Source organism: Pedobacter sp. R-06, from assembly GCF_049913135.1.
GTDB lineage: Bacteria > Bacteroidota > Bacteroidia > Sphingobacteriales > Sphingobacteriaceae > Pedobacter.
In genome coordinates this window covers 230,686-288,356 of the sequence record NZ_CP183977.1, presented here as the reverse complement: position 1 = coordinate 288,356, position 57,671 = coordinate 230,686, and the positions used below count along the sequence as shown (strand labels likewise).

44 protein-coding genes and 1 tRNA gene (2 of these 45 only partly in view) are annotated in these 57,671 nt (G+C 39.8%); 13 read left to right on the top strand and 32 right to left on the bottom strand.

Annotation, left to right across the window (positions count from 1 at the left end):
* From ACN9MR_RS01240 to ACN9MR_RS01200, 9 genes are all read right to left on the bottom strand, one after another.
* Positions 1 to 2,077, bottom strand: the 5' portion of a protein-coding gene (locus ACN9MR_RS01240; protein ID WP_426327866.1) for a hypothetical protein. Its footprint begins 59 nt before the window's first position; 2,077 of the gene's 2,136 nt are visible here — the first part of the coding sequence; it begins with the start codon at positions 2,075 to 2,077; the stop codon falls past the left edge of the window.
* Between the two features lie 50 nt (positions 2,078 to 2,127).
* On the bottom strand, positions 2,128 to 3,750 hold the full coding sequence (locus ACN9MR_RS01235; RefSeq protein WP_426327864.1) for a hypothetical protein: 1,623 nt from the start codon (positions 3,748 to 3,750) through the stop codon (positions 2,128 to 2,130).
* A gap of 138 nt (positions 3,751 to 3,888) precedes the next feature.
* Entirely contained in the window at positions 3,889 to 4,269 is a 381-nt protein-coding gene (locus ACN9MR_RS01230; protein WP_426327862.1) for a LytR/AlgR family response regulator transcription factor, read from the bottom strand.
* Positions 4,270 to 4,572: 303 nt separating this feature from the next.
* A complete protein-coding gene (locus tag ACN9MR_RS01225) occupies positions 4,573 to 5,562 on the bottom strand; it encodes an SH3 domain-containing protein (RefSeq protein ID WP_426327860.1) in 990 nt (329 codons plus the stop codon).
* A gap of 180 nt (positions 5,563 to 5,742) precedes the next feature.
* Entirely contained in the window at positions 5,743 to 6,078 is a 336-nt protein-coding gene (locus ACN9MR_RS01220) for a phage integrase N-terminal SAM-like domain-containing protein (RefSeq protein ID WP_426327858.1), read from the bottom strand.
* 322 nt (positions 6,079 to 6,400) lie between these two features.
* Positions 6,401 to 6,474 (bottom strand) — tRNA-Ala (locus tag ACN9MR_RS01215).
* A 113-nt stretch (positions 6,475 to 6,587) separates the two neighbouring features.
* Positions 6,588 to 6,794 carry a hypothetical protein gene (locus tag ACN9MR_RS01210; RefSeq protein ID WP_426327856.1) on the bottom strand — a complete coding sequence of 69 codons (207 nt, stop codon included), beginning with the start codon at positions 6,792 to 6,794 and terminating at the stop codon, positions 6,588 to 6,590.
* Between the two features lie 71 nt (positions 6,795 to 6,865).
* Positions 6,866 to 7,510 (bottom strand): CatA-like O-acetyltransferase, encoded by a 645-nt coding sequence (locus ACN9MR_RS01205; protein WP_426327854.1) that lies wholly within the window; start codon positions 7,508 to 7,510, stop codon positions 6,866 to 6,868.
* Positions 7,507 to 8,202, bottom strand: coding sequence for an HAD family hydrolase (locus ACN9MR_RS01200; RefSeq protein ID WP_426327852.1), 696 nt, complete (start codon positions 8,200 to 8,202; stop codon positions 7,507 to 7,509). The genes ACN9MR_RS01205 and ACN9MR_RS01200 overlap by 4 nt, the downstream gene beginning before the upstream one ends.
* Positions 8,203 to 8,280: 78 nt before the next feature.
* Here ACN9MR_RS01200 and ACN9MR_RS01195 point away from each other — a divergent pair, with 78 nt between their 5' ends.
* The 4 genes from ACN9MR_RS01195 to ACN9MR_RS01180 all read left to right on the top strand — a co-directional run bounded on the left by ACN9MR_RS01195 (position 8,281) and on the right by ACN9MR_RS01180 (position 11,434).
* Complete coding sequence (locus ACN9MR_RS01195) at positions 8,281 to 8,922, top strand: Crp/Fnr family transcriptional regulator (protein WP_426327850.1); 642 nt, start codon at positions 8,281 to 8,283, stop codon at positions 8,920 to 8,922.
* A gap of 318 nt (positions 8,923 to 9,240) precedes the next feature.
* Positions 9,241 to 9,849, top strand: coding sequence for a hypothetical protein (locus ACN9MR_RS01190; RefSeq protein WP_426327848.1), 609 nt, complete (start codon positions 9,241 to 9,243; stop codon positions 9,847 to 9,849).
* Positions 9,850 to 9,994: 145 nt separating this feature from the next.
* A complete protein-coding gene (locus tag ACN9MR_RS01185; protein WP_426327846.1) occupies positions 9,995 to 10,651 on the top strand; it encodes a hypothetical protein in 657 nt (218 codons plus the stop codon).
* 156 nt (positions 10,652 to 10,807) lie between these two features.
* The gene (locus tag ACN9MR_RS01180; RefSeq protein WP_426327844.1) at positions 10,808 to 11,434 is read left to right on the top strand and encodes a carbonic anhydrase; all 627 of its coding nucleotides are present in this window, start codon (positions 10,808 to 10,810) and stop codon (positions 11,432 to 11,434) included.
* Between the two features lie 187 nt (positions 11,435 to 11,621).
* On the opposite strand, the gene ACN9MR_RS01175 is transcribed toward ACN9MR_RS01180, so the two are convergent.
* The 9 genes from ACN9MR_RS01175 to ACN9MR_RS01135 form a co-directional block, all read right to left on the bottom strand.
* Positions 11,622 to 12,386 carry an SDR family NAD(P)-dependent oxidoreductase gene (locus ACN9MR_RS01175; protein ID WP_426327842.1) on the bottom strand — a complete coding sequence of 255 codons (765 nt, stop codon included), beginning with the start codon at positions 12,384 to 12,386 and terminating at the stop codon, positions 11,622 to 11,624.
* Positions 12,387 to 12,468: 82 nt separating this feature from the next.
* Positions 12,469 to 13,308, bottom strand: coding sequence for a 5-dehydro-4-deoxy-D-glucuronate isomerase (gene kduI, locus ACN9MR_RS01170; protein ID WP_131028321.1), 840 nt, complete (start codon positions 13,306 to 13,308; stop codon positions 12,469 to 12,471).
* 86 nt (positions 13,309 to 13,394) lie between these two features.
* Positions 13,395 to 14,618: a DUF2264 domain-containing protein gene (locus ACN9MR_RS01165; protein WP_426327839.1), complete on the bottom strand. Its 1,224-nt coding sequence runs from the start codon at positions 14,616 to 14,618 to the stop codon at positions 13,395 to 13,397.
* Positions 14,619 to 15,056: 438 nt separating this feature from the next.
* Positions 15,057 to 16,241: a glycoside hydrolase family 88 protein gene (locus tag ACN9MR_RS01160; RefSeq protein ID WP_426327837.1), complete on the bottom strand. Its 1,185-nt coding sequence runs from the start codon at positions 16,239 to 16,241 to the stop codon at positions 15,057 to 15,059.
* A gap of 17 nt (positions 16,242 to 16,258) precedes the next feature.
* On the bottom strand, positions 16,259 to 18,340 hold the full coding sequence (locus ACN9MR_RS01155) for a polysaccharide lyase 8 family protein (RefSeq protein WP_426327835.1): 2,082 nt from the start codon (positions 18,338 to 18,340) through the stop codon (positions 16,259 to 16,261).
* Between the two features lie 8 nt (positions 18,341 to 18,348).
* On the bottom strand, positions 18,349 to 19,152 hold the full coding sequence (locus tag ACN9MR_RS01150) for a glycoside hydrolase family 16 protein (RefSeq protein ID WP_426327833.1): 804 nt from the start codon (positions 19,150 to 19,152) through the stop codon (positions 18,349 to 18,351).
* Positions 19,153 to 19,209: 57 nt separating this feature from the next.
* On the bottom strand, positions 19,210 to 20,133 hold the full coding sequence (locus tag ACN9MR_RS01145) for a DUF5017 domain-containing protein (protein WP_426327831.1): 924 nt from the start codon (positions 20,131 to 20,133) through the stop codon (positions 19,210 to 19,212).
* Between the two features lie 23 nt (positions 20,134 to 20,156).
* Positions 20,157 to 22,061, bottom strand: coding sequence for a RagB/SusD family nutrient uptake outer membrane protein (locus tag ACN9MR_RS01140; protein WP_426327829.1), 1,905 nt, complete (start codon positions 22,059 to 22,061; stop codon positions 20,157 to 20,159).
* A 21-nt stretch (positions 22,062 to 22,082) separates the two neighbouring features.
* Positions 22,083 to 25,289, bottom strand: coding sequence for a SusC/RagA family TonB-linked outer membrane protein (locus ACN9MR_RS01135; protein WP_426327827.1), 3,207 nt, complete (start codon positions 25,287 to 25,289; stop codon positions 22,083 to 22,085).
* Positions 25,290 to 25,489: 200 nt separating this feature from the next.
* Here ACN9MR_RS01135 and ACN9MR_RS01130 point away from each other — a divergent pair, with 200 nt between their 5' ends.
* Entirely contained in the window at positions 25,490 to 29,533 is a 4,044-nt protein-coding gene (locus tag ACN9MR_RS01130; RefSeq protein ID WP_426327825.1) for a two-component regulator propeller domain-containing protein, read from the top strand.
* On the opposite strand, the gene ACN9MR_RS01125 is transcribed toward ACN9MR_RS01130, so the two are convergent.
* Positions 29,530 to 30,372, bottom strand: a complete 843-nt coding sequence (locus ACN9MR_RS01125) for a HEPN domain-containing protein (protein ID WP_426327823.1) — start codon at positions 30,370 to 30,372, stop codon at positions 29,530 to 29,532. The two genes, ACN9MR_RS01130 and ACN9MR_RS01125, sit on opposite strands and share 4 nt — an antisense overlap.
* A complete protein-coding gene (locus tag ACN9MR_RS01120; protein ID WP_426327821.1) occupies positions 30,347 to 31,522 on the bottom strand; it encodes a hypothetical protein in 1,176 nt (391 codons plus the stop codon). The genes ACN9MR_RS01125 and ACN9MR_RS01120 overlap by 26 nt, the downstream gene beginning before the upstream one ends.
* 97 nt (positions 31,523 to 31,619) lie before the next feature.
* On the opposite strand from ACN9MR_RS01120, the gene ACN9MR_RS01115 reads away from it, so the two are divergent.
* Positions 31,620 to 32,267 carry a LexA family transcriptional regulator gene (locus ACN9MR_RS01115; RefSeq protein WP_426327819.1) on the top strand — a complete coding sequence of 216 codons (648 nt, stop codon included), beginning with the start codon at positions 31,620 to 31,622 and terminating at the stop codon, positions 32,265 to 32,267.
* A gap of 188 nt (positions 32,268 to 32,455) precedes the next feature.
* On the opposite strand, the gene ACN9MR_RS01110 is transcribed toward ACN9MR_RS01115, so the two are convergent.
* The 3 genes from ACN9MR_RS01110 to ACN9MR_RS01100 all read right to left on the bottom strand — a co-directional run bounded on the left by ACN9MR_RS01110 (position 32,456) and on the right by ACN9MR_RS01100 (position 38,121).
* Positions 32,456 to 32,941 (bottom strand): hypothetical protein, encoded by a 486-nt coding sequence (locus ACN9MR_RS01110; RefSeq protein WP_426327817.1) that lies wholly within the window; start codon positions 32,939 to 32,941, stop codon positions 32,456 to 32,458.
* A gap of 358 nt (positions 32,942 to 33,299) precedes the next feature.
* A complete protein-coding gene (locus ACN9MR_RS01105) occupies positions 33,300 to 34,829 on the bottom strand; it encodes a RagB/SusD family nutrient uptake outer membrane protein (protein ID WP_426327815.1) in 1,530 nt (509 codons plus the stop codon).
* Positions 34,830 to 34,839: 10 nt separating this feature from the next.
* Positions 34,840 to 38,121 (bottom strand): SusC/RagA family TonB-linked outer membrane protein, encoded by a 3,282-nt coding sequence (locus ACN9MR_RS01100; protein WP_426327813.1) that lies wholly within the window; start codon positions 38,119 to 38,121, stop codon positions 34,840 to 34,842.
* Positions 38,122 to 38,437: 316 nt separating this feature from the next.
* On the opposite strand from ACN9MR_RS01100, the gene ACN9MR_RS01095 reads away from it, so the two are divergent.
* The 3 genes from ACN9MR_RS01095 to msrA all read left to right on the top strand — a co-directional run bounded on the left by ACN9MR_RS01095 (position 38,438) and on the right by msrA (position 41,983).
* Complete coding sequence (locus ACN9MR_RS01095) at positions 38,438 to 39,685, top strand: YdcF family protein (RefSeq protein WP_426330210.1); 1,248 nt, start codon at positions 38,438 to 38,440, stop codon at positions 39,683 to 39,685.
* A 3-nt stretch (positions 39,686 to 39,688) separates the two neighbouring features.
* A complete protein-coding gene (locus ACN9MR_RS01090; RefSeq protein WP_426327811.1) occupies positions 39,689 to 40,564 on the top strand; it encodes a hypothetical protein in 876 nt (291 codons plus the stop codon).
* Between the two features lie 930 nt (positions 40,565 to 41,494).
* A complete protein-coding gene (gene msrA, locus ACN9MR_RS01085; RefSeq protein ID WP_426327809.1) occupies positions 41,495 to 41,983 on the top strand; it encodes a peptide-methionine (S)-S-oxide reductase MsrA in 489 nt (162 codons plus the stop codon).
* Between the two features lie 254 nt (positions 41,984 to 42,237).
* Here the strand turns inward: msrA and ACN9MR_RS01080 are convergent, their stop codons facing one another.
* The 5 genes from ACN9MR_RS01080 to uvrA form a co-directional block, all read right to left on the bottom strand.
* Entirely contained in the window at positions 42,238 to 44,679 is a 2,442-nt protein-coding gene (locus tag ACN9MR_RS01080; protein ID WP_426327807.1) for a bifunctional YncE family protein/alkaline phosphatase family protein, read from the bottom strand.
* 25 nt (positions 44,680 to 44,704) lie between these two features.
* Positions 44,705 to 45,544: a hypothetical protein gene (locus tag ACN9MR_RS01075; protein ID WP_426327806.1), complete on the bottom strand. Its 840-nt coding sequence runs from the start codon at positions 45,542 to 45,544 to the stop codon at positions 44,705 to 44,707.
* Between the two features lie 16 nt (positions 45,545 to 45,560).
* Positions 45,561 to 46,403 (bottom strand): metallophosphoesterase family protein, encoded by an 843-nt coding sequence (locus tag ACN9MR_RS01070; RefSeq protein ID WP_426327804.1) that lies wholly within the window; start codon positions 46,401 to 46,403, stop codon positions 45,561 to 45,563.
* Between the two features lie 566 nt (positions 46,404 to 46,969).
* Positions 46,970 to 47,623 (bottom strand): LysE family transporter, encoded by a 654-nt coding sequence (locus ACN9MR_RS01065; RefSeq protein ID WP_426327802.1) that lies wholly within the window; start codon positions 47,621 to 47,623, stop codon positions 46,970 to 46,972.
* Between the two features lie 8 nt (positions 47,624 to 47,631).
* On the bottom strand, positions 47,632 to 50,445 hold the full coding sequence (gene uvrA / locus ACN9MR_RS01060; RefSeq protein ID WP_426327800.1) for an excinuclease ABC subunit UvrA: 2,814 nt from the start codon (positions 50,443 to 50,445) through the stop codon (positions 47,632 to 47,634).
* A 259-nt stretch (positions 50,446 to 50,704) separates the two neighbouring features.
* Between uvrA and ACN9MR_RS01055 the strand changes: the two genes are divergently transcribed.
* The 3 genes from ACN9MR_RS01055 (at position 50,705) to ACN9MR_RS01045 (ending at position 53,290) form a co-directional block, all read left to right on the top strand.
* Positions 50,705 to 51,289, top strand: coding sequence for an RNA polymerase sigma factor (locus tag ACN9MR_RS01055; protein WP_057933765.1), 585 nt, complete (start codon positions 50,705 to 50,707; stop codon positions 51,287 to 51,289).
* A gap of 87 nt (positions 51,290 to 51,376) precedes the next feature.
* The gene (locus tag ACN9MR_RS01050; RefSeq protein WP_029279590.1) at positions 51,377 to 51,571 is read left to right on the top strand and encodes a hypothetical protein; all 195 of its coding nucleotides are present in this window, start codon (positions 51,377 to 51,379) and stop codon (positions 51,569 to 51,571) included.
* 534 nt (positions 51,572 to 52,105) lie between these two features.
* Positions 52,106 to 53,290 carry an MFS transporter gene (locus tag ACN9MR_RS01045; RefSeq protein WP_426327798.1) on the top strand — a complete coding sequence of 395 codons (1,185 nt, stop codon included), beginning with the start codon at positions 52,106 to 52,108 and terminating at the stop codon, positions 53,288 to 53,290.
* A gap of 211 nt (positions 53,291 to 53,501) precedes the next feature.
* Here ACN9MR_RS01045 and ACN9MR_RS01040 read toward each other — a convergent pair whose 3' ends face one another.
* From ACN9MR_RS01040 to ACN9MR_RS01030, 3 genes are read right to left on the bottom strand one after another with little or no spacing between them, the layout of a single operon-like run.
* Entirely contained in the window at positions 53,502 to 54,080 is a 579-nt protein-coding gene (locus tag ACN9MR_RS01040; protein ID WP_426327796.1) for a hypothetical protein, read from the bottom strand.
* Between the two features lie 24 nt (positions 54,081 to 54,104).
* Positions 54,105 to 55,163 (bottom strand): fatty acid desaturase family protein, encoded by a 1,059-nt coding sequence (locus tag ACN9MR_RS01035; protein WP_426327794.1) that lies wholly within the window; start codon positions 55,161 to 55,163, stop codon positions 54,105 to 54,107.
* Positions 55,153 to 56,250 carry a fatty acid desaturase family protein gene (locus ACN9MR_RS01030; RefSeq protein ID WP_426327792.1) on the bottom strand — a complete coding sequence of 366 codons (1,098 nt, stop codon included), beginning with the start codon at positions 56,248 to 56,250 and terminating at the stop codon, positions 55,153 to 55,155. Before ACN9MR_RS01030 ends, ACN9MR_RS01035 begins: the two co-directional genes overlap by 11 nt.
* A 205-nt stretch (positions 56,251 to 56,455) precedes the next feature.
* Here ACN9MR_RS01030 and ACN9MR_RS01025 point away from each other — a divergent pair, with 205 nt between their 5' ends.
* Positions 56,456 to 57,415, top strand: a complete 960-nt coding sequence (locus tag ACN9MR_RS01025) for a hypothetical protein (protein WP_426327790.1) — start codon at positions 56,456 to 56,458, stop codon at positions 57,413 to 57,415.
* 1 nt (position 57,416) lies between these two features.
* Here the strand turns inward: ACN9MR_RS01025 and ACN9MR_RS01020 are convergent, their stop codons facing one another.
* A protein-coding gene (locus tag ACN9MR_RS01020; RefSeq protein ID WP_426327788.1) for a multicopper oxidase domain-containing protein crosses the window boundary here: on the bottom strand, positions 57,417 to 57,671 show its 3' portion. Its footprint extends 2,025 nt past the window's final position; only the last 255 of its 2,280 coding nucleotides appear in the window; its start codon lies beyond the right edge, outside the window — the gene reads right to left on this strand; the stop codon is at positions 57,417 to 57,419.

Sequence of the window (57,671 nt, the reverse complement as noted above, 5' to 3'; positions counted from 1 at the left end):
ACTTACTGTACCTGCTTGTAAAATGATATTTACGATCTATTGAATATACCATTAGATCAGTTGCAGGGAAATATAATTTAAGTTCACCAGCTGCATTCTCTCCTACTATACCTGCTTTATATTTTTGATAGGTAATATTCTCAGCAGATACAAGCTCATTTCCATCTATAAACAGATCGATCAGAAATAACCTGGCATTAATTAAGTTATTGGCGCTAATAAGCGTTTTAAGCAGATCGTTTTCAGTCTTCGTAAGCCCCAAAATGATTTTATTAGGTGTACTACTGCCATCTTTAGCGAGTAACTTTAGCCCGATGACGGTTTCGGTACTATCGGTAAATACCTGTAAATTATAGTAAAAGGCATCGGGTAATTGGTAGGTTTTACTATTGCTTACTGCGCCAGAAACCGATGGGTTGGATTTCATATCGGGTGTAAGTGTTCCCGTTACCGAAAGAGCGGTGTTTAATACATCAACCGTTTCGGTAATGTAAGTTACACGTTTTAACAATGGAGTAACCGCATCATCGGTTTCAATTACATCGTTAATATTTAAGGTTTGCACGGCAGAAATACCAAGCTGGGTATTATTGTGGTAATGGCTAATGAGTTTTATCTTTTGCGAAGAAAGCACCGAATAATCGTTGTCCTGTGTGGCTTTTAATAAAGGTGTGGCATTGAGCAGATCGAATACATCATCAAAGAAATTGGGCAGTCCCAATACATTGGTGGTTACGTTATTGTCGTCAGTTTCCTGCCCTAAAATATAAGGATAGTTATATCCCTGGTAAATGAGGATGTTAAAACTGGCTATATTTAAGCCTGTATTACCAGTGGCTACCGCCGGGTTAACTAGGTTAATGGTTTTGGTAAATATACTGGGTGTACCATCGGTGGCATCAGGTGCTTTTAAACCTTCGGCATTTAAAAAGTTTTCTTTTGCAGCTAGCACTGTGGCCACCTGGCCGTACAGCATGCTGTTTACACCGTTATCAGTAACCAGTTGCAAAAACAAGGAGTTACTTGCAGTAGCGGGTGTATGCGCGGCCTCATCTATAAGTAAAGGCCAGCCATTGGTTTCGTAAGCCTGTTCAGTTAAAGCAGTTTCTACCGTACCCAGTTTTAAGCTTTCGGTATCGGTACTGTTAATTAAATAGTTGCCATAAAAATTGTACGAGCGGCAGCGGTCGCTCTGGATATAGAGGTAAAGTTTGTTTTTGGTACTAAACTTACTTACTGCCGCAGTATATATGGCCTCGCCCTTGGTGGCCGTACCGTTAATGTTAACCGAGCCGTTGCCACAATGAAAACCATAAAAAGCCGCAACATCTAAAAACTGCGTAATTTGCTCTTTCACCAATTTCTTTTGAAATTCGTCGGTAATCGTCGCCAGGCTGATGCTTGCTCCTGCTGCCCTGGCATAATTCAGATCGAAATTAAATTCAGCATTGGGGGCAGCCAACTGGTAATCGCCATAATTGAGCACCACATCAATGCCGCATTCGCCTGTAATGAATTGACCTAATGAAGTACCTTTGGCCACCATGGGCAGTTCGAAAGCGGTCTCCTCCTTTTCTACAAACTGCCCGGCATTATCTACATATTCAGAATCTTTAAAAAAAAACTGGTCGAGTGGTAAATTTGCCGCCTGCTGCGTGGGATCGAAACCGATGTATTTGGCCAAAAAAGGCGGTACGTTTTCATTTTTGTAAAAACCTGCAAAACTCTTATTAATCCCTTTAATAAAGCCTGATACCCCGCTTCCATCGGCCAGCACGTTATCGCCGCTGAAGAAATCGCTCTTTTTTAAGCCACGGTAAACAAAATAACGGATATTAAACCCGTTAATGGGCTGCTCGTAAGGGCGCAATATTAAGTTTACCACCTCGCTACCTACTCCCTGTGGCTGGATTAATACCACACCTTTACATACGGCAAAAGCCTGAGCCCCGGTACTAGTAAACTTAGCCGTAAGGTTAAACTCGTTTTCTGAAACGGGCCCAAAGGCTTGCGCCGTCGTTTGGCTGACCGAAGCAGGATCGGTAAAAAAGTGTGATGTCGGAATAAATGGAGTCATGCTTAAAAATATCTTGGCAAACTGTACAATTGAATTTGTGGCATTTTGGTTTACAAACCGCTATTATTTATGTTAAGGGTGGCGCTTTTAGTTGTTCTATTATATACCAGGCTTCCTAATTTAAAGTAATCGGATAGTGTACCAGTCGTTCTACGTTTCATTGTGTTTAACGCAATCGTATCATTAGATACCTGTACCCCGCCATTATTAACGAAATTGGTACCAACCAGTTCCATGCTGCCACCTTTATAGGTTACCAATTCGATGCTAAAATCACCAGTAACCGGCGTCCCGAACCATATTGCATACAGACCAACCTCTATAATATTTGCTGCATTAGGATGTGCATCTATAAATTTCTCCATCCCAATGAGTACCGCTTCGTATCCTGATACTCCTGTATTATCAGATGCCCACCATAAATAGGCGCTGCTTTCGGGAACTGTATTTGCCGGAACTGTCCTGTTCGGGCTGCTATATCCAACATAAACGCCATCAAAGGGAGTTCCTGTTTGCTCAAAACCAACAAATATATCTAAGTCTTGTCCGGCACCCTGATCCCAATGGTACCTAACAGCTACATGGTCAAAATCAGCAATAATAATTTGTTCTGCCGTAGTAAATGTTAAGGTATCACTTGGAACATTATAGTTGAAGCGGATAATGTTCCGCAAATTTTCTTCTAAATAACTTCCATTCGCACCTTTTGCTACGTAGGTAGTAAAGTTGGTGTAATGAGTTGTATTACCGCCAACTACACTTGGAACATAACTGCCAATACTACCAGACATAATCATTTTCGCTTCTTTAGTTTTTAAGCTGAAAGCTCCGTTTAAGCCCTGATCTGCGGCACCGCGGCCTTTTATGTAAAACACAAAGTCTGTTGTGTTTGGATATTCGGTAATCAATTTAGCCAAGTTAAACTCAAAGCGCCAGTTAGCACCATTCATTAGATCGGAAGCCAGCATATAGGCATTATCCGCGCTTACTGCTGCAGGCGAGAAGTTATTTCCGGTATACACAGGTTGATGGGTGACAGTTACTTCAGGATTATCGATCAGCCCGATTACATTCAGACTGGTATCATTGAATAAATCCACAACCAGAACAGCAGAATTAAACTGAGTAGTATTTTTAACGGTTACCTGTTTAGTAACGGGCGCACCACTTACAGGTGTTGCGGTAATGGTAATGATTTCATCGCTAAAACTGTTATCATTTTTAACTGTAGTTAATACGTTTCCGTTAAAACTGCCCCCTCCGTTAACTGTAAAAGTATATTTATTGGTTAAATCTTCTACAGTACCATCTGAAAATTGCTGTAAAACGAGATAAGTACCTGATTCGCCCTCGTTAATGACATCTGGGCCCTGAATAATGATCGCAATTGGTGCTTTGCAGGTATAAAAAGAATGGTTTTTAATGCCCGACCAGCCCTCGCTGCTTAATACCCTTACCCCTATTTTATGGCTGCCGCAATATACCTTACCCGCAAAACCGGCACTACGCTCATCAATTACAAGTACATCGTCTAAATACCATTCATAGGCTAAAATACTTTGTTCATCAGTAGGATTACTAAAATCAACACTAAAATTAACAACGGTATCGCTAAAATATAGTTCACCACTTAATGTAAACGGTGGACCATAAAGGCAAAAATGATCAGGCATCGGTTTCTGGATTAACTTTACGTGTTTAAGCTTTTTCGCTTAAAGTAATAGTTAAAAATAGATCGAATTGTACCCAAACCGAAATGCAAAAAGCAACGTTTAAGTATTCTACGCTAACCGTTAAGTATTGATATATTTCTAGCCATTATCCGCATCTGTTAAATTAATTTTAGGGTGAATGGAATCGCTGATGAGCTCCATTAAATTTTTAAGGGAAATGGTAAAAGGAATAATGATACGGTCTAACAGGTAAAGATTCTTCTTTTTCCGGTCGATCTTATTTACAAAAGCCTTGTTAATAAGATAAGTTTGGCTGATCCGGATAAACTGGTTGGAAGAAAGCTGTGTACAGATTTTAGATAACGATTTGGCAAGTGTATGTTTTTGCCCATTATGTAGATTGATATGGGTATAACATCCATCAGATTGACAAAAAATAATTTCGTCAAACTGTACAACATGAATGTAATCGCTGTTGGAAATAATGAGCTTTTGTGTTACGTTTTGTGTAGAGAGCATAGTGTTTAATCAATTATAGGTTTTCATTTATGTGTTATTTGTGTAAAAGGTTAAAAAAACTGAGCACAGGCAACCTCATGGGTAGATTAAGCCATGATTAAACATTACTGTTTAATATGTTGACGACTAAATTATTTTGAAAACCTTTAAGGTTAAAGCATTTGTAAATCAGTAGAAACCAACTCAAAAGAGACCAAAACAATAGTATTAGATAATAATAAAAACGCAATTAACCATACAAAAATGGTCATAAAACGCATCATATTTAATACAACTAATCAGTCTAATTTCTGAAAGTTTAAACTACGTTACTATAGTTAGAAACTCTTTTTTAACCCATTTATTATCTGAAGAAATTTTAAACCAACTATTTTTTTCGTCGATGACAAATACTTCCTGGTTTTTGTAGATGGAAGCAACTTTGGGATAGTCGATTCCGGGGCCACTGCGTACATTTAAGGTATTGGCATTTACGGTGTAACGTGTTACATCTTTTGTGTATGAACCATTTACCCAATTACTGGCAGAAGAAGAAATTTTGTACCATCCATTTTTGATTTCGTAAACCCTAAGGATAGCACCCAGTATAGCCGCTTCCCTGTCTTTTACAATATTACTTTTAGGATTGGCTTCTGTTCTGATATTTAAAGTATCCGAAGTAACGTATACATATTTTAGTACAGGGATATTAGGAGGCAAAGCCGTTGTTTTTAAAACATCTGCTACCAGGGGCAGAAAGTTATTTTCGCAGTCGCTTACCTTATTACCCCCAAAGAAGTTCGTACCTGGACAGGTTTTGTTGTTCCTGGTTCCGTTGTTGCGTTCGCCTGTAGAAAGGTTAAACCAATGGTGGTAAACAATTTTGTCACTATTAACAGGAATACTAAATTTTTTACATAAAGCGGCAGTGATCCTTACGATGGTTTCTTTATGTTCAGTTGTCATTATATCCTTACCTAGATCGAAATTACCAAGATTTTCTATGCAAATAGCGTTAGAATTAAAGCCAAAAATACATGCGGGAGTTTGTTCCAAACTCCTTCCTGTTAAAATACTGCCATCAGGGAAGGTAGTAAAATGTTGTCCGATATCCATCCAGCCGTTATTGTTCACATGATAATTTTTCATGGCAAGCTGCAGCTCAAAATGGTTATTATTTTTAAAAGAGATATAGCTTGGATTCCAGGTATGGTGTTCCTGGATGTAAACAATTGTCCTGGCAACTTTTAGGTTCGTGAGCCATTGTTCAAATTCTGAGATGTTAAGTTTTGTAAAGCCAAATTTAGATGTCATGATAGCAATTTTTGTTCCTTTGAGTAGATTTTTTACCGTTTAGACGACGATTTAAACAGTAATGAATATGCTAAGAAATTTACAGCTTTTTTTCACAAAAGATAATATTATTTTTCAACGCCAATATAACATCGGGCATTCTAAGTAAATTAATCCAAATGGGAAAACTTATCGTTTCATCTAAAAGCATAAACAAAATGAAAGAATAGCGATGACCTTAATAACCCTATACCATAGTTTATCATTTCTTTCCATTGTATTGAGAAAATCTGTAATTTCATAATCCGTGATATCGGTTACTTTTTTATCCTCACCATAGTAACTGATGAACTGGTTAACCTTGGAAAGGTAAGATCTGCGGGATTTCTCCCTGGTGCCCTTTGCGATATGGTATTGCTCAAACAGTACTTTAGCCTGCAACAGGTTTATCGAACTCATCTGTTTTTTGAGTTCTTCATTGGATCTTTCATCAAGCGGATTCCAACCACCTTCCAATGCACTGTATAAGCTTCGCACAACCGTGTAAAATGCTTAAGCTTTTCGTGTGGATCTTTTATCCGGTTAAGGCTCTTAGTCGGCCTGAACCTTTCCATCTGACCAGTCTGTGGATTGTGAAAAAAAATTCGACATACCAGCTCTGGAGGGCTTCCTCTTTAGCCCATGTGCTACCTTTAGGAACAGATTTAATCTTTTTTACCTTAAATAATCTTGGAATGGTATAGGGCAAGTCCGGAATTTCCATAGAACCCAAAGTTCTATTTCGCGGTGGAATTTTATCGGAGATTGGATTTTTAAAACCATCAAACAACTTATCTGTAGTTATTTGATGGTTTTTTTGTGGAGAATATCGGATTCGAACCGATCACCTCTTCACTGCCAGCGAAGCGCTCTAGCCAAATGAGCTAATCCCCCAATTTTAATTTTAATATTACTAAATAATCATTCAGTAATTGAAACAAGCCTCCTGCCTGAGCAGCAAAAATAGCAAATACTTTCTCGAATGCAAATCATAATTCACTTTTTAATTAATCTTTTGGTTTAAAAGCAAACATGGCCATTAAACAGATTACAGCGAAAACCGATTGCATAGGATAATTGATGAACAGAAAAAGTACAAATGTGGCAATAAGTAACAGCACAAAAAACATAATCGCCTTAAAAACGGTATCCATATAACACATGGCTATAATAGCCAAAAGATAGAAAGGAATAATAACGGCAGCTATAAACATCGCCGAAAATAAATTCCTAATATTAACCGAACATTAAATATCCTTTAGGTTTAATTCCTTAAAGTTTTGAATTAAATATATTCGTTAACTTCTTTTTTGTTTAATAACCCCTGATAGGCATCTACAAATTGCGCAACGTGATAACCATCCATTAAAGCATGGTTTACATGGATAGAAACCGACATTATTTTTCTTCCGTTTTCTTCCCTAATTTTGCCAAAGGATATTTTAGGACAGCTGTCCTGATAAGAAAAATTGCGGGCATGTGATAAGGAAGTGAAATTTAACCAGGGCAATGCCGAATAGTGGATTACATTTTCGCCTGATGTGGAAGGGATTAAACCCGTGCTGGCCTGTACCTTTTCAATCTCCATATTGGCTGCTGTTCTAAAATCTTCAAAATCATGGTAGAAATCCATGTAGCCAAATCCAAATGTACCATTCGGTCTGTTGATGGTAGCTGCGGCATTCACGCTATTGTATTTCCAAACTTCGCCATCAATAATGCGGCAACTAAAAGGCGCTATCTGATTTGCAGCTACCAGCGATTTGTGCAGGTAAAGCAGAAAAAAAGAAACATTATGTTGTTTTGCTTCTTCGTAGGTAGCAGTACAGTCTACCTCCACGGTTACGCCAAAGAAAGGTTCTTCAAAGGCGCTAAAGAATTTAAAATGATCTTTTCTGATCCAGGTGTTTATATCTATTTTTTCTTTCATTCAATTAATTTTGGTAAAATCTCAGATAGGCTTTCCATCTGATAAAAATTTACATGTTCAATGTTATGATCGATACTCTCATGTACCCATGTGGTATGGAAGGGGATGTGAACAGCATGTCCACCAATATTCAGTACGGGTAAAACATCCGATTTTAAGGAGTTGCCCAGCATTAAAAACTCCTCAGGTTTACAATCCAGGTGTTTGATCAGTTTTTGATAATCCTTTTCCTGTTTATCGCTCATAATTTCAATATGGTGAAAATAATGATCAAGTCCTGATTTGGTGAGCTTACGCTGTTGATCGAGCAGATCGCCTTTGGTTGCAACCACTAATCTGTATTTTCCGTGCAGGGCTTTAAGTACATCTTCTACCCCATCAAGCAGTTCGACTGGTTTATTGAGCATTTCCTGTCCAAGTGTAATCGCTTTACTAATCACAATTGGATCTATTTTACCTTCGGTTATTCTTAAAACTGTTTCGATCATGCTCAAAACAAAACCTTTAATCCCGTAGCCGTAAAGTGGTAAATTGGCAATCTCAGTTTTGTAAAGTTCTGCCAAAATGCTATGATGAGGCATAAAATCTTCTAAAAGACCTGCAAACTGTTCTTCCGTTTCGCGGAAATAAGGTTCATTTACCCAAAGGGTATCATCGGCATCAAAAGCAATTACCGTAATTTGATTTTTCATTGTTATGCTTACTTTTAATGCGACAAAAGTAACGCAACCAGGACTGCTAAAAAAGGACATTTGTCTTGACTGAAAAATATGCTACGAACCAATCTTACTTTCTTATCCTTTATCGAACGTTTTTGTACCGAAAGTGAAGGGAGAACCATTACACTTAAAAACTTTAAAGCGGGTTATAGATTTATTGAACAGGGAGAAAAAATAAACAACATCTACATCATTAAGGATGGGATTAGCAAATGTTTTATTTCTGAGGAAAACGGCAAGGATTTTATTATCGAGTTTTTAGGTAAAGGCGAAGTGGTTGGCGAATTAGAAGCTTTAAAAAAGATTGATTGTTTGTGTAATGTAGCCGCAATAAGCGATGTTACCGCTTATGTTATTCCTGACTATCTTTTCCTTTCCCTGATTAATAAAAGTAGCGAATTTACTACAATCTTACTCCAGGAATTGTCTACCAGAATTATACAAACCAGTACACGGGCATCATTTCAACAGCTATATACCTTGGAATATGCACTTTTAAAATTGCTCAAACTACAGGCCGATGAGCATATTTCCATCTCCAAAGAAGACATGGCTGCCTACCTGGGTATCTCCGTAAGAAGCTTTAACAGAAGCCTAAAGCAAGTGATAGATAAAGGTGGTTTTGATACGCCCGAATTTAAAAACATCTTACAGCTAACCAACATGAAAAAGCTGTTGGAAAGATTAAAATAGTCAACGTATTTGTGGTATAATTATTGCTTTGAAGATATTTTAAAATTAGCTGTAACGTTTCGGTAATTCGCCCCGTTTATGTAGAAAAAAAATCAAGTACTGTTTTTGCGCATGTGACGACACACAAATAACCATATATACAAATGAAAAACTACAACCACCAATTCACCTTAAGATTTCCAAGTTAATCGATATTGAGGAGTGGTATCTATTTAGAATGGATCATTCTGCAATGTAATGATATCCTTAATTATCATTTAATAAAGCCTGTGGCGATTGCCCATTGGCTATAATTGATTCAGCTAATCTTAATTAAACATGAGTGCTTATATAAACATCTACACCAATTCCTTAACAGACGATCTTATCCCAACAATTTTAAAACGTTTAAATGAACATGAAAATGTTCTGGATATTAACTCCTCTTTCTCATTTAGAAACCCGAATGGAAACTTGCCAATCGTATTTAAATGGGACAAACCAAGTTTGGAAATATTTAACGAAAATAACCTAAAACTAAATTTTAGTGTATCCCTTAAATCATTCGACCTTAAGGAGTACAAGAAAAAGCTTTTTAAAGACAAAATCATCAAACAGAGTTTTGTACAAAAGATACTGGGAGTATTTAAAAAGAAAAAAAGAAAGGTTGCAAAACCTATAAAACTGAGCGCAGAGGTTGAAACTCAGCTTCAAAATTATAACAAAGTATTTTCTTTAAAATACCACTCGGGCGATGTTTTCGAAAATCATTTTGCAACTTTAATTGGTGCAATTATTACCGAGCTAAGCAATGGCGTTTGTCATTTTACCCAGGAAAACGTTTGGTACGACGCTAAAAATGTATTAAGAGAATCGTTGGTTAACTTATACACACTTGAAGAACTGCCTAACCACATTAACAAGAATGCGGTAGCTGTTGCCAGTTAAAAACATTTTTAAAGCCAATATTAATCTGCGTTAAACAATAACTGTGATTGATATTGGCTTTTATTTTTCTTCAGATAAATTTAATCGCGAACTATAAAAAATCAGATTAAATGGGATATATTCGAACAGATTAATTGCCCGATAAATGAATACATTTGAAGAAACAGGTGGCGTTAAAATAGGCGGCTTTAAGGCAACCTGGCCTTTTGCTACTTTAAAAGTAAGCGAATTTAAACTCGAACTTAGTGCATCCATCAGGGGTAATTTTGTTTTTAAACGCTCAGATATTATCGCCATTACTCCCCACACTTCTATATTAGGTAGTTCAATCAGAATTAGCCACCGTGTTAAAAAATATAATAAAGACATCTTCTTTACCTTTCTGGGAAATGCAGAAGAGCGGATTGCAGAAATTATACAAACTGGTTTTCTTAATTATACCGAGCCTACCCCAAATCATATTGACCTGGAGATCAGCCAGCTTCAGGCTCAAACTGGTTTCCCGATTAAAATTCCAGTTGCCGTTGGCATAGTGGTGATCTGGAACTTGCTTTTCCTGTCTGATTTTTTCAACGTATTTTACACCAGGAAAGAGACAGAAATATTTGGAATTGGTGTTGGCTTAGCGCTTGCTTTCGTATTTTTAATTTGCGTATCATTGCTCACTTCAAGCTTTGTTAGGCAACTGATGCTAAAGAATGGCAGCACCGCTGGCATTAAACCTTTTTTATTTTTAATCGCCTTTATCACATTTATATTATTTGTTGCTGGTTTTCTTCCTCAATATCTGTCAAATCACTAAACATTTAAGGGCAAAATTTGTTAATTAAGCTTACAAAAGGAAAGACGAAGAACTTGCCGAAATCAGGAAATCTTTTTTTAGTTTTATGGCAATTTAAACACCTCGTTTAGCACTCATTATAATTTATATATTCCAAATTCTATTTAAAGCAAAAGCATGAATGTAGAAGAAGTTTTTAAGAACAACGAAAAATGGATTGCCGAGAAACTGGCCATTAATCCTGATTATTTCACTGAATTATCTAAAGGCCAGAGCCCTGAGTTCTTGTACATCGGCTGTTCAGATAGTCGTGTTACGGCAGAAGATTTAATGGGTATACAACCAGGGCAGGCTTTTGTGCACCGAAATGTGGCCAATCTGGTAAACAACGTAGATTTAAATGTGATGACGGTTTTAAACTACGCCGTGCGCCACTTAAAAGTAAACCATATTGTGGTTTGTGGCCATTACAATTGCGGTGGCGTTAAAGCAGCCATGCAACCTGCCGATCTGGGCATATTAAACCCTTGGTTAAGAAATATCCGCGATGTATACCGTATCCATAAAGACGAACTGAATGCAATTGAAGATGAAAGCCTTCGTTATAACAGATTGGTAGAGCTCAATGTTCAGGAGCAGTGTGTAAACCTGTTAAAAACAGCAGCGGTTCAGGAAGCTATCGTTAATCGCGGATTAACCGTTCATGGCTGGGTTTTTGATATCCACACTGGCCGGTTAATTGACCTGAAGATCGATTTCGAAAAGATTTTGAAAGATATTAAGGAGATATACAATCTGTATTAAGTCCACAGTCCTTAGTCCAAAGTCTTTAGTCCTGGGCGTATAAAAACCTCGCAGGTTTTAAAAAGTTTGGCGTTAAGCGTTTGGAGTCCAAGATGCATAAATAAACCTCGCAGGTTTTAAAAACCTGCGAGGTTTATTCCCCTTGAATCATCGACTAAGGACTAAAGACTCCAGACTAAGGACTAGCCTATCGTCCCATCCAACCGCCATCTACGGTCAAAATTGTACCATGAACATAATCGCTGGCCGATGATGCCAAAAATAATGTTGGTCCTTTAAAATCTTCTGGTGTTCCCCATCTTCCGGCGGGGATACGCGATAAAATAGAAGTACTTCTATCCTGATCCTCCCTTAAAGCTGAAGTATTATCAGTTGCAATATAACCAGGTGCAATAGCATTTACGTTTACGCCTTTTGATGCCCATTCGTTTGCAAAAGCTTTGGTTAAAGATGCGATTGCACCTTTACTTGCTGCATAACCTGGAACAGTAATTCCGCCCTGGAATGACAGTAAGGATGCGGTAAAAATTACTTTTCCGCTACCTCTAGCAATCATTTCCCTTCCGATTTCGCGGGTTAAAATAAATGGTGCAGTTTGGTTAACAGCAATTACCTCATCCCAATATTCATCGGAATGTTCAGCAATTGGCTGACGTAAAATCGTTCCGGCATTATTTACCAAAATATCGATAACCGGATGATCGGCCTTTACCTGAGCTGCAAAAGCCAGGGTACTTTCGCGTTTACCAAAATCGCACTGGTAAGCATAAAACTTTCTGCCCAGTGCTAAAATTTCTTTTTCTATAGCGCTACCTTGCAGTTCAAGACTTGCAGAAACACCAATGACATCGGCACCCGCTTCGGCTAAAGCTAAAGCCATTGCTTTTCCTATTCCTCTTTTGCAACCGGTAACTAATGCAGTTTTACCTGCTAAATTGAATATATTTGACATGTTTTTATTCTATTGATCATTTAAAAAGATCTCTCTCCCGAAAGTTCGGGACTGTGCTCCAGTCGAGATGATGAGCGTAAATTTATTTCAGTTCGGTAATGGCACAATGATCCATATCGCCATAATCTAAGTTTTCGCCAGCCATACCCCAAATAAAGGTATAGTTGCTTGTACCAGCACCCGAGTGGATAGACCAGTTTGGAGAAATAACCGCCTGATCACTTTGCATCCAAATATGACGGGTTTCTTGTGGCTGCCCCATAAAGTGGCAAACGCTCTGTCCTTTCGGAACTTCGAAATAGAAATAGGCTTCCATCCTTCTATCGTGCGTATGTGCCGGCATGGTATTCCAAACACTTCCTGATTTTAACTCGGTCATGCCCATCTGCAATTGGCAGGTTGGCAAAACACTGTTCACCAACAACTTATTTATTATTCTATGGTTTGCAGTTTCAGGTGTGCCTAATTCTACGATTTCCGCTTCAGCCTTGCTTACCTTTTTGTTAGGATAAGTGTGGTGTGCAGGGGCAGAATTGATGTATAATTTAGCCGCCTCGCCTGGTGTGGCAGATTCAAAAAATACTTCTTTTGTACCCTTACCAATATATAAAGCCTCTTTATAATCCAATTCGTATTTTTCGCCGTCAGCAGTAACGATTGCTTTTCCACCAACATTGATAATACCCAGTTCCCTACGTTCTAAAAAGTAGGTCGCTTTTAAATCATCAGGGTTTGGAAGTGCTATTTTCTGATCAACGGGCATTGCACCCCCAACAATATATCTATCAAAATGAGATAAAGTTAGGTTTACCTGGTTGGCCTCAAATACGTTTTCGATCAAGAAATTATCCCGCAAAGCTGCGGTATCCATTTGTTTAACTTCTTTAGGGCTTTGCGCGTAACGGCTTTCGAATTTGTTCATTGGTTAAAAATTGAGTTTTGAGATGGGACCTGAACCGATATCAAATCCTATCCGCAAATATATTTATACGATACTTATTATTTGTATTAATACTCAACTTTATAATCCTTTTTTATGGTTTCTCCGCTCCAGGCTTTTAAACTGGTCCACGGCGCAGCTGAATCTGTCCAAAATTTATTATCGGCAGGTAAACCTAAGGTTAAAAAGCCCAAGGTAGCCATGTATAAACTTCCGGTAGACGTGTAGGTATCAGCCACTTCTGGTTGATGACCGTTAAAGCCAAGAACCAACCATCCTTTATCATCAAAATTCTGGTTTCCATCGTATAGTTTATGCATTACCGCGGTTAAGCCACCACGAACTTGTGATGGTTTTACATATTCTGGCAGTTTCTCCATTAGCGCTGTTTGCGCCAAAGCCTGAAATGCAGCTGTGCGGTAAGTAATGGAACGGCCATAGGCTGGATAAGTGCCTTCTGGCGAGATAATCCTTTCCAAATATTCAGAATAACGTACCATTCTTTTCAAAGCGATGTCATAATCGGCTTGAGATGCCCTTTTTTTATCGACCAATACCTTTAAAAGATCAACCAGCATGGGATGGATCACATATGAATTGTAATAATCCATGCTAAATTTTTCGCCATCACTGTACCAGCTATCGCCTACATACCATTCTTTCATTTTATTAATCGAGAATTGAACACGGGCAGGATCGTACTGTTCACCAATGCTCAATAAAAATCCTTCGGTTAAGCCCGAAAACAATAACCAGTTATTGTAGGCGCCGCTTCTGGTACGTAGCGATTTAAATTCTTCTATAAATCTTTTTTTGGTGGTTTCATCAAGCGGCTCCCAAAGTGCTTTTGGCGCACGCAAAAAAGCATGTGCAACATAAGCAGCATCAACAATAGGCTGGCTTTCAGAGCGGTAACTGATATAATCAGGGCTTGCAGGGTTTACTGAATTGGCCAAAGCTTTTAAAAGCTCAGTACGCATGGTTTTTCTTAGTTTACCCTCAGCAGAATCATCATCTGGTAAAGCCAGCCATGGCGCAACACCTGCAATGGTCCGTCCCAATGCCTCAAGATATGTCACTTTAGCTGCATTTAAGCCATAACCAGGGGCTTCTTCTAATGGCATGTTCTTTTTTAAGGTTTCATTGGCCAGGTTGTGGATCACCGGGTAGGCGATGCGGTTTAAGCTTTTAACCCAAAAAGCACGGTCTTCGGCACCAGTTGTTGGTTTCTTTTGTGCATTTGCAAGCTGCGAGAAAATCAGCAGTGCAGAAAAAATCAGTTTATATTTCATTATAGTTTCTTTAATAATGTAAGTGGCATTAATGTTTAGTTTTATGTTATTTGGAGAGCAGGTTTCTGTACTACAATTCAGGCCTCTTCCCGCTTTCCGTTTTATCCTGATGAAGGATCAGGATGTCCACTTCAATCGGGTCTAGGTGGCACGGCAGTCATTACTATTATCGGTTAATTGCTTAGTTGACAAATATTAATTTTTGGCAGTCTTTGCACACACCACTGTTCATAAACCCGGCAGTAGCGTGCATCCCGATTTAAGCACGCGTTTATGTTATACTTTGGTGTACTTGCTTGTTTCACAGGTTTTCTATCGGGATAAAGCGAATAACGGGACTGCCGCTCCAGAAGCATCACTGAACGTTCATTTCCATAAAATAAAGAACTAAATATGCATTTGGGACCAATTTTGCTAAAAAACACGTTTAATCAATTGCTACAAATACCATTTTTTATACCTGGCTAAGGCTTCCAGATAGTAGTAATCCGCATAAATTAAAGGTACATCTATTTCGCTGTTTAATGGGTAAGCACCGGTGCTATGCATCAACAAAAAGCCACCGTTTTCACCTAATTTAGCATGATAAGCACTGCTCGAAAGCGAATAAATCATCGTTTCTGCTGCAGATTTAAATTCGGTTTTTTCGCTACCTGAAGTATATTGTCCAAGCTCTAACAGTGCAGAAGCCATCAGTGCACCTGCAGAAGCATCGCGTTTGGCAAAAGGAATACCCTGTGCATCGAAATCCCAGAAAGGAATTTTATCGGCAGGTAAATTTGGATGGTTCAATATAAAGTGTGCAATACCTTTGGCCTGTTTTAAATAAACCGGATCTTTGGTGAAACGGTACATCATGGTATAACCATACAAAGCCCAACCTTGTCCGCGTGCCCATGCAGAACAGTTTGCAGCCCCCTGCCAGGTGGCTTTCCTAATTACAGCTCCAGTTTCAGGATTATAATCAACTACGTGAAAAGAACTGAAATCGGGACGGAAATGGTTTTTTAAAGCTGTGTTTGCATGTATAACCGATATTTCTTTATACTTTTTATCGCCGCCATTATCACTTACCCAGTTCATCATTTCCAGGTTCATCATATTATCAATAATTACCGGACACTCCCACAGTTTGCTTTTGTTCCATGATTGGATCGATTTTACCACCGGGCGGTACCGCGTTGCCAAAGATTCTGCAGAACGTTGAATCACAGCCTTGTATTCTGGTTTACCCGTTAAACGGTAAGCATTACCAAAGCTACAGAACATCATAAAACCCAAATCATGGTTTCCGGTATAAGTCTGATTTGGCTCAATCACTTTTAAAGCTTTTTCGGCCTCCTGTTTAATTTCCGCATTTTTAGTCTGTTCATATATATACCACAAACTACCGGAATAAAAGCCACTGCACCACCATTTGATATCATAATTCACAGGTTTTCCCTTCTCGAAAGTCTGAGGTGTTTTTCCTTCAGGTATATTTTTGCCCAGCACTTTATACTGATCAAGGGCGAATTTAAATTCATCGTTAATTAACTGGTCCATAGGTTTTTTTGCAGTTTGAGCAAAAGAAACTGAACTGCTTAAAAACAGCAATGCGACAGCGAGATTGATTTTTTTCATAATTAATAGTATGTGTATTATTCTTTAATTTTAAAAGTTGCAGTAGCACCAGAAAGTGCACCAGCAGGTAGATTACAATTTATGTTTTGGGGTTTTAACATGCCCGGCAGTTTTAAAAACACCTGAATGCCTGCATTTTCCTGCGCCGGATCTGCAATATATAAAGTAGGGTTTTTACCATTTAAATCTTTAATGTAAACCGTACAGGCCTGGTCTACCCGCAGCGATAAACCACCAGCTGATAGCGTTCCTGGTTTATAAAAAACAGCCTGCAGCATATCTAAACCGATATGTTTTACTGCCTGTATTTCGGCAGTGTTTTCTAATATCTGGATCATTGAGCGATTGTACTTCTTCAAACCCGCCACATCTATTCCGGGAACAACAATATATTGATAGCTGGCATTTTGTGGATTTTGACCATGATTTAACCAGATTTTAAATACATTATGCTTCAACTCGGTTTTACTTTGAAAATGGTTGATGCGGTGCCAGCTTCCGGTTTGTACTTTGCTGCTGATTTCTAGATTCCCACCCTGGGGAAAAATATACCCAATACTATCGTGAATTGCCCAAATCTCGCCTTTACCATTGGCCTGTGCCCCATTTGAAGAAGCCACATCGCCCCTTAACCAGGCCTGATTAATTGTTGTGGTGATATTTTCTTTTGCACTGCTCTTAATTCCAGCACCCAGGCACACCACTTCCTTATCAAAAAAGAACCATGCTTTTTTTGCCTGAACGCTGTCGTAATTTAAATCATAACATGAAACGCCATAAATGCCATCGCTAACTCCCCCAACAAATTTGGTTGTACCCGGAGTTCCCCATTCCTTTAATATTGTTGCCCCATTATCATCAGGATAATCTCTGCTGGTGGTTCCCGGGATTTTATCCCATTCCCAAACGGGCATCAGGTTGGCATATTCCGATCCACTGCGCTGGATATTGGTCGCCCCATCGGGGAGAAATTTCCCCAATATGTTTTCGTTGTTGCCGCGTTCTGTCCGTAAGGTTCGGATTGAAGCCGTTTGTATGCTGAAAGTATACGCTTTGCGAAGATGCAGCGTGTAACCACTTTTCCAATATTGGCTATGTGAAGCTGTTATCCCATAATCAACAGCTTTTTTCCGTGCTGTTCTTAATGCTGATGCATCCCAATAGGCGGCATTTTCGGGATCAAACAGTTTAATCTTTCCTACCATTCCGCCCATCCCGCTACTTAAAGAATCTTTACGGCTAATGCCCCGTCCACGTACATTAAAATCGTAAAACGATCCTCTTACTGTCCTCAAAAAAGTATTTTTAAGGTAATTGACTAAAATGGCCAACTGAGCTTTCGGCAAGGCATATTCCGTTTCTCTTAAATAGAATGCCGCATTAACCGAATTACCGGCAAACACCCTGCCGTAACTTGCAATGGCCTGTTGTTTTCCATGCTGGTAATAACTACCATCCACCTGAATGCCTTCTTTTCCATCTGCAATGGCAATAGGTTCGAATAAATATTTAGCAGCCGAATCTAATGTTGCCCTGTTTTGTGTTAAACAGGCACGGTACAGATAATGCAAAGCTTCATCAGAGGTATTGGCACCATCGCCGGTTTTTAACTTTCTGATCATTCTATTGATCAATGCCTTTTCCAACTCCACAGGAAGTTGCGTTTTCGCATTCCGCATCAAAATCAACGTTTGGCCAATGGCCTGGGGATAAAAAATATCATTGTACCACCAGTTTTTGTTCTTCGGATTTTTATCCAGCCAATGCTGCAAAGATTTAACAATCGCGCCATATAACTCAACATTTTGATACAGCTTATTTGATGGACGGATATAAGCACTTGCCATATCTTTTATCCTGTTTAGCGGATCGTATTGTACATCTGCATAGTTAATATCGCTCCAGCTTCCATCTGACTTAAGTGCAGGTAAGTTTTTAGTTATCCTTTTTGTTAGCACACCATCATTTATCCCTACTTGCAGATCCTGATTGATGCGCTCCATAATAATGGCATAGGTTTTTTGTTGTGCCCTTGCAAAAAGGCAGCTTAAACAAACAAAAATTACTGATAACCATATTTTCAATCCGCTATTTTTCATGCTAACCATCATTTTTTACTGTTTAAAGGAGATTTATAAATCCTTACATAATCAACCTCATATTTCAATGGTAAAATCTCTTCCTTTAAAGGCCCGCCCAAAGTTCCCTGCCTGCCAAGTGCCAGGTTAAGCAGCAGATAAAATTCTTTCCTAAAAGGATTATCCACTGCGTTATCTGCTTTCTTAATATCAAATACCATATATTTTAAATCATCATAATAGAACTCAATTTTATCCTGATCCCAGTTAATGGCGTACACATGGAAGTCTTGCCAAGGCCTGCCAACCACTGGTTTTTCCCCCTGGTATTTATAGTTATTGGTAGAATCTGTATAATGTACCGTTCCGTAAACCTGTGTAGAATCTTTTCCCACAAATTCCAGAATATCAATTTCGCCACAATTGGGCCATTTTACCGGCCCGCGGTTGGTACCCAGCATCCAAATGGCCGGCCATGCACCAACCCCCTTACATACTTTTGCCCTAACCTCTATCCGGCCGTATTTAAAATGCTGCTTCCCTAAGGTTATTACACTGGCCGAGGTAAAATGTGCACCTTCAAATTCTTCCTTTTTTGCTTCTATCACCAGGTTTCCATTTTCTACCCTGACGTTTTCCAATCTGTTCTTTGTATAAAACTGTGGTTCTTTATTGCGTACAAACCCTTGTTCGTAAGTCCATTTTTTAGCATCAGGCAAGCCTGTATAATCAAATTCATCACTCCAGATCAATTTTCGTTTTATGCCATCGCTTTGCGCAAAACAGTTAAGGGCAACCATACAAAACAACGGGATTAATACTTGTTTATTCATAAAAGTAGGGTGTAAACACGACCTGCGTTAAGATTAGTTAGGCAGCTGTGCTTGTTATTAAAGGATAACCTTAATATTAAATTCCTTTGTTGTTGTTTTACGCTCGTTGGGATTAACATTATAAGCCACAAAAGTTGCCCTGTATTTACCCACGGCAGCATATTTATAAGCATATGATGTGGTAGCAGATGCCGTAATATTTTTTACTGTAGCAGTTGCAATATCAGGCGACACCCGCCCAACATACAAAGCCTTACTCACAATCCAACTGGTATTTGTTGGAAGCGTTGCCGCGCCACCAACAATGGTAAGTGCAGTTGTAGTGGCTACCCATCGCGCACTTGCCGGTGTCCAAACGTTGCCATAACGTGTCCAGTAAGCATTATCATTTGCTAACGAACCCAAATTATAACTGTAATCCCCCAACACATTATTTACGGTATAGTTGGTAATGGTCCAGGTGCGTTGCGTTGAGCCTGTTACGCCCGAATATTTAAAAGCAATAAAAAGCGAATCGTTTACACCACTTACCAGGTCAGCCAGATCAACATTACCTGTATTTACTGCGGTAGCACTGGTAGCCAGAGGTGTCCGGGCAGTAATGTTTGTCCAGGCTGCATTTACAACCGTTGCCGAATCTCTTGAAGGCAGCTTATTGGTAGCCAAAACCTGTAAAGTATTGGTTTGTGTGCCAAACTGGGCAGTGCTTGTAAAAGACAATGTGGGTACGCCTTGTGCCATTGCCCTATCGCGGTATTCGTATTTATTGCCTGTGGTACCGCCCCAAAAAGCAATGTTATCGGCGTAACCATCGAGCGCAAACTTACAGGTATCGCCCAGTTTAAAAACCAGGGTATCGCCAATTGTAGCACGCGCATTGATCAGATTAATGCCTGCAGTTGGCGCATCAGTTGTGAGGTCTTTCTTGCATGCTGTAAAAAACAAAACTACAAGCGCACCTATATTGAATAGATATTTCATCTTCTTTTCCATTTTGAGGTTAATTAATATCCTGGATTTTGAGTTAAAGCCTTGTTTAAGTTTAACTCGTAAGTTGGTTTGGGGAGCAGTACATGTCGTTGGGTAATCCCGGTAATTCCGCTATAACCAACGGCGTTTCCTGTTGTTGCCGAAACCCCGTTAGCTACTGCATAATTGGCAAAGGTTTGCATATCACCCACAAAGTTACCCCAACGGATAAGATCGGCTTTACGGTAAGCTTCGAAGCACAATTCGCGCATGCGCTCATCCCTGATAGCGAGTTGAAAATCGGCTTTGTTTAGCCCTGGTGTTAACAGGTATTCACTTCCATTGGTAATGCTTGCTGTAGCGGTAGCGGTTACACCACTGGTTGGCCCAGCAATGCTTACCGTTGGTGCAGTAGTAAAATAGGGGCCTGCAGCTGTTAGGTTTCCTCTGCTGGTTAACTTAATGCCGGTTACTACGCCACCGGTAGATACTACAGCAACAGCCGTTGCTCCCGAGCCACCACCACCGCTAATGGTTACCGCCGGTGGGTTAGCAGCACTATAACCCGAACCTCCGTTAACCACTGTAATATTTTTCACAATGTTGCCATACATCGTTCCGTAAGCTCTTTTTCTTACCTGGTTAATGGCATCGTAGGCCGCTGCTGTCGGACCATTAACCTGATTTTCGGCTTCTGCTTTCATCAATAACACATCCGAATAACGGATCACAGGCCAGTTGATGTTATAAGTACCCAAATTCCTCGAGGCTTCCGGACAATATTCGCGACGGAATTTCCCACACATCATTTGCCATGGATTTGGCTTTTCTGTTTTACTCCTTACACCGCTGGTTGTATTTACCGTCCAGATAAAATCAGCACAATTCCAATCTCTTCTGGTATCTAACGATGCTTTGTTTACCAACGTGCTGGTGGGCTCCACTTCATAACTATCAAATAACTTTTTGGTGGTTTGTACCCAGCCAACGGCCGAATAAGAGGCAGGGTCGAAAGTTCCGTTAACGGTAAGAATAGCCGATTGGATACCCACAAAGTTTCCGATATCGTTACCGGTTTTATTGGTTACGCCAGCGGCTGCACCTGCCGATCCCCATTCTAAAATATCTTCCTTTACATCATACTTATCCTGGCATAAATTGATAAAAACCTGCTTATAATCCGGATTTAAGCCATGTAAGCCAGAATTGATTACTTTATCAGCATACGCAACTGCATCGGCATATTTAGTGGCATCATTGGTTGGATAACCTGCCCAATACAGGTAAACGCGCGCCAACATGGCTTGTACAGCCGTTATGGTTACCTGATCGTTATAACCAAGGCCTGTGGCTGTTCTGCCTTGCAATAAAGTTTCAGCTTCTTTTAAATCGGCCACAATCTGTGCATAAACCGCTGCCTGAGGTGATGCCGGAATATTGGTTTCGGCAATACCAGGACTATGCAGAATAATGGGTACCGCACCAAAATTAGTGGTGAGGATAAAATAATTGTAAGCCCTTAAAAACAACGCTTGCCCTTTGATGTAACCCCGCTGTTTTTCATCCATTGCTGGCTTATTAATATTATCAATCAGCACATTGGCATTATTAATACCCAAATACGGCCAGCGCCAAACATCGGCCACATAAGCATGCCCGGCATCATAAGAATAATAAAGGCCACGTGCCTCGCCGTTTACAGGTCTGTTTGGCAACATTTCGTCTGTTGCGCTTACAAAATTAAAGTTCAATACCTGCCCGTACATCCGCTCGTACATCATATTACTATATATACCATTAAGTGCTACCTGCAACTGATCTGCTGTTTCATAATAATTAGATGGGCTGTAAAAATCTGTTGGCTCAGTATCTAAGAATTTTTTGCATGATGATGATAACGCCATCACAAATAAAAAAGCCAGAATATATTTATTTTTCATTGTCTTATTTTTTAATGGTGATTAAAATGTTGCGTTTAAACCAAAGGTTATCGTGAACGACTGTGGGTAAGTGCCGTAATCAAACCCTGGGGTAAGGTTGCTCGGCCGTGATGAAGCTTCAGGATCCAGGCCTGAATAACCGGTAAGGGTTAACAGGTTTTGAGCCGATGCATTTAAACGCAGTTTCGACATACCAATACTTTTAAGCATTTTGTTAGCGAAATTATAGCCCAGCTGAACGGTTTTTAAACGCAGGTATGATCCATCCTCTACCACTCTGGAAGAATAATTTGCAGCAGCCATTCCGCCCGCCCTAAACAGATCATTGTTCTGATTGGTTGGTGTCCAGCGGTTTTGGAACGAAGCATACTGGTTAAGGTTCGGGTTGGTTACGATACCCCCTTCAAAAACATAACGGTTGGCATTGATGATATTATTACCGTACGACCATTGTAAGAAAACCCCTAAATCCCAATTTTTGTAACTAAAGTTATTGCTAAAACCGCCCGTGTGAATAGGCAAGCCCCTGCCGATGATGGTATAATCGTTATTGTTTACCACCAAATCGCCATTCAAATCTTTGTATTTAATATCACCCGGCTGTATAGATGTTCTGGTAGAACCGTTGGTGGTCACATTTGGCTTAAGCAAAAATGAACCATTTGGCATTTTATCAAAATCACTGTATTGGTAAACACCATCGAAAATTAGTCCATACATCTCACCAACCGAACGGCCTTTAACAGATATATATGGCGATAAACTGGTATAGGTGGTATTAAAAAAAGTTCCGGAACCAGCAAGTAAAGAGTTTTGTCCTTCAGTTAATTCCAGAATTTTATTCTTATTAAAGCTGATGTTGAAATTACTCGTCCAACGGAAATTTTTAGTCTGAATATTTGTGCTGTTTAGGGTGATCTCCAAACCGCGGTTTTCTAAACTACCGATATTTTTAAATCCGGTTCCGCTTTGTACGCCACTTGCATAAGGCAACTGTGCATTCAGCAATAAATCGTTGGTTACCCGCTTATAAACATCAGCAGTTAACCCAAGGCGGTTTTTAAAAAAGCTCAGGTCCAAACCGATATTGGTTTGTGTATTCGTTTCCCATTGCAGATCATAATTGCCTGATGCGGTGATTACCGAGCCAATGGCTATAGGTTTACCATTAAATGAGTACCAGTATTGTGTATTGCCCAGGTTGAGTTGTGGCAAGTAGGCAAAATCGCCAACGCGGTTATTGCCAGATTCGCCATAACCGATCCGCAGTTTACCATCAGATAACCAGGTGGCCCCCTTTAAGAAAGATTCCTGACTAAAGCGCCATCCGGCCGATGCCGAAGGAAAATAACCCCAACGCTTGCCCGGAGCAAATTTCGACGACCCATCTGCCCTGAAACTGGCCGTTAATAAATATTTGCCTTTAAAATCATAATTCAACCTGCCTAAAAATGATTGCAAGGTCCAAACTGAACTACGCGAATTAACCACGGTATTTGCAGCTGGCACTAAATCAAGCGCATCTATACCTAAACTTTCATTGGTAATTTGCGAGGCATAAATCGAGCGGTAAGAACTTTTGCTCCGCTGTGCAGAATAACCCGCCAAAACAGTTAAGTTGTGGTCTTTATTGAAAGTGTTTTTATAAGTTAGGGTATTGTCATTTAACCAGTTAAAAGCCGGACTGGTGGCATAAGTTCCGTTCGGACCTGATGAGTTCCATTTACTGCCCGATTGTGTTAGGGAGTTATTAAAAATATTAGTTTCCGTATTGGCATTGGTAATCCCCGCAGCCACCCTTAATTTTAGTTTTGGTGTAAAAGCATATTCAGCATAGCCATTGGCTACCATGGTAGTGGCTTTATACATGGTTTTCTGGTTTTCTAAACTGATTAACGGGTTTACACGATAATCCTGGTTATTGGCCAGCTCATTTGTAGGGTCGTAAAACGAATCAAGCAGATCGGTATTCTGGTCTCTGCCAGAAATTGCCGCAGCAGGACGATAGCCCCAAACAGAATACAACAGTACCGAAGAGGCATAAAAATTGGTGGCAGAAATTGGTGTCCCGAAAGTTTCACTATAGGCATAATTTACGTTTACACCTGCTTTTAATTTATCGGTAACGGTTTGGTCGAGTACAAAACGCCCCTGGTAACGCTTAAAACCACTATACTTTACAATTCCTTTCTGGTTATTGTAGTTACCGGAAATAGAGTAGGTTGTTTTATCGTTTCCGCCCCTTAAGGCAATATCATGGTTTTGGTTCTGCCCGTTCTGAAAAATATAATCCTGCATATCCAGGCTCGATACATTCTGGTAATCATTTACGGTAACGCCATTCTTTAAATACACAGAATCAGCAAAAACAGGATTCAGTTCTTTTACATATTTTACAAACTCAAAGGCATTCATCACCGGAATTTTTTCCGGCGATTTTTGCGTACCGTAATAAGCATTATAACTAAGTTGTGGTTTGCCCGCCTTGCCCCTTTTGGTGGTAATGAGCACTACCCCGTTAGATCCACGTGCACCATAAATGGCAGTTGCCGAAGCATCTTTTAATACATCTATGCTTTCAATATCAGATGGGTTGATGGAGTTCGCATTGGCATCTTCAGAAGGGAAGCCATCGATAACGTACAATGGCGAGTTGTCTTGTGAGATGGATCCAGCCCCGCGGATCACAATGTTTGCTGTTGCACCTGGCTGGCCATCACTGGTTGATACCTGTACCCCTGCCACACGGCCGGCCAGCGCCTGATCGAATGATTTGACAGGAGCCTGCTCCAGATCTTTCATATTCACCGAACCTACAGCACCAGTAAGGTCGGCCCTTTTGGTAGTGCCATAGCCCACAACCACTACATCGCTCAAACCCGTAATAGAAGATTTTAACACCACATTAACCGTGCTACGCGTACCTACAGTTACGGTTTGCGAAGCATAGCCCACATAGTTAAACACCAGTTGATCTGTTGCCAACGCCTGAATTTTAAACCGGCCATCAGCATCTGTTTGTGTAGTGGTTTTACTCCCCTTTACGCTAACCGATACGCCGGGCACTGTTTGTTTACTTTCATCCGTAACTACACCAATAATGGTTTTACTTTGGGCAAAAACAATAACATTGCTAAGTAGTAAGAAAGTGAGTAATAATAAAAGCTTAGGGAAAAGATATGCATGCAATGGCATGCCTGTTCTCCCCGGGATGTAGAGTTTACTCATAATTGTTGGTTAAATTGGTTATTAGGTCTGTTTGTTAGGTTTAGCTTTAAAAAGCATTCCCCGCAGAACAAACTTATAGCATAGCCCATTTCGAAGGGGTATAATTTTCTAAACATTTAGGGGTAATATTCTAAATATTTGGCAAAAATGCTTTTAAACCATAATTTAGATTGCCAATAACAACTATAACCAATTATCTCATGCCTAAAGCTTTCCTGAAATTTTTGTGCTGTGCAGCCCTGTTTTTAGGATTTGTAACATCAGGAAAATGTCAACAACCAATTTTGTTCGACCACCTTGGTATAGAGAAGGGCTTATCACAAACTTCGGTACTGGCCATCTGCCAGGATAAAAAAGGATTTATGTGGTTCGGTACCCGAAATGGACTAAACCGTTACGATGGGTATAACATTAAAGTGTACCAATTTTCAGCGGCCGACTCCCTTTCCATATCGCATAATTATGTTGTAAGTCTTTTATCAGACTCGCATCAAAACTTATGGGTAGGTACCGATGCAGGTTTAAATAAGTATAATGAAAAAACGGATAATTTTGAGCGCATTACCGCCAGCCCTAAAGGCATTAGCAACAATATGGTTAATTGCATTACCGAAGATAAAAATGGAAATGTATGGCTTGGCACGCTTAACGGATTAAACTTAATTGTAAACGGGAACCTTAAAAAGATTAAGGTTTTTTTTAAGGATAAAATATACCATAACATCAGAACCATAAAGCAGGATCATGAAGGAAATATCTGGGTTGGAACATCCAGTGGCTTATTAAAAATGACTGTTAAAAATGGCGCTTACGAAACGGCTGTTTTTAAAAATGAGGGTAAAGCTGGCGATATCAGCGAAAATTATATCACGGGTATAATTGAAGATAGCCAGCACAAACTGTGGTTCAGCACGCAGGATAATGGTTTAAACCTGTATACCCCTTCAACCAATACCTTTAAAAATTTTAAACATTCAGATAGTCAACAGCATTCGCTTGTAAACAACACCATCCGCACCATGGTTTTAGACGATGCAGGCAAATTATGGATAGGTACATTGGATGGGATTAGCATAATGGACACCCAAAATTTTAACTGTACCAACTTACAGTACGATCCCGACAACAAAAAAAGCCTGTCGCAGAATTCGGTACATCGGTTGTATAAAGATCAGAACGGTTCCATCTGGGTGGGCACTTATTTTGGCGGTGTGAACATCAACTATCCGTATACCACAGCATTTAACATTTATAGCACCAATAAAAATACCTCAAGCATTAACAACAATGTGGTAAGTGCCTTTGCCGAAGATGAGCATAAAAATCTCTGGATCGGAACCGAAGGCGGTGGATTAAATTATTTCAACAGGCTAACAAAAACATTCACCGCTTTTAAAAACGATGGCCGCAGCAATTCGATTAAATCCAACCTCATTAAAAAAATAATACTCGATAAAACCGGTAAACTCTGGATAGGTACGCACTCCGGCGGACTTAATCTTTACGACGGCAAGAACCATACTTTTAAGCGTTTCGACTTTAGTGCGAAACAGGAAGATGTACCCGATGAAATTACTGCAGTGGCCGAAGATAAAAATGCACACCTATATGTAGCCACTCAACGTAACGGCGTCAAAATTTCCAATCCTGAAAAAACCGGATTTTACAACTTTCAGCTGCCTTCAATTTTTCCGAATTTACCAATAGTTAAAGCTTTAACGGTAACCGATCGCGTTTACTTCGGCACCACAAGCGGATTTAGCATTTACAACATTGATAAAAAAGAGTTTTACACTTTATGCGATGCAAAAACCAAAAAACCTTTAGATTATTATGTAAACGGCATTGCAGAAACAAAAAATAAAGAGGTTTATATCTGCACCAACAACAGAGGGTTAGTGCAGTACGATCAAAAAAAGAACAAAGTAATTTACTACACGATAAAAAATGGTTTACCGAACGATAATGTGCTGGGCCTTTTAGAAGATGACAATGGAAATCTATGGATAAGTACTGCCAACGGCTTATGCATGTTTAACAGGGAGCACAAAACCTTTAAAAACTATACCGTTGCCGATGGCTTGCCGGGAAACGAATTTAATACCAATGCCTTTTTTAAAAGCAGCAATGGCGAAATGTTTTTTGGTGGTTATAATGGCTTTATCAGCTTTTTTCCTAACCGCATACAAACCAATAATAAGGCTGCAGTCATGGTAATAACCGGTTTAAAAGTTGATAACAAACCAGTAAAAATTAATGCTGAGGACGGCCTGCTCGATGAAAATATTAGCTTAAAGGATAAGCTCGTTTTTTCTAACCATCAAAATACATTTAGTTTAAGTTTTGCCCTACTGAACTTTATTAAACCTGAAAAAAACCGCTATTCCTATAAATTAGACGGTTTCGAAAAAAACTGGAACGATGTAGATGTCCCAACGGCTGCTTATACCAATCTTCCTCCTGGCAACTACACTTTTATGGTTAGAGGTGTTAATAATGATGGCATTCCAAGTTCAAATATCCGTAAAATCGATATTACGGTAAATCCGCCATTTTATAGAACCTGGTGGGCCTACCTATTTTACTTTTGCGCTTTTGCAGCCATTTCCATTGTATTTATCCGTTATTTATTAATAAAAGCTGTACTAAAAAAAGAAAAAGAGATTAACGAGCATAAGCTCGAGTTCTTTACCAATATTTCTCACGAAATACGTACACCATTAACCCTCATTCTGGGTCCCTTAGATAAATTGATCGAAAATGCAAAAGATGATCCCGCCCTGAACCGGGATCTGCAACCAATAAAAAATAATGCCGACCGTTTAATGAACCTGGTTACCGAACTGCTCGACTTTAGAAAGGCCGAAAGTGGAAAAATGGCATTACATGTGAGTCCTGGCAACGTGGTAAAATTTTGCAGGGAAATATTTCTGGCTTTTCAGAACATGGCCATTGCTAAAAATATCGATTATCAGTTTGAAACCGAACACGCAGAAATTGAGCTTTATTTTGATAAAGTTCAAATGGAAAAAGTACTCTTCAACTTACTTTCTAATGCCTTTAAGTTTACACCTGTTAATGGAAAAATTAGCCTGAAAATAGAAACAGAAAAACAATTGCTCCATATTAAGATATCTGATAATGGCAAGGGTATTCCTTTAGAGAACCAGGCCAACCTATTCACCAATTTTTATCAGGCCAATGCCACTACAACCATTGGTACAGGTTTAGGCTTATCGTTCTCTAAAAGCATTGTAGAACTCCATCATGGCCAGATCAGTTTCGAAAGCATACCTAAAAACGACAAAGCCTTTGGCCATACGATTTTTACCGTAAGTTTAAAAATAGGAAAACAACATTTTAATACTAATGATTTTATAGCTGATTATGTTTATTATGATGATGCGGCAAACTATAATATACCCACTTTACCAGAAACAGCATCACTGGTAGAGGAACTTGCTGATGCGGTATCAACTGTAGAAAAAGAGAAACGCAGTATTTTACTAGTAGAAGACAACGAAGATGTAAGAGCCTTTATTAAACAGGCTTTAAGCCCCTCATACCAGATTTACGAAAGCGAAAACGGGGCTAAAGGCTTAGATTGTGCTTTAGAGCTGATTCCCGATTTAATTATCAGCGATGTAATGATGCCAGTGATGGATGGCCTGGAATTATGCAGAAAACTTAAAACCGATGAAAGAACAAGCCATATCCCTGTCGTTTTATTAACGGCAAGATCTGCTTATGTACATCAGGTAAACGGTTTCGAAAATGGTGCCGATGCCTATATTATGAAACCATTTAACTTAAAAATACTCCAACTGAACATCCAAAACCTGTTAAACGCCAGGGAAACAATTAAACAAAAGTTTGCGCAGGTAATTACACTGGAGCCTAAAAACCTGGTGGTTAACACTACGGAACAGAACTTTTTGAATAAAGTTATTCAGCTTATCGAAGACCGGATTGCCGATCCGGATTTTGATGTACCCACCCTATCTTCAGAAATTGGCATGAGCCAGCCTGTACTCTACAAAAAAATAAGGGCACTAACCGATCTTTCAGTAAACGACTTTATTAAATCGCTTCGGATAAAACGAGCAGCCCAATTACTTAAACAGGGCAAAGGAAATATTGCCGAAATAGCCTATGCAGTAGGTTTTAACGACAGGAAATATTTTAGTTCGGAGTTTAAAAAACATTTCGGCAAAACCCCGAGTGAGTTCATGAACAATGATTAGCCAACACGGATTTCGGCAACCTGCTGATCGAAATGATTGTTCATAATGGCCTGATAAACCTGTTCTGCAACATGATACAATACATCTACTTTTTCAAACAGACGTAATACATCTTGCTCACCGATTTTGTAATTATTTTCATACCGAACGGCCAGATAAGCCTCATCAAGCAAATGCAACAAACAAACCTCTTCTTCATCTTGGTTAAATAGCTCAGAAAGCGGTTTAATATAGGCTTTAACATACAATTGATGGGCATTAATACGGTGCGTTTTTTTATCCTTTCCCATTACCAAAATTTCAACGGCGCGGTACATTAAATCGAAAACCTGGTGCAGCATAAAAGCACAATGTTCGAAATTTTGTTGTTTAAAATAGAAATTGGCTCCAGATAAAAATTTGTTGGCCTTACTTGTTTCGTGTTGATAGGTGCTGCTAACCCGATCTGCAATGAACTCAGGTGCGCCACATTCAAGAAAACTTCCAGATCTAGTAAATAAACAATTTTGAGCTGCAGTAGCATAATAAAAAAACAAACTCCCGGCTAGCAAAGCCTGCTCAACTTCGTGCACATGGAAAACCCGATAACTAAATTCCATTTGCCCATTAAATACAATATTTAATACCGGCGTTAATTCATTTAAAATACGCACATGTTTAAACGAAACCATAATTAGCATTTCTCGCACCACTTTATCTGCAAAAAAATTATTGTGGAGATAAATATATTGAATGGGTACCGCAGCTGTAATGCCCTTTAATAAGTGCATTACAGTTTCTTCTTTTAGGGCACTATGGCTAAGGTTTAAGCATTTATTCCGCATAATGCCGCCTTTCATCTTTAATATCATCACTTAGTGAAGGATTACCGATCATCAGAAAAAAAGCTTCCATGATCATCAGCATGGCTTCATACTGTTCAAATAAAAATTCTTTATCCATCAGTTTAATGCTGCTCCCGGCACTAAATGCGGCATACAGCCACTCTAAAAGGCCCAGGCGCAACTGTTTAATTTTTTCAGGAATGAAAAAAGACATTACAAAGCGATAAGGATTTTCTATGTGTTCGGGCACCAGCGTATTTACTTCACAAAGGCCTTTGTTATACACTTCGGTTGTAATAAAACGATCTTCAGTAATTAACCCTTCAGGCAAGGCTTCCTGATAAATTAGTTTTTTGGTTGCAATTAAATAACCCGCATTAAGCAATTTCGTAAACTGGTTATACAGAAAAAAATAATCGGCAACATCACTTAAACGGTGCGCTTCTGATAAGGCCATTTTATACCATTTTTTCAGGTATGTTTTATGCCCTGCAAGGTTATCCAAACTAAAGAAAAATTCGATTGCCTTAAATGGATCATCAAATAATTCCTGATCGAAAGCCAAAGGCGATGTACTTTCGAACATGGCCATATGGTAATAGCGATCGATACTTTTAAAACTATTTTTGGTGATTAGCCTTTCGTGGATGAGCCAACAGGCCTCCAGCATTTTCATGGTATTCTCGTAAAACGCGGCAACATACTGATCCCAATCCAGATCGAGCTTATTTTCCAATCCGGCCAGTAACCATTCCTTGTAAACGATCTTATAGCTATCCGATTCAAAGAAGATAAAAATATCTAAAAAAGTAAATTTTGGGTTTTTCATTTCGCTCTTGCTCAACAACTTCGGGCAATAATCAAGTACAACCGATTCGCGTTCCAGATTACATTCATCTAGCTCAATCGCTTTTACAAAAGCAGTATCAGCTTCAATCCGGTTAAAAATTAAATCCGAATAATCGAACAGCGGCACCAGTTTTTCATAAAACCCCAATAGCTTTGCAGGATGCTTTTGCGGCGAATAATCGAATTCGTTTTGAGATGGGTTTAACCAGTTTTTTAAAAAATTTAAATGATGGCCTACACCATCTGATAAAAAAAAGCTTTCTATGGCATCAATAAATGCCATCGTTTCTTTTTTAAAATTTGAGTTCCCTTCCATAGCGTATATTTTTTAAATTATTATCTTAGCTAACGAATTTAGCAAAATAAAATAAGTTTAACTATATTTTATACACAAAACTTATTAACATACTACTATGAATGAGAATCAGCGCTTAAAGTCATTAATGGATTTATTGTATTTTAAAACCCAAAAAGATTTTGCTACCGCATTAAATATTAAACAGGGCTCTTTATCGGATATTTTAAGAGAAAGGGTTAATGTATCAAACGCTATTAAAGATAAACTCGAGCTTAAATTCGACGTAAATTTAACATGGCTTGAAAATGGAACGGGCGAACCCTTTTTTAAAAAGAAGCCAGGCGTTAACGAAAGCAAAGAGGGTGTTCCCTATTTCGATATGAGCCTATCGGATGCTAAAGATTTCCTGGTAGAAGAACAACGGGCAGAATACCTGGTAAATTACCTCCCTTTTAACGATTGTACAGCCTATTTACCCGTGTATGGCGATAGCATGTACCCTAAATATGCCGCAGGCGAAATTATCGCCATCAAAGAAATTACTAATTACGAAATTTTACAATGGGGCGAAGCTTATGTGGTGATGACGGATGAAGATAGTAACAGCTTACGTACCATAAAGCTAATTTTTCAGCACACCGATAATACCAAACTAATCCTCCGCTCTTCAAATCCCAATTTTAAAGGCGATACCGTAATCCGTAAAAAAAACATCCAGGCACTCTATATTATCAAAGGAAAAATTACACGGAATATTATTTAGCAGAACAGTTTTCAGTTCGAGTTTGTATTAAAAAATGTCATCCTGTCCAAAGGACTCCTACGGAGAGCTTGTCGAAGGACCTTGTTAAATATCTTTCAAAGCGTTTCGACGGGCTCAACGTGACAAATTTAGAGTGAATTACAAATATGAGAGAGATTCCCAAACTGGATCTGTGTCATCATCTTTAATCAGCGGGAGTATAAAAAAGGGTTCCCGCAGATCAGCAGATTTTCGCGGATTTTTAAAAAATCATTTACGCCACTTATTGAAGCATAGAATTGCTTAGCAGGTATAAAACTAGCAACTGCTAGTATAATGTTGTTAACTGCGTTAATAAAGCTACCTACCTCTCCGATAAAGTTGTTAACTGCGTTGATAGAACTGTTAACTGCAAGGATAAACCTACGAACTGCGAGTATAAAGTTGTTCACTGCGTTGATAGAACTGTTAACCGCAAGCAAAAACCTACGAACTGCGAGTATAAAGTTGTTCACTGCGTTGATAGAACTGTTAACCGCAAGCATAAACCTACGAACTGCGAGTATGAAGTTGTTCACTGCGTTGATAGAACTGTTAACTGCAAACTTAGAACTATTAACTGCTTTCATAATTCCGTCATCCGCAAGCATAAACCTAGCCATTGTAAACTGCCAATCCGATTCTGCGTTTATCATCTTAAATCAGCGGGAGTATAAAAAAGGGTTCCGCAGATCAGCAGATCAGCAGATTTTCTCGGATTTTAAAAAGCCATATAGGAGTTTGTTTATAAAATTGTCGTCCTAAGGGATAATTTATTGTATAAAAATCAATATAAATGACAGTGGGTTTAGGGAGATAAATGATCTCGAAGTATCGTCATTTCGACCGTAGTGGAGAAATCTTTTAAATTCGTTTCAATATTTGCTTCAAAGATCTCTCCATTCCGTTGCACTCCAGTCGAGATGACGACCCTTATTAAGAATCTGTCAATGAAAACTAAAAAAGCGGGCCGATCAATGATCAGCCCGCTTTGCTTATATATTTCCACCCCGCTTAGTATCCCGGATTCTGGTACATTTTAACCGGATCTAATTTCACCTCATCAAAAGGAATAGGATAATACCTGTCTTTTGTGGTTACGTTAGTCAGCTTAGCAATTCCATACGCCGACTGTGGTTTCGCTTTTAGGTAAGTAACCAACTCTGCAGCAGTAAAATTCCTGATTAAATCAAACCATCTTTGGTGTTCGAAAGCAAACTCTACCCTACGCTCGTGTAAAATAGCCAGTTTTAAAGTCGGGAATTTAGCGGCATAAGTGGCATCCGTTTTAGCTACTGTATAAAGTGGCATACCCGCTCTTGCCCTAACCATATCTAAATACTGAATAGCCACAGCATCATTGCCCTGCAACATATTAACTTCCGCAAGCATTAAAATTACATCAGCATAACGCATTAAAATCCAGTCGTTGCCTCCATAACCGTTTTTCGTAGCCAATTCACTCGCATCACGGAATTTGGTAATAAACCAATCTTTTACCGTAGCATCATTTGCAAACTTTACAGAAAAATCTTTCCTTAAATCACTTGATTCATATTCGTTAATAAGGTCTAGCTTCACATTACCACCGATACCGGTAGAAACCTTTAACGAATTAATGGTTTCTCCTTTCGCCTGGTTGTTGGCGGCGATGCTAGAGCTATAATTAATATCGCCCTGTTTGTAAGAAATCTGGAAAATCAATTCTTTACAGGTTGTTTTTTTCGTTACGTCGAAAACGTCAGTATAGGGAATTTCGGTAAGGTTCCCAAAAGCTTTCATATTATAGGCCGCCAAAAGGTAAGTATTGGCATTGCTTAGGTTTTCGGCCTTATTGTTTGGCAGGGTGGCCGCCATGGTTAAATAAACCTTGCCCAGATAGGCATTTATGGCGGCTTTAGATGTTCTTCCGATATTCGCCGTTGCCGGAAAGTTGGGTAACGTACTGTTTAAGCCGTCTTTTAAATCGGCTACAATTTGATTGTAAACATCCGCTTCAGGTGCGCGGAAAACAAAGGGCGTCACCTCTTCATTAGTTGATAATTGTTTTGTTACCAACGGTACCGCGCCCCACTTCCGTACCAGTTCGAAATACATAATGGCCCTTATGAATTTAGCTTCTGCAGCGTAATTTGCCTTATTAGCCTGAGTGGTAAAATTCGCTTTATCAATGTTGGATAAAATAAAATTAGTTCTGGTTACCGCATTGTAAAGGGCTAACCAATGGGCTTTCAGATAGGAGTTACTTGGCAGCAGGGAAAAATCGTTAAACTGAAAAGGTTCACCCGCATTACTCTGGTTATCATTTCTTCCGGTATCGTCAGAGCGTTCATCGGTAAATAAACCACTGTTCTCTCCCATAGTGTTGCTGCTTCTCAACGATTGATAAGCACCATTTACGGCCAGTAAAACATCATTTTCTGTTTTAAAATAATTTTCAGGCGCTACTGCATTTGGATTCTTTTGATCCAGAAAATCCTTTTTACAAGCACCAAGGCCAACCACAACAGCCAGGGCTAAAACGATATAAATATTTTTTCTCATGTTCTGAATTTTAAAAAGTTAATTTAATGCCAAGATTATAGGTTCTGGCTAGCGGATAGTTACCATAATCCACACCCGGAGTTAAGTTAGAACCTCCACTGTAATCAACCTCTGGGTTATAACCTTTGTAATCGGTAATGGTAAAGGCGTTATCTACACTGGCATAAACGCGGATATTATTCACTTTAAGCGTACTGGCAAGCGATTTTGGGAAAGTATAACCCATGGTGATGTTGGTACACCTGAAATAAGAACCATCCTGAATGTAGAAAGACGATAAACGTGTGCTATTGCTCTGCGTACCCGCCCTCGATGCGCGGTAGTTTAAGCCGCTACCGGGATTTGACTCGTTTCTGTAACGGTCGGCTACTTCGACATACTGATTTCCCGAACCTTCAAAATTATAAAGGTAATAATCCTGACCATCCAACACCTGGTTTCCATACGATCCGTTGAAAGATGCCCTTAAATCAAACGTTTTGTAAGAGGTGTTTAAGGCAAAGCCATAGGTAAATTTCGGATATGGTGTACCGATTACGGTTTTATCTGCATCGTTGACGATTCCATCTCCATTGGTATCCTGGAAATATAAATCTCCGATTTTTGCAGGATTGGTTGCTGAAGCAGAAGGCGCAACCTTCCCGACATTATCTGCCGTCAAACGACCTAAAACCTTAAATCCGTAGAACATCCCTACAGGCTGTCCTTCTTGTGTAATGTGCGTTAAATATGAACGCTCGGCGCCATTGGTTAAAATGGTACTCGCACCGCCCATATTTAATACTTTGTTCCGGTTAACGGCAATATTCCCGCTTAAGCCCAAGGTAAAATCCTGGTTTTGGATAATTCTTCCATCCAACTGTAAATCGAAACCTTTATTGCGGATTTTGCTGTCGGCCAGATTGGTCAGGATAGATGAGGTACCTGAAATTCCGGAAACCGGCTGATTGAACAACAGGTTGTAAGAATAACTCAGGTAATAATTGGCGATAATGGATACACGGTTGCGGAACAAGCTGATATCAGTACCAAAATTATATTGCGAAGTAGATTCCCACCCCAATTTTGGATCCTGGATGGCATTTGGCCAGATGGCGGTAGAAATTGCGTTTCCAAAAACCACCCCACCCGTTGCACTCATTTCCTGCTCGGTTCTGTAATTCGGAATATTGTTATTCCCGCTTAATCCCCAGCTCGCCCTTAACTTAACAGTAGATTGTTCACCAAGAAAACTGTTGTAGAAATCTTCTTCCGAAAGGTTCCATCCTGCAGCTACTGAAGGGAAATTACCGTATTTATTAAACGGACCAAACCTCGATGAACCATCGCGGCGAAACGAACCGGTTAAAAAATATTTGCCAGCATAGTTATAACTGAAACGGCCAAAATAAGAAAGTAAGGTATTGGTGGCTTTACCTGTTTTATTCGATCCATCGGTTATTAAAGTTAAAAATCCTGCATCAGCGCCTTTATCTGTAATTTCACCAATATTATCGTTCTGGAAACCACTGGCAGAAATACGGATCAGGTCGCTGGTTGTTTTTTGAGCAGAATATCCTCCAAGCACATCAATCTTATGTTTACCAAGGGTTTTATTGTAGTTTAGGGTAAACTCACCAAGCTGATCTACCTGACTAAGCGTTTGTGCAATGGCATTTGCTGCAGATATCGCAGCAGTAGAATAAGGCGGATTATTACCATTGCTTAAACTGGTTGGCAGATAAAAATCATATTTCTCATTATAGGTTTGCGTTCCCAAATTGGCTTTAAAATCCAGTCCATCCAATATTTTATAAGTGGCATTTGCATTATAGGTACTTCTGGTACCCTTTCTGGTAATTTTTACTTGTTCAACTGTAGCCAACGGATTCTCAGGATTTTGAATACCATATTGAGAGGCTAAAGCCCCCATGCCAAACTGGATCGGATTTCCATTGGCATCCCTTGCCGGCAGATAAGGCAGGTAGATCAAAGCCGACATCATCGGGCTTAAATCGTAACGACCTTCCCTCACCTCGCGGTTATCGTTCTGGGTATACGAAATATTTGCGCCTACACGTAAACGCTCGCTCACCTTGCCATCAATATTCCCCCTAAAGTTCGTTACTTTTTGGTTGGTGTTGGTTACAATTCCATCATTGTTCTGGTAACCGCCACTTAAAAAATATTTTACATCTTTGGTACCGCCAGAAAATGAAAGGTTATGGCGTTGAAAAGCTGCATTGCGGTAAAGCTCATCCTGCCAGTCGGTATTATAAGCCGCAGGGATAGCCTGTTGTGTGCTGAAATTATAAAGATCGGCCGGAATACTTACACTACTGCCATTACCCACGTTGGCGATACGGGTAGCATTGTTATCACCGAACATGGCATCGTTCCAGGTTTTCCCTGAGTTTACCCATAAATCTTTATAGGCATTGTTACGTCCGTCGATTAAAAGCTGGATAAACTGGTTGGCATCTAACAATTTTACTTTTTTGGCCAACTGAGAAATACCACCCTGAACATCATATTCAAACTTTCCTTTTCCATCCGTACCCCTTTTGGTGGTAATCAACACAACCCCACCCGATGCCCTTGAGCCATAAATGGCAGCAGAAGCCGCATCTTTTAAAATGTCGATGGTTTCAATATCCTCCGGATTGATGGATACGTTGTTGCCTGCGGGATAACCGTCAATTACGTATAAGGGATCTGAACTGGCGTTAATCGAACCGATTCCCCTCACCCTGATTTTGGTACCCGAATATGGTGCACCACTGGTTTGCGATACCTGCACCCCTGCAACCTTACCAACCAATGCCTGGCCAACAGTAGGAGAAGTTAAATTCATTTCGCTGGCCTTCACACTGCTAATAGCACCGGTTACATCCGATTTTCTGATCTTCTGGTAACCAATAGCCACAACCTCATTTAGGGTATTGCTGCTTTCTTTTAAAGCAACATTAATATTCTGGCGGCCACTAACCGCAACTTCCTGATTATCATAACCAATATAAGAGAATACTAAAACTGCACCTTCTTCTACATTAATGGAATATTTACCATTGGAATCGGTAACGGTTGTTTTTTTTGTTTTCTTTTCTAAGACACTTACGCCTGGTAAGGGTTGGTTATTTTGGTCGGTAACTATTCCGCTTACCGTGGCAAATGCTCTATTATTAAAGCCCGAAGCAGTTACTTCATGATTAATCGCTGTTGCACTGGAATTACAGATGGCCAGTAAGCCTAAAGGCAAAAGCAATTTCCGGCAAGCACTTTTCATACTTGCGGTTAAAAAAAATGATGTCATCTTTTTGTTCTTAGTAATGGTTTTGAAATATAATTGGGATTTGTTTTTTAGTAGAAGTGTAGATTTCACATTTACATAGGCTTATCCTTTAAGGTTAACAAGTAATTTTTGAGCGTTCTACAGCGGCAAAAGTAACGGTGTACTTTTAACACGATGTATCTATTATGTTAACTCTATACACCAATTTTAACTGGCACTTTAAATTAATATTAAGCTACATTAGACAGATAATAATCGTTTTATTTAACCATCAAAGCATAACATCTTGTTAATGTTTCTTTAATGGCCAATCTTTAAGTTTGCTTCCAAAACTTTGATGAAATCCCTTTATACCTTCTTTGTGTTCTGCCTTTTTTGGCAGGGCTTATCTGCACAAGATTTAACAAACCAGTCTTATCAGTTAATAAAGACCAGGAACGAAGTACAGTACAAAAATTATTACCTGCTTACACTTTTTGAGCAATTGCCCGAACTGCGCAAAATGCTGAGCACAGATACAGCATTCAGCAACATTTACAAAACAAAAACGGCACAGGTAAATGAAGCTGTGAAAACCTGTAAAGCCGATATTAGCTGTTATGCAAAAGCTTTAAAATTCAACAATGAGGAAATAACCCGTATCGGAAACCGTTTAGCACTGCTTTATACAGAAAATAATCCATTGGGAAATTTGGTAAAAAATCATCTTATCCCATCAGGTTGTTATGCCATGTTTGCCAAAGAACAACGCAAAACCCTTTTAGTAAAAGCATGGGAACAAGATGCCAGTGCCATAAATTATGCAATTGGTGTATACGTAGAAGGAAACAAGCCCAACTACCCCAAAATAGATTCGATCAGTTTTAACTTAAAGGATAAAACGTTTGCAGAACTTACTTCGGCAAGTGCACTATTAGCCCTGCAGGGCAATAATAAGCTCTTTTTCGAACCTGCCATGTTATTTGCATTGGAAGCGTTGGAATTAAATGAACGCAATGAGGCCGCCGATTACGAGCCGATGGCAAAAGGTGTAAACCTTGCCGCGGTTAACCAGATCAAAAAAACAGACTGGAAAAAATATCCTTACAGCGTAATCCTGGTTCCGGGTGCTGGCCCGGAAGAAAAAGATGTTGCACTTAGCCCGGGCGGAATGATCCGTTGCCGCTTAGCAGCCTTGCAATACCAGAAAGGCATGGCACCATTTATCGTGGTTTCTGGTGGACGTGTACACCCCTACAAAACCAAATTCAGCGAAGCATACGAAATGAAGAAATTTTTAATGGAAACCCTTCAGATACCCGAAAGTGCCATTATCATGGAGCCGCATGCCCGCCATACCACCACCAACATGCGTAACTGCGCAAGGCTGATGTTTAGGTACGGAATGCCCGCAGATAAACCAGGTTTAGCCTGTACCGTAAAATCGCAGAGTTATAATATCACCAATCTGCTCCCCGAACGTTGCAAAAAAGAACTCGGCTACTATCCTTATAAAAACGGAAAACGTTTAAGTGATACCGAATCAGAATTCTACATCAATACAGCTTCGTTGCAGATTGATTTTGATGAACCTTTAGATCCTTAGTTTATGAAAACATTAAACCCAATTTTAGTACTGATTGTGATGTTTTTTGTGGCCAGATACAATAAAACAGAAGAAAAGATCACAAAAACAATTACAATTGATTCGTTAGGTGCCTGTCAGGGTATTTCTTACCAGAACGGACGGTATTTTCTTTATGGCGATAGAGAAGTGGGCATCATGCGCGAATACCAGCTCCGGAAAGACTCTTTGATTTATCAGCACAAGGAATACAAATTCACCGTTAAAGGCGAAAATATCATCAAACATCCCACTGGGATTGCCTATCACAAAGGCTTACCAACTTTTGTGGGTAATTCGGTAAAGCAAAATGCCGCAGGCACCATTTGGAAAGCAGTGATTAACTGCATCAACTGGAAAGGGTTTTTAAAGACGAAAACATTGGATGGAAATTTGGTAAAATCTATTGAAGATGATGCCTGTATCCAGGGTACACGGCCTGAATATGTAAATTACAAAGGCCAATGGTTCGTTGCAACGGCCGATTATGGCAATAAAGCCAATGAAGTACGTTTATACAATCCCGAAGCCTTAGCAAAAGCCGATAAAACAAGTGAAAAGGGAATTCTCTTTAAAAAATTTGCCTGCTCACCATGGGTCCAAAATCTACATTGGATTGCAGATAAAGGTATTTTGGTTTTAATCCAGAACCAAATTGAAGGACGTAAATGGAGACTGACCTTTCTTGATCTGGAAAAATCGCTCGCTAACGGTCAGGAAGCTGTCATCAAAGTAATAGACACCGATAAACCGGATGAACTGGAAGGTTTTACCTTTACAGGTCAGGCCGATAAAGGAATTGCCGTAAGTTCTTCGCGCAAAAACAATGTAAGTTTTATGAATTTTGCGTTTGGCGGGTAGCGTCTGGCGGTAAGCTCAGCAATAAATAGCATTTCGTCCTATCGGTTGGTGTCTCACCGACCGAAAACGGATTTGTTAGTATGTTGAAATTAGGAAAGGAATGGCCTGTGGTTCTTGGCGGCTCTCTGTCCCGCCATCCGCTGTAGCTCCGATGAATCCCGATGTAAAATCGGGGGGAGGCTGCCGCTGCTGTCGGGTTTATAAACAAAGGTGGTGCTCCTGCAAACCCACAAATAAAAAGCCGCAGTACCTCATTAGCCCCGGTTGAAGCGTTACCCTGCAGCGACGAGGTACGAGGAAGCGAAGCGTATAAGCGTAAAACGGGAAGAAATTTAGTGTCTTACAGAAGCCTTGCGCTCCGAAACATAAGCTTGCAGTCGCCCCAATTTGTCAGTCTGAGCGTAGTCGAAGACCTTTAGATGCGTTCAATCATGTGAGGAATATAACACTATGTAAGTTTATGCAGCAACATGATCCTTCGACTACGCTCAGGATGACAAAAGCGGCTTATCCTATCGGTTGATGTCTCACCGACCGAAATTGTATATTCAGAATTAGAAAATGGAGGGCTTGTGGTTCTTGGCCGCTGGTAGCCCCGCTTTTCATTACAAGTCCGTGCTCGTTCCTCGCTACGTGCTTTCCATTACAATCGGGTTTATAAACAAAGGTTGGTGCTCCTGCAAACCCACAAATGAAAAGCTGCAGTACCTCATTAGCCCCGGTTGAAGCGTTACCCTGCAGCGACGAGGTACGAGGAAGCGAAGCGTAAAAGCGGAAGACGGGAAGAAATTAAGTGTATTGCAGAAGCCTTGCGCTCCAAAACATAAGCTTGTGGTTGCCTAAATTTGTCAATAACTTACAACTATCCTTCTTTACTTTCCCTTTACACATCTTCACCGTATCTTTATTAATCAAAAAAAAGGAAGATATATGAATACTGAAAAAGCCATTCTTGCTGGCGGCTGCTTTTGGGGAGTAGAAGAACTGATCCGTCATTATCCCGGAGTTATGTCAACAGTCGTGGGATACACTGGTGGTGATGTTCCCAATGCCACTTACCGGAACCATGGCACACATGCCGAAGCCATTGAAATTACTTTTGATCCAACTGTTTTAACCTATCGCAAATTATTGGAATATTTCTTTCAGATCCACGATCCGAGCACACGCAACAGGCAGGGAAATGATGTGGGAACCTCGTACCGTTCAGCTATTTTTTATAATAGTGAAGAACAGAAAAACACTGCCAATGCATTAATTGCCGAACTTGATGCGTCTGGCAAATGGCCTGGCAAAATTGTAACGGAGGTGGTACCTGAAACCGATTTCTGGAATGCGGAAGAAGAACACCAGGATTATTTACAGAAAAACCCTTATGGTTACACCTGCCATTTCGAAAGACCGGACTGGAAATTGTAAGGATAAATAGCTCAAAAAATCCGTCATTGCGAGGCACGAAGCAATCCTAATGCTTTAGCACAGCGATCGTTGTAAGATTGCTTCGTGCCTCGCAATGACGATCAATTTAAAAAAGGCAATTTCCAATTGAAAATTGCCTTTTTGTTTAAAATAGGACCATGACCTAACCCATCCCCGTGGTCTGTGTCCCCACAGACCACCTAGATCCATAGAAAAAATTTATCCATTTCATTGCGTTTCAGGAGGATCATGACCTAATCATCATCATCTTTTTTCTTTTTCTCGAGGATTACAAAGGCACTCCGCTTTGGGGCTGGCATTACAGATTGTTCCCCTTTAACCGATTTCCACACCACCTCGTTTAAATCTAAATCCGGTGCCGAATCTTCCTTTGCAAAATTGAACAGTTCAGAACGTCTGCTGCTCTCATTCACCGCCACATTCCGCGTATCTAAATCTATAAGTGGCTGAATCACGTTATAAGGTGTAAAATCAGGCGTAGCGGTAAAACATTCGTACAGAGGCATGGCAGCAGCATCGTACTGGCTCATTGGGGGTAAACCTAAAATAAGCTCCATTGTCCTTAAAAATCCGGAAGTAGAATACATGGTATGAACAGGCGTATTCCGCTTAACATAAGGACCAACCACATAAGCTGGCGAACGGTGTGCATCAACATGGTCGGGTCCGTTCTGCGCGTCGTCTTCCAATATAAAAACAACCGACTCTTTCCAGATTTTGCTATGCGATAAATGCTCCAAAATACGGCCTACGGCTAAATCGTTATCGGCAACCGCGGCCTGTGGCGAGTATTTACCTTTCTTTTGTCCGCTGGTATGATCGTTAGATATTCTTAAAGTATTAAACTGTGGTACAACACCTGCAACCAATAACGAATCGAAATCATGTTGCCATGCATCTACCCGCACCTGGTCTTTAATATCCATATCAAAACCTGGCGAAGCGGTGCACATATGGCCTTGCAGCGATTTAATATTCGCTTTGCCATAATCGCCAAACTCACCGTAACTGCGGTAGCTTACCCCCGCTCTCTGACAGTAATCCCAGATAAAACCACCTTTAGGATAGGTAACCGGTCGGCCGCCTTCAAAGGTAGTACTTCCGCCGCGAGCACCATAACTGGTTGGCCAGGTTTTCTCAACTACATCTGTAGCGTAAGCAGCCATGCTCCAGTTGTGTCCATCGGCACTTACCTCTGCATCAACATAGAAATTATCAAGCAGTACATAGTTTTCGGCAAAGGCATGCTGATTAGGTGTAATTTTTCTACCAAACAATGTTAATGTAGAATCGCCGTTTCCTTTTGGCATATCGCCAAGCACCTGATCGTAGGTTCTGTTCTCTTTAATGATATAAAAAACATGTTTAATGGGCGATTTCTCTCCCTGTTTACGCGGAATAGGGTTTCCAGCTTCACCATCGGCCATAATCGTCCGCTTATCGGTAAAGGGTGTATTGGCATAAACCTGTTTGGTATATGCTTTTAACTGCTCAGGTTTTGGTGCATCAATAAAAGATAAGGTTCCTTTAAACAAACCCGCAATATATTGCAACCGGCTATTGGCTGTACTGCCCATATGGTAACCGCTGTTATCTACTTTAGAAATGGGTTGTGGCCCCTGAGGGTTGGCCATAGGCGTATTTCCTTTACCGTTTGTAACCAAAATTTTCGAACCCAAAACCTTTACACTTGTTGGGTACCAGCCTACCGGGATAAAGCCCTGGCTTAAACTTAGCCCAGGTTTGCTCACGTCAAAAACAGCCAAACAGTTGTTATCTGCATTGGCGATATACAAAGTTTTTTCGTTGGCACTCAAAGCCAAACCATTAGTGGTAGAACCTGTTAGCTGTGTGGCATAAAGGGTAGTAGCAATGGTTTCGATTACCTTATTGTTTAAAGTATTAATTACCGAAACGGTATTATCGTTCGCATTGGCTACGAATAAAATATTTCCTTTTTTATTAAGCAATAGTTCGTTTGGATGATCGCCTACAGGAATGCGCTGTGAAATGCTTTCTGAAGCCAAATCGATGACCGCAACAGATTTGCCACCCCAGAGCGAAACGTATAATTTACTTTCATCTGCCGATAAAACACAACTGTAGGCAATTGCAGGTAGCTGGATTTTTTTCAGGATCTGCTTTTCTGTGGGGTTGATAATGTATAAACTGCTGTCTTCTTTGGTTACCGTATACAACTTACTGTTGTCTTTGTTTACAACAATCCCCGCCGGACTGATTTTTCCTTTTGGCCAAATGGGACCTAGTTTAATCGTATCGCTTTTGCCAAGTTTATTGTTCTGGATATTAAAATCTAAAATCCAGTTGTCGTTTCCGCCTGAGGCATACAGGTGCTTTTCGTCTTTACTAAAAGCAATGCCGTACCAGGATTTACTGAGCACTTTTTCATCTATAATCTTTTCTGTTTTGGCATCAAGCAATTGCAGCGACTGGGTGCTTTGCCCGTTGTTGGTAATGGCAAGATATTTACCCGAAGTGCTCAACTGCATATTTAAAGGCAGATCGCCCAATTGCAGCGAATGCCCTGCCGGACTCAGCTTCCACCCATTCGGCAATAAAATCTGCTGGGTACTTTCATTTTTGCCAGGCCATTGTGCAAATCCTTTTTGGATAAACAGAAAACCGAATAATATAAATAGGTATGTTTTTTTCATTTTCTTAAATTGATTTAGCACCACCTTAGCGATGAAGATTAAAATTAACCAGGGCCCTGATGGTATAGCCATTGCCTGAAGCTACGGAACCGATTTCGCGGATGGCTTCTGATGGGATTACCTGACTACGGGTTGCATAAAAAACAGGCCCACCAGAAAGAGAGAATGAAAGTTTCGAATGGTTTGGTTCCAGATTGATTGATGGCCCGATCATTACCTTTGCGCCACCTTCTGCCTCATCCTTTTCCCAAAAGCCTTCTAAATCTTGACCTAAGGCTTCGAAGCCAAGGTATAAAACATTAGAAACACGATGCTGATACCCGAAACTGCTTATAAAATCGAGCTTATCCCTGGTTTTATCGAAAGCTTTTTCGAAACGAAGGTTACCCGCCATTCGCCAGTTTGTCTGATCGAACGAAGCGGTAATCCGACTAATCGCCGAACCAATACTCGACCAATCTCTGCTTAAGCCTAAACCAGCACCTAACCTAAAGCCAGTAATGCCTTTACCACCCACTAAATCCCTGATCACTTCAGCCTGTTGCGCAGAGGTTACACCTCCTGAATTGGCAAAACCGATTGCTGCGGTGGCATACAAGGTTAACCTGCTGCCTAAATATCCTTTAACACCAAACTGTTGCCCTAAGCCGTCATAACCGAACTGTCCATTGGTTCTTTCGCCATAACTTCCTGAATAATGAATATTCCAACGGGGATTTTCTGCGGTTAAGGTGTTCAGCGAAAACAGAAAGGGCTGAGCGGCATCAGTTCCTGTTCTGATTTCAGGTGCAGTCTCATTTATTTTTTGTGCTGCACAGTTTAAAACGGCACCAGCAAAAATGAGCATCAAAAATGTCTTTTTCATTGCAATAATCTATCAATTAAAATTTGGTTTCATTTAATAACGGCGATTGACTTGCATTTACCTGATAAGTTTGGATCTTATCATTTTCATCAACCTCTACAATCCGGTAACCTTTATAGGCTGTGCCCCAGTTTCCGCCTATGTGCGCATCAAAAAAGTGTGGCAGTTTATCCGTATAAAAAACAGCATCAAGGCTGTGGTCGTGTCCATGAAATACAGCCTTTACATTGGCATAACCATGCAACAGTTTAATCGTATCCGGACAGTCTACAAAAGGGCTTTCGGGCACCCAGAAATGAGGGGGAATGTGCAACACCACGAAAACAGTTTTCAGGTTTTTAAACTTATCGAGCTCCTGTTTTAAAAAATCGTTATTAGGACATAAATAAGTGCCTTTTGTATCAGAAGTATTGGCCAAAACAAAACCTACTCCATTTTTTTCGAAAGAAAAGTTATCCTCGTAACCAAAAACCGATTTCCAGATCTTTGCATCGGCATGATCGTGGTTACCCGGAATGGCGTAAAAAGGAACTTTAAGTTTATCGTAATATTCTTTTTTCACTTCTGACAATAGTTCCGGGCGATCGTGTACAAGATCTCCGTTAATAATCACAAAATTGAGTGGATTTTTATCATGCGATTCATTTAACCACTTCACAATATTCTCATGGTGCAGCTTGTACTCCGTTCCAGGCTGACCATAATGTCCATCGGATGCGATGGCAAAACGCAACTTAGGAGCTTTGCCCGATCTGGCAGTTGCGGTGTGTTCTTCAGCAAATGAAGAAAGAACCGGAGAAATACTGGCCACTACAGCAGCAGCCAAACTATTTTTCAGAAAAAATCGTCTGTTAGACATAAGGATAAGATATGTTTTGTATCAAAGCCCAATATTAGCTTGATCAGGCTTCTTAAACATAAATTTAATGTTATGATTAGGTTAACCGAAGCGTATCTGTGTATCAATTTTATAACAGAAAGATTCAACGATTGCTATGTTGAGGTCATTTAACTGCAGTATCATGAGACTTCGACAAGCTCAGACTGATAGTTGAAAAAGGATTTATTTTTTTGCAAATACAAAAGCATATGTCATCCTGAGCCTGTCGAAGGACCTTTAATAGATCATTTAAGAAGTTCCCATTCCTCGGTCTGTGTCCTCACAGAACGAAAAGCAAATAATTTCTTTATAATGAGTGCTTGATAAAAACCAACTTGAAGCTCTGTGACGACACAGACCTTGGATTAGGCTAGAGATCATTAACCTACGGTATCTTACCTTGGGTCTTCGACAAGTTCAGGCTGATAATTAAAAAGGAGCGATTATTTATTTTTGGTAAAAGACCCAAACGGATGTCATCCTGAGCCTGTCGAAGGACCTTCAACATATTAAGAAGATTCTTTCTACTTCTCGGGCAAACAATGTTATAGAATAATAATTGCCTGTTTTATCACCATATAAGCTGCTAATGCGAACAAAAATATCGCTATCGATTTATTGATAATTAAACTGCTCAGTGCAAACTTTTCCTGAATATAGGTTGCAAAATGCGCATATAAGTAAAGTGCGAGTGTAGAACCAACGCCCGAGCCCAAACTAAAAATCACTAATGAAAGGTAATCAGTTTTAATCCATTGGTGTAAGATCACATAATTACCGAAAAATAGCCAAAACGGAATCTGAACAGGGTTTAGCACCCCTAAAATTAATCCGTATAAAACGCTTCCACTACGTTTATCCTCTTTGGCATTACTTGTTTTAGGTACTTTTTTACGGTTTTTCCAGGTAATGGTACCCATCACCAAAAACATCACGATCATAAAACAATCGACTAAGGTACTTAAGCGCACTTCGCTTACAGCCTCGTTCGGATTGATATCGCTCATGGCCCAGCGGGCAAAACGCATCATACCAAAGGTAAAAAACACTTCTACACACGAGAAGGAAAGAATAAAGTACCAAACCTGCCGCATGCCCTTGTTAATAGCAAGCTGTGCTACGGTGAGATTAATATTACCCGGGGGAATATAGCCCATGGCATTGAGAATGATGCCGATGAAAAACGTTAGAAAAAGCATTGCCGAAATTATGGATTTAAATTTAAATGCGATGCCAAATATTTTCCGGTGTACGATTTTTCTACCTTGGCTAAATCTTCGGGTATACCTTCAAATACCACCTGACCGCCGCCATCACCCCCTTCAGGGCCAATATCGATTACCCAATCGGCACATTTGATCATGTCCATATTATGTTCGATCACCAAAATAGTATTACCCTGTTCAATCAAGGTATTCAGCGCTTTTAACAGTTTTTTAATATCATGGAAATGCAGACCGGTTGTTGGCTCATCAAAGATAAAAAGGGTTTTATTGGCATTATTTCCTTTAATCAAAAACGAAGCGAGTTTAATCCGCTGCGCCTCACCACCCGATAAGGTATTGGAAGATTGACCTAAATGTACATAGCCCAGGCCTACATCAACCAATGGGTTTAATTTATTGAGGATCTTTTGTTCATCCTTAAAAAATTCTACCGCCTCTTCAATGGTCATATCCAAAATTTCGGATACGTTTTTCTCTTTATAGGTTACATCTAAAACCTGCTGCTTAAAACGTTTACCGTTACAGGCTTCGCAAGGCAGGTAAATATCCGCCATAAACTGCATTTCGATCTTCACCTCTCCCTCACCCTGGCAAACATCGCAACGGCCACCTTCTACGTTGAAAGAGAAAGCAGCTGGTTTTAAGCCCGCAGCTTTTGCCGATGCCAGACCCGAAAACAGCGCACGGATATCATCCCAGGCTTTTACATAAGTAACCGGATTGGAACGGCTCGAACGGCCAATCGGGTTCTGATCAACCATTTCTACAGCGCTTACCAGATCGTAATTGCCAAAAATGCCATCATATGCTCCCGTTTGTTCACCAGCGTAGTTTCCAATTGCCTTTTGCAGTGCAGGGTATAAGATTTTTTTAACCAAACTGGTTTTACCCGATCCGGAAACACCACTTACTGCAGTAAAAACACCTAGCGGAAACTTCACATCAATATGCTGCAGATTGTTTTCCCTTGCCCCTTTAATCAGGATGTGATCTTTCCACTTACGGCGTTTATCCGGAATGGCAATTTTTTCTATTCCCGACAAGTAACGGCCTGTTAAACTATTTTTATCTTTTAAAATCTCCTCGTAATTACCACTGAAAACCAAATTACCACCATGGGTACCGGCCTCAGGACCGATATCGATAATGTAATCGGCAGCGCGCATCATTTCTTCTTCGTGCTCTACCACCAAAACGGTATTGCCTACATTACGGAGCGAGATCAACACTTCGATCAGTTTATTGGTATCACGCGGGTGCAAACCAATGCTCGGTTCGTCCAAAACGTAAATAGACCCCACCAAACTACTCCCCAATGAAGTTGCCAGGTTAATCCTTTGCGATTCTCCACCCGAAAGTGTATTCGATAAACGGTTTAAGGTAAGGTAACCTAAGCCCACATTATTTAAATAAAGGAAACGGTTATCAATCTCTGCCAATAAACGTTTGGCAATTTTGGTATCGTTGGCATTCAACTTCAGCTCGTTAAAGAAAACCAGCGCTTTTGCCAATGGCATCAGCACCACATCGATAATCGATTTTTCAGCAATCTTTACATAAGATGCATCCTTACGCAAACGCGAGCCTTTACAATCAGGACAGGTAGTTTTACCCCGGTAACGGGATAACATTACGCGGTACTGAATTTTGTAAGTCTGCTCTTCCAGTTCTTTGAAAAAAGCATCCAGGCCTGCAAAGTATTTATTTCCTGTCCAAAGCAAGCGTTGCTCTGTTTCTGTTAAGGCACTATAAGGTCGGTGAATCGGGAAATCGAATTTTGGTGCGGCTTTAATAAAATTCTGCAACCATACATTCATTTTTTCGCCACGCCAGGGGGCAATGGCATTATCGTAAATACTTTTGCTCTTATCAGGAATAACCAGGTCTTCATCTATGCCGATTACATTTCCATAACCTTCACAACGTTTACACGCACCATAAGGATTATTGAAAGAGAAAAAGTTTGGCGTAGGTTCTTCAAATTTTATTCCATCCAGTTCAAACCGATCGCTAAAATGTTTCGTTGTACCCTGGGCTTCCACATAACAATCGCCTTTACCTTCAAAAAAAGCAGTCTGTGCCGAATCGGCCAATCGGCTTAATGTTTCTTCTTCCTGGTTGGTTACAATACGGTCGATCAGGATCTGAACGGTTTTATCATCTGTAAGTTCTGCATCTTTAAAATCAGCATCATCTAAAACCGTTTCTATTTTTTCTATTTTATCGTTAATCAGAACACGTAAAAATCCTTTCTGTAATAAAATAGCCAGTTCTTCCTTAATCGTACGGTTATTGTGTGGGTATAGCGGACAAAAAATAGTAACTGTTGTATCCTCGGGCATGGCATTTACATAATCTACTACCGTACTTACCGAATCCTTTTTCACTTCTTTGCCCGAAACAGGTGAAATGGTTTTTCCTATACGCGAGAAAAGCAGTTTAAGGTAATCGTAAATTTCGGTCGAGGTACCAACGGTAGAACGTGGGTTGGAAGTAATAACCTTTTGTTCGATAGCAATTGCCGGAGCAATACCTTTAATATAATCAACATCGGGTTTATTCATCCGCCCCATAAACTGGCGGGCATAAGAAGATAAACTTTCTACATATCGGCGTTGCCCCTCTGCATATAAAGTATCAAATGCAAGCGAAGATTTCCCCGAACCAGACATACCTGTTACCACCACAAGTTTGTTTTTTGGAATGGCAACATCGATGTTTTTTAGGTTATGCACACGGGCACCTTTTATGATAATATTTTTATGCGGATCTTTTTCGGCCTCTTTTTTGCTCATGTATGATAACGAATATAAATGTATAACCCCAGAATGTTGTTAGGGTTTTAAGAACATACAAAAATAGGGTACTGAGACGGTTAATTTATTTTTTAACATTTTATTTTTTGTTTTTTGATAAAAAAATAACTTTCTTTGAACATTAACAACCTCAAAACCAAACTAACACATTCAAAAAACATAGGAGAGCAGCTATAGAAATTAAACATCTACAAATTAATTTTTAGCAAATAGTACGGGATTTAGTGTAGGTAAACCTATGAATTTACAATCATATAATGATCAGGACCTGGTAAAGGTATATATTACCGGGAACGAGAATGGATTGCAGGAACTTTTAAGAAGACATAAAAGTAAAATTTATACCTCTATCTACTTATTGGTTAAAGACCAATATCTGGCGGAGGATATTTTTCAGGATGCTTTTATAAAAGTAATTAATACCCTGCGGTCGGGAAGATATAACGAAGAAGGCAAGTTTTTGCCTTGGGTAATGCGTATTGCCCATAACTTGGTTATCGATTATTTCAGAAAAGAAAAGAGAACACCAATCATCACCAGTGCTGATGGAATGGATGTATTCAATATGCTACACTTTTATGACGAAAGTGCAGAAGATAAAATGCTTCGTGACCAGACCCATAAAGATTTGAAAGCAATGATCCATTTATTGCCTGATGAGCAGAAAGAAGTGCTCCTGATGCGCCATTACGCTGATTTAAGTTTTAAAGAGATAGCAGATTTAACCGATGTAAGCATCAATACAGCACTAGGCCGTATGCGTTATGCATTGAGTAATTTGCGTAAAATGCTTAAAACAAAGGAGATGACCTACAAAGGGTAGTAAAATTGTTACATAAAATTTTTTAGGGGTTGAAATAAAGCATCTGAACTATCGTTAAGTTTATAAAACTTATCACATTTTTTGCTTATGACAAAAACCTCTACATCAAAAACAAATGTAAATTTACCTACACCTAACATGTTTCAGCCTAGAACTGATATTGAATCTGACGCAGAAATCGACTTATTTTATGATCAAATCAAAGGTAAGTTAGATAGACTGGCTAAAAATCCTCAAGATGAAACCATCAACAAGATTTTAGCTTACAGCAGCGCAAAGTAGAAAATCTTTACATGAGCCAAAAAGCTTGTTCCACAGGGTGGGACAAGCTTTTTTATTTTATGCGTTCAATAGTTCATTTGCCATTGGTTCATTGGTAACTGCAAACCGGCTACCGGCTTATAATTGATGCCGCCTTGTTACCTACAACTACTTCCACGCATCGTTACCAACTGGCTATCATCCATTTGACTATATACTATTGACTACCCAATAATGAAACAATTTGCCCCCTATCCGTAGTGTTAAGCGCAGCGTCACTACGGATTATCATATCATGTTGAGTTTCCAGACTCAACTTTTAGTTATTAACCAGAAACGAGTTAAAGACTCTTTTCCATAACTCAATCCGTAGAGACCCTTCGGAACTCTACGGACAGCTCTAACACAGCTCTAACAATGACGGCCGCTCTACTGGAATCTGTCAATAGTAGTAGTAACTGCAGCTTCCATTCTCCATAAATGGCCTAATTTTTACAATCCCCTAAAACAAAAAGCCTTACCTTTGCATAGTGTAAATTTAACACTAAGTACGCTATGAACAAGAACTTGCTCCCACTCACTTTAGGCGGTTTAGGCATCGGGATAACAGAATTTGTTATGATGGGCCTGCTCCCCGACATCTCAAAAGATTTAGCAGTAACCATTCCGCAGGCAGGACATCTCATTTCTGCCTACGCTTTAGGTGTAGTAATCGGTGCACCTTTATTGATCATGATTGCCGGAAAATATCCGCCAAAAATGATATTGATTGCCTTGATGATCATGTTCACTGTATTTAATGCTTTCTCTGCGTTCGCCCCTACTTTTAATACCCTGTTTATTGCCCGGTTGCTTTCGGGTTTACCACACGGTGCATTTTTTGGTGTAGGATCGGTAGTAGCCAGCAGAATAGCCGAAAAAGGGAAAGCAGCACAGGCTGTATCGCTTATGTTTATGGGCCTAACCATCGCCAATATTATTGGGGTACCGCTGGGCACCTTTATTGGCCATAATTTCTCTTGGCGAATATCTTTCGCCGTTGTCGTATTTGTTGGCCTGGTTACTTTGCTAAGTTTAAAATTATGGCTACCGGCGCTAGAAGCAACCAAAAACCGCGATTTAAAAGCAGAACTCAGTTTCTTCAAAAAAAGAGAAGCATGGATCATCATTTTTATGATCTCGATCGGAACGGGTGGCTTATTTACCTGGTACAGTTATATCGCTCCTTTAATGACAGATGTTGCAGGCTTTTCGCCAAATGCAGTAACCTACATATTAATGCTGGCAGGTGTGGGCATGATGTTCGGCAATTATATTGGCGGCCGATTGGCGGATAAATTTTCACCTGCAAAAGCTTCCGCAGCCTTATTGCTCACCATGGTTGTTACCTTAACCATCGTTCACTTCGTATCCGCAAGTCAGCCATTGGCATTAATTATGACTTTTGTTACCGGCGCCGTATCTTTTGCATTGGCTGCTCCAATACAGATGTTAATGATCCAGAGTGCAAAAGGCTCCGAAATGCTGGCCGCATCTGCAAGTCAGGCGAGTTTTAATATCGGCAATGCTTTAGGCGCATTCTTCGGCGGGCTTCCACTGGTTTATGGCTTCGATTATACTTCGCCAGCCTATGTTGGTGCAGCTATGGCTTTGGTTGGTGCTTTTTTTGCCTTCTGGTTAATTAAAAGTAATCAGGGCGTAACTGAAGAAGTTAAAGTGCCAGTTACCTCTTTTCACTAATTCCTTTTTGTTTTGTTCGGAAAACAAAGGTTAGTGCAAGCAAAAATGATTAATCCTGCGGTACACTTATCCCGATAAAATATCGGGACCGTTCTCATCAGGTTTAAAATGAAAGGTCATGCCGTTAATTAAAAACCCAGTGCGCCATTTTTGAATGAGTGAATGAGAAAATCTAAATCATTCGCTCATTCGAAACTCAATCATTCAATAATCACTTCACTCTGTCTCTCAAACGCCCAAAGGTAGCACCCACCGAAAAGCCACAAAAGCTATTTGCGTTATTGAGATTTGCACTCATTCCAAGGGTTAACGCTGCAGCCCTCCCAACCAAAAAACTGGTCCTTACTTCTATCGGAATGCCAATAGTTCGGGTGGTAACAATTTCATAAACATCATGATCAAACAGGCAAAACATAGACTTACAGGTATTGTACAAAAATGCACCTCTTGATATCTGCTCCGTAAATGCCAGCCCTGCACCAAGCTTGATGTTGATATAGCGTTCGAAACTATAACTTTTGCCTACAATAATCCCAACATCAGAAATACTGGGATTAGGCTTATCTCCAAAAAGCTCGAATTCCGAAATACCCGATGATTTAAAAGCAATATAATTGGTTTTACGCTGCAAATAAAGATGAAGCTCACCGTAACCACCATCTTCAGTTCCTTTACCTCCGCTCAAACCTACACCATAGTAAAATTTATGATTTTGGTGTAAGGTATCCTGCTGTGCTGATGCATCTATAAACAGTAGCAAACAAAAACATATCAATAAATATTTCATCATGTTTAATTTAGATGAGCATCAGGACTATGCAGCAACCCCCATTCTTTTAAGCAGCTTTAAATGAGATTTTATCCCACCCAAATAACTGGTACAATTGGGGGTTATCCCATTCTCATTTAACATTTCGTATAATATTTTACTGATCTGCGGATAATACACATGATGGTAGTGCGGGAATAGATGATGGGCGATATGATTATTAAAACCACCCAAAATAAAGTTTGCCGTTTTACTAAAAGGATGCATATCGTTCGAGCTTTTTACCTGGTTCATCAGCCACGAAGCATTAATATAACCCTGCACATCTGCTTTCGGATACTGCGTTTCCTCAACATGGTGTGTCATAAAAAATGTAAACAGCAAAAACAGCGATTGGCTTAAATGCATCATCAAAAAACCAAATGCTACCACGTACCATTGCTGACCAGAAAAAAGTAAGGGTAGCACCAGCAATAAACCAATATAGATCGATTTTTGAAGCGCAAAAGACAAATAATATTTAAAGCCTTTTTTAACCGCAAAGCCATCATTACCAAAAAGAATCACAAAATCTTTAATAAAAATCCAGAACAGCGAATAGGTAGTATAAGCTAATGGTGCATACAGGTGTTGGTACGCATGAAACCAATAATATTTGCTATCCGGCACCACACGGATCAACTTCGATATTTTAAGGTCCGAATCATAGTCTTCTACATTTGGCGCGTAATGATGTGAATTAACATGGCGAAGTTTCCAGGCTTCGGCATGTGCACCAACCAATGTATAAATAGCCACAAAGCAGATATGGTTAAACCGCCTGCTTTTAAAAATGGTATTGTGCGAAAAATCGTGCGAGAAGTTAAAGGCAAAGAGCAATGCAATAAAACCATATACCATAAAACAGCCAATAAAACCAATTGGGTTAACCGTACGGTATAAAGCTAAATAGGCCAATAAGGTGAGCAAAAAATACACATGGAATTTAAGCGCTATTATCCGCATAAAAGCAGATTTATTAGCTACTACTTCTTGACTAACGCGTTTGTATATCGCTTTTAACAACTGACTATCAGCCGCTACATAAATATGTTTATCCTTCATATCTCATCGGCATTAAGTGTTCACTTTTGCCCATCATTTTCAAAAACCTGAAATGTGAGGCTAAAGATTCGCCGTACGACATTTCCATATAAGTAAGCTTGTGCTTTTTAGCCAACGCTTTAAAAACCGGAATAATGTCAGGGTAGTGTACATGGCAAACGTTCGGAAGCAGGTGGTGTACCGCATGGGCATTAAAGCCGCCAAGTGTCCAGTTAAGAAATTTACTTTCTGCATGATAATCTATAGAAGTAAGCAACTGCAGTTTGGGCCAGCTCATATTCAATTTATTATCTTTATCAGGCACAGGATGAGATACATAATCTGATAAATGTGCAACGCCTAATACCGCTACAAACAGCAGAGAAATAATAAAATGGTTCAGCAGGAAAGCCACCAGAACTACTGCCCAACCGAAGGGCAACAGGTAAATAGGCAAAACGATCATATATCCTATATACAAGAGTTTATATACCACCAGCTTTACCACTTCAATGCGGGGAATCTCTATTTTAATGGTACGGCTCGATAAATTGAACAACATCAGGGTTTCCCTAAAAAAGAACCAGTTAATCGAATAAAAGAGGTATAGAAATGGTGCATATATAAACTGATATCGATGGTACCCTTTTAAAGGCTGCGATTCGGTCATCCTAAACAGCGGATTGTTCAGCACATCAATATCACTACCTTCTATGTTGGTATATAAATGGTGCGATTCGTTGTGGTTCTTGCCCCACACATAGGCATTATTGCCCTGCAGGTTAAAACTCAACGAAAACAACAACCGGTTCCAGAACTTACTTTTAACCGCCACACCATGGGCGGCATCGTGCGAAACATTAAAAGCAGTTAACAAAACTGAAAGTCCCATCAGCAGGTAAAATGCATAGAACGCAAATACCGAATGACTGGTAATCATTAAGGCGTAAAACAGGATGTCCAAACCGAAGTAAAGGAAGATCTTGAAAAACATTTTTGTGTTTCCCGTCTTTTTCATCCCGGTATGGATAAAATATTGTTCTATCTGCTCGTTCAGTTCTTTGTAGAATTCAGAGCCTTCATCTTTTATAAATCTTAATTTGTTCATTATAGTGCGTTTTAATTCCTAATCAAATCTAAAACATCGAACAAACCACAATTAATCTTAAAGATTATAAACGAATAGATAATTATCTTTTAAAGAAAACATAAACCTCCTCCCCTGATTATAAATTATATTCCCTAATTTAACCTGAAGCAATAATCCAATTGATTATTAAAAAATCTTATATTCCCTTAAAAAATTAATCTTTATGGATAATCAACAAGCATTATTTTTTCAGGCCATCAGATCAGCCCTGCCCGAATACCAGAACCTGGCGCTGAGTGTAGCTGAAGAATTAGGAATAAGCACAAATGAGGCCTATAAGAAAATCAGGGGCGACAGCAACCTTACTTTCCAGCAAATCATCAAGCTTTCCGATTGTTTTGACGTCCCGTTTCTTTACAGCCCAAAACAATCGTTATCGGTTACTTTTAGTTACTTAAGTGTAAATGAAGATTTAGATATGATTGGCTATCTCCGAAATTTATTGGACAATATAAAAGCCATCAAAAACAGCAATAAGAAACACATCACCATTACAACCGACGATATTCCTTTATTTCATTTTTTCAAGTACCCCGAACTCACCAGTTTTAAACTCTTCTTCTGGGCAAATAGTGCCAATAACCTCGAAACGCCCTTTAGCTCTTCCTTCCTATCGGATGAAATTATTAAAATTTCGCAAGAGCTGCATGCCACTTATCTGGAAATACCAAGCACCGAAATATGGTCTAAAGATACTGTAACAGGCACACTCGAACAGATCAGGTATGCATTCGAAGCCGGGCACCTTACCGATACCGAGCTGGCCGTGAAAATTGTAGAGCAGGTAAGGTATTGCCTTACCGATATGAATATGTATGCCATTAGCAGCAAAAAAACCATCGACCCTAACCATACCTTTAACTGGTACAACTGCGATGTATTGGGAAGCATTGCTTACCTGGTCGATTTTAAAGACCGCATGGCCTGCTACAACAGGTTTAATACCTTTAATTATTTAAGAACCGAAGACCAGGCCTACTGCAAACAAACCAAACAATGGATGCAGGGCCTGATTATGAAATCGGTTTCTTTTAGCGGTCAGGGAGAAAAACACCGCAATAAATATCTGTATAATGCCTTTGCCGAATGCGACAAGTTGCTGAGGGAGATTACTAATGGTTAGATCAATAATTAAGTGTTAAACCAGCGCCGAACCCCATATCGCTATCATAGTGCGCAGAAATACCCATGTATTTAGTGGTAATAAATTTAAGTCCGCCCATAAATTCTTTATCACTGTTTACCATAAAGCTTGCCCTTAAACGTTTGGAAACCGGTATATCTTCCCGCATCAACTGCAAACGAACATTACCATCGTGGTACACTTCTGCCTGCGCTATTACCAACATGGGCAAGGTGTAGGCAAGCCCTACACTAAA

Bases quoted from the DNA above. Each gene is read 5' to 3' on its own strand.
- ACN9MR_RS01115 (WP_426327819.1), top strand. From the start codon at position 31,620: ATGAATGAGAATCAGCGCTTAAAGTCATTAATGGATTTATTGTATTTT.
- ACN9MR_RS01055 (WP_057933765.1), top strand. From the start codon at position 50,705: ATGAATTTACAATCATATAATGATCAGGACCTGGTAAAGGTATATATT.
- ACN9MR_RS01090 (WP_426327811.1), top strand. From the start codon at position 39,689: ATGAAAACATTAAACCCAATTTTAGTACTGATTGTGATGTTTTTTGTG.
- ACN9MR_RS01230 (WP_426327862.1), bottom strand. From the start codon at position 4,269: ATGCTCTCTACACAAAACGTAACACAAAAGCTCATTATTTCCAACAGC.
- ACN9MR_RS01205 (WP_426327854.1), bottom strand. From the start codon at position 7,510: ATGAAAGAAAAAATAGATATAAACACCTGGATCAGAAAAGATCATTTT.
- ACN9MR_RS01165 (WP_426327839.1), bottom strand. From the start codon at position 14,618: ATGAAATATAAACTGATTTTTTCTGCACTGCTGATTTTCTCGCAGCTT.
- ACN9MR_RS01130 (WP_426327825.1), top strand. From the start codon at position 25,490: ATGCCTAAAGCTTTCCTGAAATTTTTGTGCTGTGCAGCCCTGTTTTTA.
- ACN9MR_RS01135 (WP_426327827.1), bottom strand. From the start codon at position 25,289: ATGAGTAAACTCTACATCCCGGGGAGAACAGGCATGCCATTGCATGCA.
- ACN9MR_RS01140 (WP_426327829.1), bottom strand. From the start codon at position 22,061: ATGAAAAATAAATATATTCTGGCTTTTTTATTTGTGATGGCGTTATCA.
- ACN9MR_RS01075 (WP_426327806.1), bottom strand. From the start codon at position 45,544: ATGAAAAAGACATTTTTGATGCTCATTTTTGCTGGTGCCGTTTTAAAC.
- ACN9MR_RS01210 (WP_426327856.1), bottom strand. From the start codon at position 6,794: ATGTTTATAGCTGCCGTTATTATTCCTTTCTATCTTTTGGCTATTATA.
- kduI (WP_131028321.1), bottom strand. From the start codon at position 13,308: ATGAACAAATTCGAAAGCCGTTACGCGCAAAGCCCTAAAGAAGTTAAA.
- ACN9MR_RS01065 (WP_426327802.1), bottom strand. From the start codon at position 47,623: ATGCTTTTTCTAACGTTTTTCATCGGCATCATTCTCAATGCCATGGGC.
- ACN9MR_RS01200 (WP_426327852.1), bottom strand. From the start codon at position 8,202: ATGAAAAATCAAATTACGGTAATTGCTTTTGATGCCGATGATACCCTT.
- ACN9MR_RS01035 (WP_426327794.1), bottom strand. From the start codon at position 55,163: ATGAAGGATAAACATATTTATGTAGCGGCTGATAGTCAGTTGTTAAAA.
- ACN9MR_RS01225 (WP_426327860.1), bottom strand. From the start codon at position 5,562: ATGACATCTAAATTTGGCTTTACAAAACTTAACATCTCAGAATTTGAA.
- ACN9MR_RS01110 (WP_426327817.1), bottom strand. From the start codon at position 32,941: ATGATAAACGCAGAATCGGATTGGCAGTTTACAATGGCTAGGTTTATG.
- ACN9MR_RS01045 (WP_426327798.1), top strand. From the start codon at position 52,106: ATGAACAAGAACTTGCTCCCACTCACTTTAGGCGGTTTAGGCATCGGG.
- ACN9MR_RS01125 (WP_426327823.1), bottom strand. From the start codon at position 30,372: ATGAAAGGCGGCATTATGCGGAATAAATGCTTAAACCTTAGCCATAGT.
- ACN9MR_RS01190 (WP_426327848.1), top strand. From the start codon at position 9,241: ATGAGTGCTTATATAAACATCTACACCAATTCCTTAACAGACGATCTT.
- ACN9MR_RS01180 (WP_426327844.1), top strand. From the start codon at position 10,808: ATGAATGTAGAAGAAGTTTTTAAGAACAACGAAAAATGGATTGCCGAG.
- ACN9MR_RS01120 (WP_426327821.1), bottom strand. From the start codon at position 31,522: ATGGAAGGGAACTCAAATTTTAAAAAAGAAACGATGGCATTTATTGAT.
- msrA (WP_426327809.1), top strand. From the start codon at position 41,495: ATGAATACTGAAAAAGCCATTCTTGCTGGCGGCTGCTTTTGGGGAGTA.
- ACN9MR_RS01030 (WP_426327792.1), bottom strand. From the start codon at position 56,250: ATGAACAAATTAAGATTTATAAAAGATGAAGGCTCTGAATTCTACAAA.
- ACN9MR_RS01095 (WP_426330210.1), top strand. From the start codon at position 38,438: ATGAAATCCCTTTATACCTTCTTTGTGTTCTGCCTTTTTTGGCAGGGC.
- ACN9MR_RS01040 (WP_426327796.1), bottom strand. From the start codon at position 54,080: ATGATGAAATATTTATTGATATGTTTTTGTTTGCTACTGTTTATAGAT.
- ACN9MR_RS01150 (WP_426327833.1), bottom strand. From the start codon at position 19,152: ATGAATAAACAAGTATTAATCCCGTTGTTTTGTATGGTTGCCCTTAAC.
- ACN9MR_RS01050 (WP_029279590.1), top strand. From the start codon at position 51,377: ATGACAAAAACCTCTACATCAAAAACAAATGTAAATTTACCTACACCT.
- uvrA (WP_426327800.1), bottom strand. From the start codon at position 50,445: ATGAGCAAAAAAGAGGCCGAAAAAGATCCGCATAAAAATATTATCATA.
- ACN9MR_RS01100 (WP_426327813.1), bottom strand. From the start codon at position 38,121: ATGACATCATTTTTTTTAACCGCAAGTATGAAAAGTGCTTGCCGGAAA.
- ACN9MR_RS01145 (WP_426327831.1), bottom strand. From the start codon at position 20,133: ATGAAATATCTATTCAATATAGGTGCGCTTGTAGTTTTGTTTTTTACA.
- ACN9MR_RS01175 (WP_426327842.1), bottom strand. From the start codon at position 12,386: ATGTCAAATATATTCAATTTAGCAGGTAAAACTGCATTAGTTACCGGT.
- ACN9MR_RS01105 (WP_426327815.1), bottom strand. From the start codon at position 34,829: ATGAGAAAAAATATTTATATCGTTTTAGCCCTGGCTGTTGTGGTTGGC.
- ACN9MR_RS01070 (WP_426327804.1), bottom strand. From the start codon at position 46,403: ATGTCTAACAGACGATTTTTTCTGAAAAATAGTTTGGCTGCTGCTGTA.
- ACN9MR_RS01025 (WP_426327790.1), top strand. From the start codon at position 56,456: ATGGATAATCAACAAGCATTATTTTTTCAGGCCATCAGATCAGCCCTG.
- ACN9MR_RS01235 (WP_426327864.1), bottom strand. From the start codon at position 3,750: ATGCCTGATCATTTTTGCCTTTATGGTCCACCGTTTACATTAAGTGGT.
- ACN9MR_RS01185 (WP_426327846.1), top strand. From the start codon at position 9,995: ATGAATACATTTGAAGAAACAGGTGGCGTTAAAATAGGCGGCTTTAAG.
- ACN9MR_RS01155 (WP_426327835.1), bottom strand. From the start codon at position 18,340: ATGAAAAATAGCGGATTGAAAATATGGTTATCAGTAATTTTTGTTTGT.
- ACN9MR_RS01080 (WP_426327807.1), bottom strand. From the start codon at position 44,679: ATGAAAAAAACATACCTATTTATATTATTCGGTTTTCTGTTTATCCAA.
- ACN9MR_RS01195 (WP_426327850.1), top strand. From the start codon at position 8,281: ATGCTACGAACCAATCTTACTTTCTTATCCTTTATCGAACGTTTTTGT.
- ACN9MR_RS01160 (WP_426327837.1), bottom strand. From the start codon at position 16,241: ATGAAAAAAATCAATCTCGCTGTCGCATTGCTGTTTTTAAGCAGTTCA.